The organism is Paracoccus sp. MBLB3053, from assembly GCF_031822435.1.
Classification (GTDB): domain Bacteria; phylum Pseudomonadota; class Alphaproteobacteria; order Rhodobacterales; family Rhodobacteraceae; genus Paracoccus; species Paracoccus aurantius.
The window spans coordinates 54,469-111,664 of sequence record NZ_JAVQLW010000004.1; the positions used below are offsets into that span (position 1 = coordinate 54,469).

The 57,196-nt window shown below is 60.2% G+C and carries 51 protein-coding genes and 1 pseudogene (2 of these 52 running past the window's edge); 20 read left to right on the top strand and 32 right to left on the bottom strand.

What is annotated here, in order from left to right; translation table 11 throughout:
- The 4 genes from RGQ15_RS18840 to RGQ15_RS18855 all read right to left on the bottom strand — a co-directional run.
- Positions 1-641 carry the beginning of a DUF1254 domain-containing protein gene (locus RGQ15_RS18840; protein WP_311162315.1) on the bottom strand. 967 nt of this gene lie to the left of the window's left edge, so 641 of the gene's 1,608 nt are visible here — the first part of the coding sequence; it begins with the start codon at positions 639-641; the stop codon falls past the left edge of the window.
- Positions 642-839: 198 nt separating this feature from the next.
- Positions 840-1,619 carry an outer membrane protein gene (locus RGQ15_RS18845; protein ID WP_311162316.1) on the bottom strand — a complete coding sequence of 260 codons (780 nt, stop codon included), beginning with the start codon at positions 1,617-1,619 and terminating at the stop codon, positions 840-842.
- Positions 1,620-1,804: 185 nt separating this feature from the next.
- The gene (locus RGQ15_RS18850; RefSeq protein ID WP_311162317.1) at positions 1,805-4,177 is read right to left on the bottom strand and encodes an arylsulfatase; all 2,373 of its coding nucleotides are present in this window, start codon (positions 4,175-4,177) and stop codon (positions 1,805-1,807) included.
- Positions 4,178-4,298: 121 nt separating this feature from the next.
- Positions 4,299-4,670, bottom strand: a complete 372-nt coding sequence (locus RGQ15_RS18855; RefSeq protein ID WP_311162319.1) for a helix-turn-helix domain-containing protein — start codon at positions 4,668-4,670, stop codon at positions 4,299-4,301.
- A 90-nt stretch (positions 4,671-4,760) separates the two neighbouring features.
- Between RGQ15_RS18855 and RGQ15_RS18860 the strand changes: the two genes are divergently transcribed.
- Positions 4,761-5,759 (top strand): helix-turn-helix transcriptional regulator, encoded by a 999-nt coding sequence (locus RGQ15_RS18860; protein ID WP_311162321.1) that lies wholly within the window; start codon positions 4,761-4,763, stop codon positions 5,757-5,759.
- Between the two features lie 472 nt (positions 5,760-6,231).
- Here the strand turns inward: RGQ15_RS18860 and RGQ15_RS18865 are convergent, their stop codons facing one another.
- Positions 6,232-6,621 (bottom strand): NUDIX hydrolase, encoded by a 390-nt coding sequence (locus RGQ15_RS18865; RefSeq protein ID WP_311162323.1) that lies wholly within the window; start codon positions 6,619-6,621, stop codon positions 6,232-6,234.
- A 198-nt stretch (positions 6,622-6,819) separates the two neighbouring features.
- Between RGQ15_RS18865 and RGQ15_RS18870 the strand changes: the two genes are divergently transcribed.
- Positions 6,820-7,101 (top strand): PPC domain-containing DNA-binding protein, encoded by a 282-nt coding sequence (locus tag RGQ15_RS18870; RefSeq protein WP_311162325.1) that lies wholly within the window; start codon positions 6,820-6,822, stop codon positions 7,099-7,101.
- The gene (locus RGQ15_RS22405; RefSeq protein WP_409201361.1) at positions 7,086-7,211 is read left to right on the top strand and encodes a PPC domain-containing DNA-binding protein; all 126 of its coding nucleotides are present in this window, start codon (positions 7,086-7,088) and stop codon (positions 7,209-7,211) included. The genes RGQ15_RS18870 and RGQ15_RS22405 overlap by 16 nt, the downstream gene beginning before the upstream one ends.
- Positions 7,212-7,525: 314 nt before the next feature.
- Here the strand turns inward: RGQ15_RS22405 and RGQ15_RS18875 are convergent, their stop codons facing one another.
- The 5 genes from RGQ15_RS18875 to RGQ15_RS18895 form a co-directional block, all read right to left on the bottom strand.
- Complete coding sequence (locus RGQ15_RS18875; protein ID WP_311162326.1) at positions 7,526-8,893, bottom strand: DUF1254 domain-containing protein; 1,368 nt, start codon at positions 8,891-8,893, stop codon at positions 7,526-7,528.
- Positions 8,890-9,105 (bottom strand): DUF1214 domain-containing protein, encoded by a 216-nt coding sequence (locus tag RGQ15_RS18880; RefSeq protein WP_311162328.1) that lies wholly within the window; start codon positions 9,103-9,105, stop codon positions 8,890-8,892. The genes RGQ15_RS18875 and RGQ15_RS18880 overlap by 4 nt, the downstream gene beginning before the upstream one ends.
- 414 nt (positions 9,106-9,519) lie before the next feature.
- Positions 9,520-10,962, bottom strand: coding sequence for a DUF1254 domain-containing protein (locus RGQ15_RS18885; RefSeq protein ID WP_155097655.1), 1,443 nt, complete (start codon positions 10,960-10,962; stop codon positions 9,520-9,522).
- A 71-nt stretch (positions 10,963-11,033) separates the two neighbouring features.
- Positions 11,034-13,439, bottom strand: coding sequence for an arylsulfatase (locus RGQ15_RS18890; RefSeq protein WP_311162329.1), 2,406 nt, complete (start codon positions 13,437-13,439; stop codon positions 11,034-11,036).
- A gap of 263 nt (positions 13,440-13,702) precedes the next feature.
- Entirely contained in the window at positions 13,703-14,635 is a 933-nt protein-coding gene (locus RGQ15_RS18895) for a SphA family protein (protein WP_311162330.1), read from the bottom strand.
- 621 nt (positions 14,636-15,256) lie between these two features.
- Here RGQ15_RS18895 and RGQ15_RS18900 point away from each other — a divergent pair.
- Positions 15,257-15,892, top strand: coding sequence for an NAD(P)H-binding protein (locus tag RGQ15_RS18900; protein WP_170295359.1), 636 nt, complete (start codon positions 15,257-15,259; stop codon positions 15,890-15,892).
- A 121-nt stretch (positions 15,893-16,013) separates the two neighbouring features.
- A complete protein-coding gene (locus RGQ15_RS18905) occupies positions 16,014-16,604 on the top strand; it encodes a TetR/AcrR family transcriptional regulator (protein WP_155097651.1) in 591 nt (196 codons plus the stop codon).
- A gap of 260 nt (positions 16,605-16,864) precedes the next feature.
- Here the strand turns inward: RGQ15_RS18905 and RGQ15_RS18910 are convergent, their stop codons facing one another.
- Positions 16,865-18,985, bottom strand: coding sequence for a hypothetical protein (locus tag RGQ15_RS18910; RefSeq protein ID WP_155096829.1), 2,121 nt, complete (start codon positions 18,983-18,985; stop codon positions 16,865-16,867).
- A gap of 784 nt (positions 18,986-19,769) precedes the next feature.
- Between RGQ15_RS18910 and RGQ15_RS18915 the strand changes: the two genes are divergently transcribed.
- Positions 19,770-20,147 carry a nuclear transport factor 2 family protein gene (locus RGQ15_RS18915; protein WP_311162331.1) on the top strand — a complete coding sequence of 126 codons (378 nt, stop codon included), beginning with the start codon at positions 19,770-19,772 and terminating at the stop codon, positions 20,145-20,147.
- 167 nt (positions 20,148-20,314) lie between these two features.
- Complete coding sequence (locus tag RGQ15_RS18920) at positions 20,315-21,778, top strand: amidase (protein ID WP_311162332.1); 1,464 nt, start codon at positions 20,315-20,317, stop codon at positions 21,776-21,778.
- A gap of 419 nt (positions 21,779-22,197) precedes the next feature.
- Here RGQ15_RS18920 and RGQ15_RS18925 read toward each other — a convergent pair whose 3' ends face one another.
- The 4 genes from RGQ15_RS18925 to RGQ15_RS18940 form a co-directional block, all read right to left on the bottom strand.
- Positions 22,198-22,851, bottom strand: a complete 654-nt coding sequence (locus RGQ15_RS18925; protein WP_311162333.1) for an ANTAR domain-containing response regulator — start codon at positions 22,849-22,851, stop codon at positions 22,198-22,200.
- Between the two features lie 75 nt (positions 22,852-22,926).
- A complete protein-coding gene (locus RGQ15_RS18930; protein WP_311162334.1) occupies positions 22,927-24,087 on the bottom strand; it encodes a transporter substrate-binding domain-containing protein in 1,161 nt (386 codons plus the stop codon).
- 223 nt (positions 24,088-24,310) lie between these two features.
- Positions 24,311-26,398 (bottom strand): hydantoinase B/oxoprolinase family protein, encoded by a 2,088-nt coding sequence (locus RGQ15_RS18935; RefSeq protein ID WP_311162336.1) that lies wholly within the window; start codon positions 26,396-26,398, stop codon positions 24,311-24,313.
- Between the two features lie 33 nt (positions 26,399-26,431).
- The gene (locus RGQ15_RS18940) at positions 26,432-28,504 is read right to left on the bottom strand and encodes a hydantoinase/oxoprolinase family protein (RefSeq protein ID WP_311162338.1); all 2,073 of its coding nucleotides are present in this window, start codon (positions 28,502-28,504) and stop codon (positions 26,432-26,434) included.
- Between the two features lie 486 nt (positions 28,505-28,990).
- On the opposite strand from RGQ15_RS18940, the gene RGQ15_RS18945 reads away from it, so the two are divergent.
- The 6 genes from RGQ15_RS18945 to RGQ15_RS18970 all read left to right on the top strand — a co-directional run bounded on the left by RGQ15_RS18945 (position 28,991) and on the right by RGQ15_RS18970 (position 33,955).
- Positions 28,991-29,128 carry a hypothetical protein gene (locus RGQ15_RS18945; RefSeq protein WP_311162339.1) on the top strand — a complete coding sequence of 46 codons (138 nt, stop codon included), beginning with the start codon at positions 28,991-28,993 and terminating at the stop codon, positions 29,126-29,128.
- A 231-nt stretch (positions 29,129-29,359) separates the two neighbouring features.
- Entirely contained in the window at positions 29,360-30,610 is a 1,251-nt protein-coding gene (locus RGQ15_RS18950) for an urea ABC transporter substrate-binding protein (protein ID WP_311162341.1), read from the top strand.
- A 75-nt stretch (positions 30,611-30,685) separates the two neighbouring features.
- The gene (locus RGQ15_RS18955; protein ID WP_311162343.1) at positions 30,686-31,552 is read left to right on the top strand and encodes an ABC transporter permease subunit; all 867 of its coding nucleotides are present in this window, start codon (positions 30,686-30,688) and stop codon (positions 31,550-31,552) included.
- Entirely contained in the window at positions 31,549-32,595 is a 1,047-nt protein-coding gene (locus RGQ15_RS18960) for a branched-chain amino acid ABC transporter permease (protein WP_311162344.1), read from the top strand. Before RGQ15_RS18955 ends, RGQ15_RS18960 begins: the two co-directional genes overlap by 4 nt.
- The gene (locus RGQ15_RS18965; RefSeq protein ID WP_311162345.1) at positions 32,595-33,317 is read left to right on the top strand and encodes an ABC transporter ATP-binding protein; all 723 of its coding nucleotides are present in this window, start codon (positions 32,595-32,597) and stop codon (positions 33,315-33,317) included. The genes RGQ15_RS18960 and RGQ15_RS18965 overlap by 1 nt, the downstream gene beginning before the upstream one ends.
- Complete coding sequence (locus tag RGQ15_RS18970; RefSeq protein WP_311162346.1) at positions 33,317-33,955, top strand: ABC transporter ATP-binding protein; 639 nt, start codon at positions 33,317-33,319, stop codon at positions 33,953-33,955. The genes RGQ15_RS18965 and RGQ15_RS18970 overlap by 1 nt, the downstream gene beginning before the upstream one ends.
- 335 nt (positions 33,956-34,290) lie before the next feature.
- On the opposite strand, the gene RGQ15_RS18975 is transcribed toward RGQ15_RS18970, so the two are convergent.
- Positions 34,291-34,923 (bottom strand): EMC3/TMCO1 family protein, encoded by a 633-nt coding sequence (locus RGQ15_RS18975; protein ID WP_311162347.1) that lies wholly within the window; start codon positions 34,921-34,923, stop codon positions 34,291-34,293.
- Positions 34,924-35,421: 498 nt separating this feature from the next.
- On the opposite strand from RGQ15_RS18975, the gene RGQ15_RS18980 reads away from it, so the two are divergent.
- Positions 35,422-36,096 (top strand): hypothetical protein, encoded by a 675-nt coding sequence (locus RGQ15_RS18980; RefSeq protein ID WP_311162348.1) that lies wholly within the window; start codon positions 35,422-35,424, stop codon positions 36,094-36,096.
- A gap of 114 nt (positions 36,097-36,210) precedes the next feature.
- On the opposite strand, the gene RGQ15_RS18985 is transcribed toward RGQ15_RS18980, so the two are convergent.
- Positions 36,211-36,882: a MobA/MobL family protein gene (locus RGQ15_RS18985; RefSeq protein WP_311162349.1), complete on the bottom strand. Its 672-nt coding sequence runs from the start codon at positions 36,880-36,882 to the stop codon at positions 36,211-36,213.
- Positions 36,882-37,550, bottom strand: a complete 669-nt coding sequence (locus RGQ15_RS18990) for a FadR/GntR family transcriptional regulator (RefSeq protein WP_311162350.1) — start codon at positions 37,548-37,550, stop codon at positions 36,882-36,884. Before RGQ15_RS18990 ends, RGQ15_RS18985 begins: the two co-directional genes overlap by 1 nt.
- 272 nt (positions 37,551-37,822) lie before the next feature.
- On the opposite strand from RGQ15_RS18990, the gene RGQ15_RS18995 reads away from it, so the two are divergent.
- From RGQ15_RS18995 to RGQ15_RS19010, 4 genes are all read left to right on the top strand, one after another.
- The gene (locus RGQ15_RS18995) at positions 37,823-39,028 is read left to right on the top strand and encodes a mandelate racemase/muconate lactonizing enzyme family protein (protein WP_311162351.1); all 1,206 of its coding nucleotides are present in this window, start codon (positions 37,823-37,825) and stop codon (positions 39,026-39,028) included.
- Positions 39,025-39,792 carry an SDR family oxidoreductase gene (locus RGQ15_RS19000; protein WP_311162353.1) on the top strand — a complete coding sequence of 256 codons (768 nt, stop codon included), beginning with the start codon at positions 39,025-39,027 and terminating at the stop codon, positions 39,790-39,792. The genes RGQ15_RS18995 and RGQ15_RS19000 overlap by 4 nt, the downstream gene beginning before the upstream one ends.
- A 58-nt stretch (positions 39,793-39,850) precedes the next feature.
- A complete protein-coding gene (locus tag RGQ15_RS19005; protein WP_311162354.1) occupies positions 39,851-40,828 on the top strand; it encodes a TRAP transporter substrate-binding protein in 978 nt (325 codons plus the stop codon).
- A 79-nt stretch (positions 40,829-40,907) separates the two neighbouring features.
- Positions 40,908-42,788, top strand: coding sequence for a TRAP transporter large permease (locus RGQ15_RS19010; RefSeq protein WP_311162355.1), 1,881 nt, complete (start codon positions 40,908-40,910; stop codon positions 42,786-42,788).
- A gap of 187 nt (positions 42,789-42,975) precedes the next feature.
- Here the strand turns inward: RGQ15_RS19010 and istB are convergent.
- A pseudogene (gene istB, locus RGQ15_RS19015) lies at positions 42,976-43,668 on the bottom strand (IS21-like element helper ATPase IstB); the annotation flags it as partial.
- A 48-nt stretch (positions 43,669-43,716) separates the two neighbouring features.
- Here istB and RGQ15_RS22445 point away from each other — a divergent pair.
- Both RGQ15_RS22445 and RGQ15_RS19025 read left to right on the top strand, forming a co-directional pair.
- A complete protein-coding gene (locus RGQ15_RS22445; RefSeq protein ID WP_457621030.1) occupies positions 43,717-43,827 on the top strand; it encodes a sunset domain-containing protein in 111 nt (36 codons plus the stop codon).
- Between the two features lie 136 nt (positions 43,828-43,963).
- Positions 43,964-45,013 (top strand): GSU2403 family nucleotidyltransferase fold protein, encoded by a 1,050-nt coding sequence (locus tag RGQ15_RS19025; protein WP_311162356.1) that lies wholly within the window; start codon positions 43,964-43,966, stop codon positions 45,011-45,013.
- Between the two features lie 127 nt (positions 45,014-45,140).
- Here RGQ15_RS19025 and RGQ15_RS19030 read toward each other — a convergent pair whose 3' ends face one another.
- The 13 genes in view from RGQ15_RS19030 to RGQ15_RS19090 are tightly spaced (at most 41 nt apart) and all read right to left on the bottom strand, a layout consistent with a single transcriptional unit that may run on beyond the window.
- Complete coding sequence (locus RGQ15_RS19030) at positions 45,141-47,165, bottom strand: type IV secretory system conjugative DNA transfer family protein (protein ID WP_311162357.1); 2,025 nt, start codon at positions 47,163-47,165, stop codon at positions 45,141-45,143.
- Between the two features lie 10 nt (positions 47,166-47,175).
- Entirely contained in the window at positions 47,176-47,334 is a 159-nt protein-coding gene (locus RGQ15_RS19035) for a hypothetical protein (RefSeq protein ID WP_311162359.1), read from the bottom strand.
- Complete coding sequence (locus RGQ15_RS19040; RefSeq protein WP_311162360.1) at positions 47,331-48,338, bottom strand: ATPase, T2SS/T4P/T4SS family; 1,008 nt, start codon at positions 48,336-48,338, stop codon at positions 47,331-47,333. Before RGQ15_RS19040 ends, RGQ15_RS19035 begins: the two co-directional genes overlap by 4 nt.
- Positions 48,338-49,669 carry a TrbI/VirB10 family protein gene (locus RGQ15_RS19045; RefSeq protein WP_311162361.1) on the bottom strand — a complete coding sequence of 444 codons (1,332 nt, stop codon included), beginning with the start codon at positions 49,667-49,669 and terminating at the stop codon, positions 48,338-48,340. The genes RGQ15_RS19040 and RGQ15_RS19045 overlap by 1 nt, the downstream gene beginning before the upstream one ends.
- A 3-nt stretch (positions 49,670-49,672) precedes the next feature.
- Complete coding sequence (locus RGQ15_RS19050) at positions 49,673-50,389, bottom strand: TrbG/VirB9 family P-type conjugative transfer protein (RefSeq protein WP_311162363.1); 717 nt, start codon at positions 50,387-50,389, stop codon at positions 49,673-49,675.
- Entirely contained in the window at positions 50,382-51,059 is a 678-nt protein-coding gene (locus tag RGQ15_RS19055) for a virB8 family protein (protein WP_311162364.1), read from the bottom strand. Before RGQ15_RS19055 ends, RGQ15_RS19050 begins: the two co-directional genes overlap by 8 nt.
- 38 nt (positions 51,060-51,097) lie before the next feature.
- Positions 51,098-52,129, bottom strand: coding sequence for a type IV secretion system protein (locus RGQ15_RS19060; RefSeq protein WP_311162365.1), 1,032 nt, complete (start codon positions 52,127-52,129; stop codon positions 51,098-51,100).
- Positions 52,129-52,659: a hypothetical protein gene (locus RGQ15_RS19065; RefSeq protein WP_311162366.1), complete on the bottom strand. Its 531-nt coding sequence runs from the start codon at positions 52,657-52,659 to the stop codon at positions 52,129-52,131. The genes RGQ15_RS19060 and RGQ15_RS19065 overlap by 1 nt, the downstream gene beginning before the upstream one ends.
- A gap of 41 nt (positions 52,660-52,700) precedes the next feature.
- Entirely contained in the window at positions 52,701-53,495 is a 795-nt protein-coding gene (locus tag RGQ15_RS19070) for a type IV secretion system protein (protein ID WP_311162368.1), read from the bottom strand.
- On the bottom strand, positions 53,492-54,616 hold the full coding sequence (locus tag RGQ15_RS19075) for a lytic transglycosylase domain-containing protein (protein WP_311162370.1): 1,125 nt from the start codon (positions 54,614-54,616) through the stop codon (positions 53,492-53,494). Before RGQ15_RS19075 ends, RGQ15_RS19070 begins: the two co-directional genes overlap by 4 nt.
- A gap of 4 nt (positions 54,617-54,620) precedes the next feature.
- Positions 54,621-54,773 carry a hypothetical protein gene (locus RGQ15_RS19080; protein WP_311162372.1) on the bottom strand — a complete coding sequence of 51 codons (153 nt, stop codon included), beginning with the start codon at positions 54,771-54,773 and terminating at the stop codon, positions 54,621-54,623.
- Complete coding sequence (locus RGQ15_RS19085; protein WP_311162374.1) at positions 54,766-57,120, bottom strand: VirB4 family type IV secretion system protein; 2,355 nt, start codon at positions 57,118-57,120, stop codon at positions 54,766-54,768. Before RGQ15_RS19085 ends, RGQ15_RS19080 begins: the two co-directional genes overlap by 8 nt.
- On the bottom strand, positions 57,113-57,196 hold the end of the coding sequence (locus tag RGQ15_RS19090) for a VirB3 family type IV secretion system protein (RefSeq protein WP_311162376.1). Its footprint extends 204 nt past the window's final position; only the last 84 of its 288 coding nucleotides appear in the window; the start codon falls outside the window, past its right edge — the gene reads right to left on this strand; the stop codon is at positions 57,113-57,115. Before RGQ15_RS19090 ends, RGQ15_RS19085 begins: the two co-directional genes overlap by 8 nt.

Here is a 57,196-nt window from a genome sequence, read left to right on the forward strand (position 1 = left end):
ACCTCGACGGACGGCTTGGGATCGCTACCTTCCTTCAGGAACGAGCGACCGAACCAGAGGATACTATTTGTACTGGCGTGTGCGACGAAATATCCGCCCTGGGGCAGAGGGCCATCATATCCCGGCGGGACGAGCAGATACTTGCCGCCCATTCCACGGTCTGGTCCCGGGCTGCCCATATCGGTCACCCAGTTGAACCAGGCGTCTTGCACGATGCCAAGGAAATCGGGCGGGGACTCGATCACCACCGGGCCGTCGCTGAGGTCAATCCAGCCCATGACGTAGATCGTGTCGGCATTCGGCGTCAGGAACAGCGATTTCGCGTCCATCAATTCCGAAAAAACCAGCACCTCGTTCTTCTTGATGCCCATGTCCTCCATACCACGGCGGAGCGAGTGGATGCTGACCCCCTGCATGGCATCCATGTAGGCACGATAGGCATAGGTGAAGTCGAGCTGATCGTAGAGCGCCTTCGCCGTTTCTTCGCTCGGCACGCCGTCGGTGAAGTTGAACGTTCCGCGCGACGTTTCGACGACATCGGGCGTGACCAGCGAAGGGGGGATCGCCGCCGTATCCTGCGCCCGTAGCGGCGACGCCAATATGCAAGCCGCAGCGATGGTTAAAGGCCATAGTCGGAACATGGGAAAAGACTCCATTGCCAGTTGCTAATAAGAATTTGATCTATTCTGGACACATTGCTCTGCGTCACTGGCGTGCCTGCTCCAGAAGTGGGTAGCTCGTAACGAATGAGATTGCCGACATTTTTAGGGCCGAGAGAGCATTGACCAGTTCGTTGGGAGAATGGCCTCGCACTTCCCTGCACGAGATTACCTCTTTACCTAGAATTTATAGGCAATGCCGATGACGGGCCCATGGACGTCGATATCCAGCTTGGCGTTGCGATCGCCTTCTTTGACAATCGACAGATAGCGATAGCCGAAGGCCGCATCCCAGTTCTCGCTGATAGCGTAATTGCCACCACCATAGACCTGCCAACTCAGGTCAGAGGAACTGTCGAAGCCCCCGACATCCAGAAAGCTCCGGAAAGACCACCGTTCATTCAGTTTGGTTTCCCCGCGCAGGCCGATGATTCCATCTGTCCATGATATCTGGGCGTCCGACTCTCGTTCACGCAAATCGGTTGCGCTGCCAAAATCCATGTCGACGTCGAAATACCGTGCGCCTGCATAGATATCTGCGCTGCTGCGTGCGTCCTCATGCCAGCGATAGGCCGCGGCCAATGTGACCATCTTTACCTTTGTCTCTGTTGAGATCGTCAAGCGGTTACCCAACCAGTCCGCATCATGGCTGAGGTCGATATAGACCAGATCTGCTAACAGGCCCCATTTATCCCGTCTCAACTCAGCCGTTCCCATGAACGCCATATCGAGCCGGGACAGGATATCATCCTGCTTGAGGTCGAGCACCGGCTCACCATCCAAGCCCTGTTGGGCTCCCGAAATGACGGGTAGCCAGCCATAGAGTGTCGCCTGAGCGCTCCAACCCTCGCTTGTGTCGAAGGGCTGTGCAGTTCCTTGCGTGGTTGACGCGATGAGCGAACAGGTCGCGATGACGAGTCCCGTGGTGCGACGAAGCATCTTGATCTCCAATTTGATCATCTTCGTGGAAAGCAGGCCTTTGCCCTTATTGTCGTGAAGTTTTCGGATGGTCTGCGCCCTGCGACCTGGTCGATAGTTGTTCGAAACCGGTGCCGTCATGGCTGAAGAGCGATATTCAATTCAGACGCGTCGCAACCTTTGGCTTGGGGCAAGGTGGGGTTTCCACCCCGCCCCAGCGGGGCTGCTCACTCCTTGTAGGCGACCTTCACCTGATCAATGATTCCGTTGAAGGCAAAGGGTTTGCGATCAAAATAGGCCTCAGAGACCGGTGAGTAGCTGTCTTGCCCGACATCGAAGGCATCATTTGCGGTGAAGGTCAGCGGGGCGGAGCGCGGCACGGTCCCATTGGCCATCTCTGTCCCGTTCACGCGGATCACAATATCAAGCGGCCCGGTATGATCTTTGCTCGTCTTGGTGGTCTCAATCTCAATCGTGACCTTACCCGTGGGCAGCGTATCCGTCGTTGCTATCTGGGTGCGATCGATTTCAAAGAGGTTATATTCGTAGGTCAGCTTGCCCTGATCGACCCACAGCGCCAGCCCGCCGGAGAAGGCGCCCAAGGCGTATAGGACACCGGCCGAATCCGGCTTCAGTTCGGCCTCGATGGTGACCAGATTGCTGCGCGCACCGACCTTCGGCGCAGTGAATTCCGGCACCTGGATCACTTCCTGCGTATAGGTGAATTCCGTCGCCGGATTGTGTGGTGCATCCTCGGGGTGGAAGATGATCGACCACAATCCGCCACCGACCGGGAAGACCTTGTTGTCTTTGGCATCAATGAGGAAGGCGTCCTTCAGCTCCTTGACCTTGTCGGGATTGTCGGTCGCCAGATCATGCGCTTGCGAATGATCCTTGCTGAGGTCATGCAGTTCCCAGCTGTCCTTGTCGGGTGACCACTGGAGGATTGCGGGATCAATTCCGGGCACCCAAGGCGTGCGGGGCCCGAAGACCGAAGCAATCCAGTCGTCCTTGTAGTATGAGCGGCTGCCCATCACCTCGAAATATTGGCCATGCTTCTGACCTTCCGCTTCGGGTGCATCAAATGTATAGGCCATGCTGATCCCGTCTAGCGGGTCTTGGGTGATGCCATCCACAGTCTTCGGCGGCTTGATTCCCAGCACGTCATAGATCGTCGGAACAATGTCATTCACATGGTGAAACTGGCCACGTGGCCTTCTGTCCGGCGTGATATGGCCCGGCCACGAGATCACCAGCGGCGTGCGCGTGCCGCCGAAATGGGCCGCCACCAGCTTGGTCGAGCGGTAAGGCGTGGACCCCGCCCAAGCCCATCCGGCATGATACATGTTGTCGGCCTTGGGCGAGCCCAGCACGTCCAGCCCGCCAAGATCGTCCATCGCCTTGATGTGGTCCTTTATTTCGGTCTTGATGCCGTTCTGGGCCAACAGCTCGCTGATCGTGCCGTTCTGACCCTCGGCGCTGGAGCCGTTATCGCCCCAAACATAGAAGATCAGCGTATTTTCCCTCTCGCCGATCGCGTCCAGCGCATTGAGCAATCGACCGGCCTGCGTATCGGCATGTTCGGTATAGCCTGCAAAGACCTCCATCAAGCGCAACTGGAACGCGCGTTCGTCCTCAGGAATGTCGGACCAGCCTGCAAGGCTGTCGGGACGGGCCGTCAGGTCGGTGTCGGATGGAACCCAGCCAAGTTCCTTCTGCTTCGCGAAAATGTCGTCGCGCATCTGGTCCCAGCCAGTATCGAACTTGCCCTTATACTTGTCGGCCCAGTCCTTGAAAATGTGATGAGGGCCATGCGAAGCGCCGGGCGCCCAGTAAACCAGAAAGGGCCGGTCCGGGGTCAGCGCATGAACTTGCTTCATCCAAGATACAGCCTTGTCGGCCATGTCCTCGGTGAAATGGTAGCCTTCCTTGCCGTGCGAAGGATCGAGGCGGATGGTGTTTTCAACCACTGCCGGTTCCCATTGCGAGGATTCCCCCGCAAGGAAGCCGTAGAAATAATCGAAACCGACGCCTTCGCCCACCGGCCAGTTGGTATAGGGTCCGACGGTCGTGGTTTCATTCGCGGGTGTGTTGTGCCACTTGCCAAAGGCGGCGGTCGCGTAGCCATAGCCGCTCAGCACTTTCGCAACCGTTGCCGAGGTCCGAGGAATATGGCCGGTATAGCCGTCCCAGTCATTCGCAAGCTCGGCAATCTGCCCATAGCCGACACGGTGATGGTTGCGCCCGGTCAGCAGCGAAGCGCGTGTGGGCGAGCACATCGCCGCGTTGTGGAAGCGGCTGAAGGCGATACCTTCCTCAGCCAACGCATCCAACGTCGGGGTGGTGATCGGCCCGCCGAACGTATGCGGCAGTGCAGGGCCGACATCGTCGAGCATGATGATGACGATATTCGGCGCATTCTCTGGCAGGTGAGATTGCGGCGGAAGCGGGTTGTAGGTTGATTCCGCGATCGTCGGACCCGCTTTGCTGCCGGATGGCGCCGGGGGGAATGGCAATGCGTCCTGCGCGTGGACGCCCGTCGCACTGACCAGCGCTACAGCGCCAAAATAGCACAATCCCCGGAATTTCGTCACTTCCATCAACGCACCCTCTCGATGAACTGATCTGTATTGTGCAAGGTTAGCAAAGTACGAGTGAAGCTGTAGCCGACCATTGCTTACGATCCGCCGTCCGACCTTGCTGCTCATATCGCGCCACCAACTAGCTTTTTATGGCCTGACGGAACTGACGTGGCGTTTGGCCGGTCCAGCGAACGAAGGCGCGAGAAAAATTGCTTGGCGTCGAATATCCAAGCCTTCCTGCGATTTCCTGGGCCGGAAGATCAGTCTGGCGAAGAAGCGTGCTCGCGGCCTGAAGCCGCACCGTATCTACCAGCGACCGGAATGCTAGGGATCGCGACGCGAGATGCCGTTGCAAGCTACGGGGCGAGGTTCCAACATGGCGCGCAACTCGTTCGAGGGACAGTGGCCCAGACATCACGAGTTCGGCCATCAATTGCTGCAATTCCGAGGAATCGCCTATCGCGTGTGTTTCAGGAATGAACATCCGATTCTGTAGATTTTGAAGTTTCATGCATTAATCATTTCACGCAACAACAACCGGGGCCGCTCGTTCCGCGCCACTATGTGCGTATGCTGGACTTGCGCAGCAGGAGTGAAATGCATGACGCAGCCGGCGATCGTGCGAGCCGCCTATCTGCAGGTTTTCATAGACCTGTTGCGGGAGATTGGGGTGCCCATTGAACGCGCGCTCGAGCGCTCAGCGCTACCAACTTGGATCGAAGATATGCCCGATGCCTATGTCAGTTTGCCGCTGGCAATCGACTGGGCCCTGCGCACTGGCCGTGACGTCGACCCCATGGAGTTCGGATACCGCGCCGCAATGCGGCAATCCCTTGCCACAATGAGTCCGGAATTCCGTGGGGCATTGTTGGATGCACCGACCGGGCTGGTCAGGATGCGCACATGTCTGAGCGCGGCGATGCGGGAAGACAGCTCGCTCTCAACCCGATCGTGGCGCGAGGGGAATAGCGTTCGCCTTGTCTGCAACACCTTACGCTTCGACGGCGGACCAAGCACCTGCCTGGCAGAATGGGGGATTATTCAGGCTTTGGTGGACACCATGCGCAGCGTGGCCGGTCCGAAGTGGTATCCAGAGGAGTTGACGTTCGTTTCCTCCTGCGCACCAGGTACCACAGTGTTCGAAGCCTACGGTAATACTCGCATAGCCGTCGGATGTCCGCATACGTCGATATTGGTCAAGTCAGCCGACCTGTTTCGTCCATGCGCTGAGCAGGTTACATCCGCCTCCAATCTGACCGTTGAAAATTGGGAGATGGACTTCGTCGCCCGTCTCCGTGCGGTCATCAGACCGTATCTAGGCGACGGGCATCCATCCATCTACCAAACAGCGGAGATCATCGGGATGAGCAGCCGCACATTGCAACGGAAACTGACTTCATTGGGTCACACCTACTCCGGCATATTGGCCGGGACCCGAGTCGAACAGGCAAGTGAACTTCTCTCTGATCCGGGTATCAAGATTGTGGATATTGCGCTTTCGCTCGGCTATGAGGACCCACAGAATTTCTCCCGCATCTTCCGTCGCATGACCGGCATGACGCCGACTGCCTATCGGCAGTCAGTATCGGGAGAGTTGTAAGCCTGATGTCGTGGACCTGCAGATCAGGTCGGCGGTGTCATCCTTGCCCGCGTCTTCGTAAATCTGACCGCTTGGCGTCTGTCTGACAGCATTGCGAATGCTGCAGGGGGAATTTGGCGCAGTCGACTATTCAACATGCTGTTCCAGCTATGAGGCGCGTGTTGCCGCTGTGCGCCAAATGACCGACGGTTCAGAAAATTTGCTGCAGTTGCTATGCCGCAAAGCAGCTGGCAGCTTCTGTGCGCGGCGGACCATCTATGTTGTAAGTGCCAGCACTCACATGCTGCGGGCGCGAAAGGCCGGTTTGTCCGCATCACAGACCGTCATAGGCTCGAAATGCTGCGCCACGTGTCGAATGGCCGCTTCGGCGAATACCGCCGTGCGGCATCGGCGGTGCTCGACCGTCGGCAAAGGGCCCGCCTTTGTGATGACATAACATGGCGGGTGGCATAGCACAAAGGTGATGTCGGGATCAGCCGCAGATCAGGGGGAGAACCATATCGCGCGTTAGCGGAGCGAGGTCGAGTTGGCCTTGCGAGTCGGGGTGCACCCATCGAGCCTCTTCTATCTCCGCTCGAGGTTCGACGTCATGGTTAATCTGCACGCGAAAGACCTCAGCCGTAACCAGGAAGCCGGGCTCGTTAGCAGCGGGAGCAGAAAAACGTCCGAGGTATTTCGCGTCGTTCGGTTGAATTTCCACCGCGAGTTCCTCGAAAAGTTCACGACAAAGAGCTGACAAGGGCGTTTCGTCGCCGTCGATCTTCCCGCCTGGCTGCATGAAGGCGGACGTCCCGCGCTTTCGGACAAGCAGGGTTGCACCATCGTCCCGAAGGATTGCAGTAGCGGCTATGCGGATCTCCATCAGTGCATTCCTCACAGGGTCGTTTCGGTCCTCCATAACGGAAGGCACATTGCTGCCCAATGGCGGGATTGCAGCTTCGATGCGGTACTGAACCAAGGTTCCGGGAACGACCAGTCCGCTACGTTGTTGGTTCCGAGGAGGAAACAACATGAGAAGCAAAATTCTTCATGATGCCGCTGGCCAAAAAAGACCTATGCCTTGATCTTGGAAAGCGGCGACGAAGTCATGTCCTGCCTTCAGGATTTCGCGGAAAAAAACGGGCTTAACGCAGCGAGTTTCAAGGCGATTGGTGCATTCGAAACCGCAACATTGGCGTTTTTCGATTGGTCCTCGAAGGCATATTTGCCGATACGGGTGGACGAGCAAACTGAGGTCGCATCATTTACCGGGGACATCGCCAGGGCCCCGAGGGCAAACCCGCAGTACATGTTCACGCGGTCCTGGGGCGGCGAGACGGAAGCGCCCTGGCAGGTCATCTAAAGGCTGCGAAAGTCAGACCGACGCTCGAGGTCATTCTCATCGAATCTCCCCAGCATCTCTGCAAGCAGCATGATGTCGAGACTGATCTTGCCTTGATCCGCCTTGATTGACGCGCGTGCCCATCCGTTTCGGCAAGAGAAATCCTAGAGTGTCTTCCTACGCAGCGTTTGGTTGAACCGGCGGGGCCTCGATAGGGTTAAACTCTCAGGAGGCTTTCATACACAGCCGGATTTGGCATACTCCAGAACTGCCTTTCACCTCTGACCCATGCTGCCTCACCGCATCCCCGGAAATGGGCGCTCGGGCGCCGCGCAGCTAGATCGTCGTTTTGACCATAGTTCAGCTAACCATCTTGCGTTCCATCACCTAACAACTTTTGAACTGCTTAGGCGCAACGCCCATCGACGACGCTATGTGAGGGCGTTTAGCTGACTATCTCGATGACGGGTGGTTTCCAGCGACCATCAAGGGCCACGTCTTTGGGCAGATAAAGGCGCATGACGGCGTAAAAGCCCTCGGATGGTGTGGGCAACCAGTTCGCCCCCTGTTCTTCGCCGGGGCTTTCGGACTGAAGGTGGATGACGATTGCACCGGCCTCGTCGCGATTCAGACCGGAGAGCATCGGGGAGTTGATCAGGTAGCGATTGATCGGGTTGTCGACCAACAACTGCCGGGCCTTGTCATACATCGTGATCGACCAGAAGGCGGAGACAGGTGGTAGGGCATCGGCCGCAAACCGCAACGCGTAATGATGCGCCTTGCCGTCCAACAGCGCGCCTTTCGCGTCCACGTTGTAGATGACGTAGAGCGCCTCTTGCGCCGTGTTACCATAGATGCCGCCCTGCGCGGCAGCGGCGCGGTCCATATAGCGCCCCTTCATGAACTCGGGCGTTCCGAACAGCTTTGCGGAATCCGTGAGATGCGCGACGGTGTTGCGGATCTCCTGATCGCTGGGCCGTACAAGATCGCGCATCTGGGTCACGGTGCCCTCGGGCAGGCTGGCGGGCGGCCAGGCGGTCCCGGCTTGCAGTCCGAGCGAGGCGGCGAAACTGTCGCGCAGGTTGCCCTCCCATGCCAGCGGCGGGGCGAATTGCAGCAGGAAAGCCGTCAGCGGCCAGAACTCGCTTAGCATCCGGTCGTCGTCGATCGCGGGCCAGTCGATGGCAGGCGCTGGAGCCGGGGCAGGCTTGCCCTCATAGGCCGACAATGTCCGTGCGCTGTAACCAGCCTGAATCGCCTCGACCTTGCCGATGTCATCCGGCGCAAAAAGCTGAGTGCGGATGACGACAAGACCCAGATCGGTCGGTATCCGAACCACGCGCTTGATCCCGGCAGGAGCCTCACCTTGCCAGCCCGGCCCTGCGATCAGAAAATCCCCGCCGCCATTGCCATCCATCCGCGTCCCCAGATAGTCGACATTGTGGGTATAGAGATCGATGATCTGGGCTGAGTAGTAGCGATCCGCCTCGATGGCGGGCAAGGTCACGACCAGCGGCTCGGCGCGCAGGTCCATGACCATGAAAGAATAGGGTGTGTCGGAGTTGGGGGTGATGATCGCCGTATCTTCGGGTGTATAGACCCGGGCGATGCTGGTCAGCGTGTTGAGCGGACCCTTGTACTGCTTGCCTCCCGGCTCCAGCGCATATTGGTAGAGGGTGAGGTAATTTTTCACCATCGGATAGGCATAAAGAAACGCCTCATGCGCCAGGGCGCCTGTATCCTGCGCGTGCAGCGGCAGGCTTGGCAACACTGCGGCCGCGACGCTTATCTGAAGCAGAGTCCGACGGTTCATCGCACTTCCTCCGATTTTGGGAAAACCAATTTGCCATCAAGAATGCTGGTCTCGGGGCGGTAGAGGCGCACCATCCAGTTCCAGCCCTCCGGCGTTGGTAGGCAGTTCACGACCGCGCCGTCGCATCCTGCGAATTGGACCGTTACGCTGCCATCGGCATTGGGCCTCGCGGTCAGTTTGTTCAGCGTATAAGCGTCCTTGGCGTTCGGCAAATATTATCCTTCGGCATTATAGACTGAGATCGACCAGAAGCCCTGCACTGGCACCTTGCCGTCAGTGCTTTGCTCTGTGATCGACGGCTTAGTTGCCGTTACTTTTGGCGGGCAAGGACGGCGAGGAGGTTCCTGCTGCGAGATGCCTGACCGGCCGCTATGACGAAACTGCCGCGCCACCTTGGCTGTAGTCGAACGGCCGCAATGGGCCGGCCCGCCCTGGCGGAGAGCAGGAAGCCCAACTCAGTCAGATCAGCCAATTGCTGTCCCGCAGCATGTTGCTCGGAGCCCCAAAGCCGCCGGTCGCGGACTGACCTACAGTCCAGTGCTCGCCGGTCGCGAATAGCCCCAAAGCGGTCGTTCGCGCACATTCTACGAGTGGCGGACGAAGCGGTCGTAGCGGTGGCCCTGGCGTCACTCGATAACCGTGAAGTCGCCCGGCTTCCAACTGCCATCGAAGGCAGGAGGCTCGGGGCCGTAGATGCGGAAATAGACGAACCATCCCTTGCCCGGAAGGGTGCGGATCCACCGATCCTGCTGGCCTTTTGGTGCCTCTGGCCCGAAGAGAAGATCGACATGGTCCCCGCTCAGGTCCGTCAGTTCGAAGAGCGAACGCAACGCGGCCTTCGCCTGCTCGGTCTGGATCTGGCTGCGTGTCTCGGCATCATAGACCGTCACCGACCAGAAGAGCCGGTTCGGAACCGGCAGCGGAACCCGTAGCCGGTAGGTCTTGCCGCCGTCAAGATACTCTCCCGCCTCGTCGCGCAGACCCAGCCAGTAGAGCGAACCGGTCGCGGGGTCGCGGCGGAACATCGCGGGTGAAGTCGCGATCGCCTGATAGAACCATTTCTCTGACGCGTAGCTGTCGCGGTAGTCAGGGGTGTCGAACGAGCCGTTCTCGAAACGCAGCGCCGCCCATTGCCATTGGCGGTCGGGCCAGACCAGCCGGTCCGGTCGGCGATCGGCCAGCGACTCGACCCGCATCTGTGCTGAACCGGTCTTCGCCGCCTCGACAAGGATAGCTGCCATGCGCTCGTCCGGAGCGAACGGCATTCCCTTGGCAATACCCAGCGCCGCCAGGTCGCCGTAGAAGGCGCGCGAATCCTCCAGCACGGGTTCGCTGTTCACGACCTCCTGGAGCACTTGCCAATATTCCAGATCGCGTTCGAAGCGCGTCGGCGTCTGGTCCTGCGGCATCTGGGTCACGTCGATCCATGCCGGGTCCACCCAGTCCGAAGATGGGGTCAAGGGATGAACCTTGATTGTCTGCAGGCGCGCGATGGCGCCCTGCACGTCACCGGCTTCGGGCAGCGCCCTCATCCCGGCCACCACGGTGAAGGACGTCGCGCGAGAGGGGTGGTAACCATCAGGGATCTCACCTTGGTAATCCGGCGGCAGCAGCAGGTGCTTTCCGCCCTTGCCGGCATCGGGGCCGGGCAGGCCCATGTCCGCGATCCAGCGCTGGTGGATGTCCAGCGCCGCCCCCAGCAGGGGTCCCGGCGGAACCTCGATGACAAGCGGCCCGGCCCGGAGGTCGAGAAGCATCCCGCCATAGGGCGTGTCGGAGTTCAGGGTGAATCCGACATGGCGCGGCTGCGTGTCCATGTAGGTGAAAACCCGGTTCGGCTCTGCGCCCAGCCGCAACATCTCCCTGACGATCGCGGCGCTCGACACGGTCGGGTAAAAGAACCGATAGGCCCTGACCGCCCGGTTCAGGTCTGCCTCACCGAACGCCATCTGCACCGTCTCGGGGGTAGGGTAGCCGCCATTGAACTGATAGTCCTGCGCGACAGAGGGCCCGATGCCTGCCACGACCGCGATCGCCCAAACTGCTATCAGTCTCCGTCTCACATGCATGATGGTCCTGTCCTCGTGATTAGCCCGCGGTTGCGACGATCGTGGGCGCAGATTGCGCCGCACCCTGTTGGTCATTTCAGGTCGATCTTGACCTGCTCGATGGCGCCGGTGAAGGCAAAGGGCGGCGTGTAGGTGAAATCGACAGCGGAGCCCACGTCTTCGCCCACGTCGAAGCCTTCACCGAGCGAGATCTGGATCGGGATCGTCTTCGGCAGCTCGCCCTTGGCCACATCGCTGCCGTTTACCTTCAGCGTCACCGTCGCGGACTTGCCGAACTCGCCCGCCGCGCCGTGATAGGCGAAATCGACTTGCAGTTCGGCCTTGCCGGCCGGCAGCTGATCGGGAGCGGTGATGGTGTGACGCTCAAGCGCGAGATAGTTGTAGACAAAGGTCGGTCGGCCATCGCGCAGGTAAAGCCCGTAGCCACCGACCAGGCCGCCATGCGTCGCTATCATGCCCTGCGCCCCGCTTTCGGGCACGTCGATATCGGCTGTCAGCGTCCAGGACCGGTTCAAAATGCGAGGTGCCGCGTCATTCGGCAGCGCCACCTGACCGGGGTAGTAGGTGAACGAGGTCGCGTCGCCCGCAAGGCTCGGGCGTCCCATTTCTTCCGAGTTCAGCCGCTCAACCGCGCGCCAGTCCAGCGGCAGCACGTTATGCCGCGCCGCCTCGGCCCACCACAGGTCCTGCATCTGACGCAGCTTTTCCGGATTTTCCGCGGCCAGATCGTGGGCTTGGGTAAAGTCCTCGTCGATGTTGTAAAGCTCCCATTCCTGCTTGTCGACGTCGTAGCCGGTATGGATCGGATTCCACGGAGCGAAGGCCATGGCCGAGGCCACCCAGCCGTCCTCGTAGATGCCCCTTGCGCCCGCCATCTCGAAATATTGCACCTTGTGCCGTTCCTCGGCGCCGGCATCGTCAAGGACAGGCGCGAAGCTGATACCCTCGATCGGCTTCTGGGGCACGCCGTTCAGCTCGGCGGGCGGGGTGATGCCAATCAGGTCGTAAAGCGTGGGCACGATGTCGATCGTGTGCAGAAATTGCGACCTGACCCCGCCACCTTCGGTGATCCGCGCAGGCCAGGAGACAATCATGGGGTTGCGCGTGCCGCCGAAATGGCTCGCCACCTGCTTCGTCCACTGGAACGGCGTGTTCATCGCATGAGCCCAAGCAGATGGGAAATGATTATAGTGCTTCGGCCCGCCCAGCTCATCGATGACCTTCAGGTTTTCCTGCCAGCTTTCGGGGAAGCCGTTGAAGAACAGGTTTTCGTTCACCGAACCTTCAATACCTCCCTCGGCGCTCGACCCGTTGTCGCCGGCGATGTAGATGAAGATGGTGTTATCGGCACCCGGCAGCGCCTTCACCGCCTCGACCACGCGGCCCATCTCGTGATCGACATTGGCGCCGTAGCCCGCAAATACCTCCATCATCCGGGCGTAAAGCCGCTTCTGGTCGGCGTTCAGCGTATCCCAGGCGGGCAGACCGTCCGAGCGTGCGGTCAGTTCGGCCTCAGCCGGGACCACGCCCAGTTCCTTCTGCCGTGCGAAGGCCTGTTCGCGGTAGGCGTCCCAACCGGCATCGAACTTGCCCCTGTAGGGTTCGATCCATTGCTCGGGCACCTGATGCGGCGAATGCGTGGCGCCGGGCGCGACATAAAGGAAGAAAGGCCGGTCGGGAGCGATGGTCTTCACCTTGCGCACCCAGTCGACCGCATGATCGGCAAGATCGGTGGTCAGATAGTAGTCCGGATCATCCGATGTCGGCACGAGGTTCCGATTCTCGTAAAGGATCGGGTTGAAATGGCTCATGTCCCCGGCGTTGAAGCCGTAAAAATAGTCGAAACCAAGGCCGTTGGCCCATCGGTCGAAGGGACCGGCCGCGCTTGCTTCCCAGGTGGGCGTGTTGTGGTTCTTGCCGATCCAAGCGGTCATGTAGCCGTTCTGGCGCAGCACCTCGGCGACCGTCCCTGCATTGCGCGGCAGAATTGCGGTATAGCCTTCATATCCTGTCGCCGTCTCCGCAATGACGCCCGCGGCAACCGAATGATGATTGCGCCCGGTCATCAGCGCGGCGCGCGTAGGCGAGCATAGCGCAGTGGTGTGGAAGCGAGTAAAGCGCAGCCCCTCCGCCGCGAGTGCGTCCATGGTGGGCGAGGCGATGCCGCCGCCGAAGGTCGCAAACTGTCCGTAGCCTGCGTCGTCCAGCAGGATCAACACGACGTTCGGCGCACCCTGCGGCGCTTGCACCGGCTGCGGGAATTGCGGCGGGTCGGAATCGAGGATCGTGCGCCCGACCGTGCCGGAGAATTGGAAATCGGACCGCGGCAGAACGCTCGGCGTTCCGGTCGAGGCAGACTGGGCGAGGACCGACCCGGTAAAGGCGAACGTCAGTGCGACAGTAGCGAGACCAGCGCTCGCGACTGAACCGGTCACACCTCGCATCAGGTTCATGGCGGGGATCATCGCTTTCAACATGGATAGCCTCCTCGTTCTGTTCAGATGAGATCGAAAAAACTCAGGTCAGGTGTAAATCTGCAGGTATCGAAATGGGGTCGTCGCGGGTCGGGCTTCACTGTTTTTGGTGCAGTCGAAGTCTGGCGTAGCTTGGTAGCCGGTCGCGACATCCTTGCCGTAAGCCGGGCAAGATTGGTCTCGCTTGCCGCAACCTTCCGCTTCAGCGAGGATTCGGACAAGGACCAATTCGCGGCTTGGGCCAGCCGACGTCGGCCTCCGCAACTTCAGAACTTCCCGGCGATGGTCAGGAAGACTGCGTCACCCTTCATGCGGTTATCCACGTCGATCTCGTGCGCCCATTTGAAGGTCAGGTCGATCTCGTTGCCGTTCGCCAGCTTGCTCTTGTAGGTCAGCAGGGGGCCGATGGCGATGGAACTGCCGCGGAAGCCATCATGGTTATCAGCGAAACCGCCATCATCGTCATCATCCTGTATCTGGTAAAGAAAACCTGCCAGTGCCCCGACGGCCAGTTGCTCATTGACGCTTTTCGTCATCGATACATCCAGATGGGCCACGGCACCGCTGTAGTAATCGGTGTCAGGGTTCCTCGTGTTGATATCGACGCCGAACTTGGCGGAAAGGTCCAAGCCCTGTTCCGGTATCAGGCGGGTCACGCCGATTGCCGGGGTGAAGGTCCAGTAGTTCAGGCCGATGAAGGCAATGTCGCCGCTCTCCCATTCACCGGTCGGAGCGGTGACGGTTAGAGAGGACGAGAAGAACATGTTCATGGCGTCGTTGTGCCAGCCAAGCGCGACCGGGGCAAAGGCGATATCCCCCAGGCCCGCCACGTCCTGATCTGTGTCGATCGGACCGAGCTCCGCCGTGGCGCCGGTCCAGCCGAACGGCAGCGCGAACTGAAAGGAGTAGGTCCAGTTTCCGGGGAGGCTTTGTTCAGGAACATAGACTCCGGCCAACGCGGTGACCCACATGTCGGCCTCAAGCCCGATGGCGATCCGTCCCTCGCCGAAGGGGACGGTGTCGCCCGCCTCGCCGTGGTAATAGGCATTCTGGATCCCCCAGTATAAGCCTGGTGCGGGCGGCACAACACCGGCCCCAGGGCCCGCGAAGATGCCAGGGATATAGCGGCCTGCCACCGCTTCGGTCGCCCGCGCCTGTGGCGCCGCCGAGGTCAAGAGCGCGGCTGTGACTCCGATCAACAGAAGCGAGGAGCGTGCTCTCGCACTGCGGACCGTTCGCCTTTCAATGCTGAGATTTTCTAACGTGTCATGCATTGACAACTGCCTCCAATGCGAAACCGAAAAGCGTCGACATCAGCGCCGTAGCCCGGTGCACGCAACCAAGCTATCGCAAGCGCCGCGGTGAGTCTTTCGTCACTTCCACAATTGAACGAGCATGTTGCAAACTGGTATCGACGAGATCGATTAGCCCGTTGCTGGATGACTTGACTACGCTGGCAAGAGCGTCCGCTTTTGCCCGACCTTCACTATCCGAGGGCAGGTCACTCGCCTGAGCCAAACCAGCCAATTGATGTCCCACAGCATGTTGGTCGGAGCCCTTTGCTGTCGTTCGAGCCCGGTTTGAGGCACGGATCCCTTCGCCCGTGCAGTGGCCAATCCGGATCTGGTGGAGCGCTTCCGCCGTGGCGCAGCGCTCAATCAACCGGACAGTGCCACCTTCTACCAGGGCGAGGAACGCGGATATACCGACTATCCGACGCTCGATGATGCTGCCTGAGCAGCCAAACACGCGGGCCGGGGATGTGCCCCGGTTCGCAGCTTGATGGTCCTCTGGACCGTTTCGGAAAGGCGGCGGGAGCCATGACGGACGAGATATTGGTGGTCGGAGTCGGAGGACTGGGCAAATGCATGGTCCTCGAAGCACTTGGCCGAGGCCTACGCGTGTCGGTCCTCGTTCGGAATCGGACGAAGCTTGAAGCAGATCTTGGCAAGGAGATCGACCTTCAACTGAGCCAAATCACGGTCGGGGACGCCTTGCGGCCTACGGTCCTCGACGCGGCCATGGCCGGGGTGGATGTCGTGCTGTCCGGGAAGGGCGCCGATCCGGAACTGGCTGCGGCATTGGCAGATGCGGTCAAACGCAATCGGGTGAGCAAACTCTGCTGGCCGGCTGGCACCACGAATGTCATGGCCGAGGACGGGATCACGCCGAACTACAATAAACTTGCTCATCTCGGAACCTGGGTCGAGCGGGCCTTTCACGCCCATGCCGCCTGCATCGCGGCCATCCGCGCGGCGGACATCAACCATGTCATTTTCTGCCCCGGCCGCATGGCGGGTCTGGGCCGGCGAAGCCCGGATGTCGAAGCATCGCTGCGTATCAACCGCGATTCGGGCCCCTTCGTGTCTTACGAGGATGCCGCATGGGTGATGCTGGAAGCCGCCACCACTCATGAATATGACCGTCAACTGGTGAGCGCCGCAACGACGGTCTGACCCTTCGGTCTCGCCGGCGAAGCCTGCGGCCAACTTACATCGGCAAATTCGGAGACGGGTCGCCAGAAAGCGTGGACAGGCACCGGTTTGCAACCTAATGCCGACAGAAAGAGGATCGAAAATGGCGCGTCCAAGAGAGTTCAACGAAGACGAAGCCCTGCTGCAGGCAACCCGGCTGTTCTGGAGCAAGGGATATGAAGGCACGTCGATGTCGGACCTGCTGCGCGTGACGGGCCTGAGCAAAAGCAGCCTTTACGACACTTTCGGCAGCAAGCGCGCTCTCTTCCTCGCAGCTTTCGAGGCCTATCGACTTGAGAGAATGCGGGTCATGCGCGGGTATCTGCAAAGCGGGACGACCGCCTATGACGCGATTGCCGCCTTCTTCGCGATGGTGCTGGAGCATGCGCGTGCCGCCGATCGCCCCTTCGGCTGCATGAGCTGCAACGAAGCCGCCGAGATGGCACCCCATGACGAGGAAGTTCAAAATCTGATCGAACGGGACTTTGACGGTATGGAAACGGCCTTCGCCGAGGCTATCGAGCGCGGTCACGGAGACGGCTCCATCCCCCTCGAAAACGATGCAAGACAGTTTGCCCGCTTCCTGAATGCGACCCATCACGGAATTCAGATACTGGCCCGCACCAAGGGTAATGTGGAGCGAATGGACGATGCCGTGACGGTAACGCTTCGCGCACTGAGGTCAGTAGGGTGACGGACTGACTGCGACAACAAGGTCAGGATCTGAGGCCTCATTCTGAAGATATCGTCAGCTCACAAATATAGTTGTGAGGGGTTGCAGCGACTATGGCGAGCGGCAGGTTTGTCCGCATTTTTAACCGCGGCCGAGAGCATCTCGCTGCGCGGTGTCTGAGGGGCGGCTTTGGTGAATGCTGCTGCGCAGCATAGTGACAGGCCGACCGGCAGGTTAGGGCCGTGCATTCCTTAGCAGGTTTGACAGCGTCAAATCTTGCATCACTCAGCAGCTACGTGAGACTTATCCTCCGCATCGCTTGGCTCCGCCTGAAACACCGTTTGACCATGTCGTTTCATGCCGGCAGCATCCAAGAGGGCACGATTATTTTCACGTGCTGTCCTCAACACATAGTCCCACGGCAAAGCATCAATTGTTACGCCCTCGAAGTCGCCTTTCAACGTAAGTTGCCTAGCAGCTCTATTGTGGATATAATCCCAAGAAGCAATTTGCGTCTCAAAGCCACCCACAAAGTCAGCAACTATCGTGCAATGGAAACGGCAGTCACTTGAAACCTTAATAGGTCTACGGCCAACCCCTTCAATCTGTCCGCCCCGAATAGCTTTTACATATTTCTGGACCTGCAACTGAACGTTTTCTTCTGGCCCATAGCTCTTCCTACCAGGGTGCTTAAGTTCCACGATGAAAACCTTAGACTGCAGTTCGACATCATCGACCAGTTCATCACCATTCTGACTGCTCACCGAACCAAGGCCAAAAAGGGTATCCCACAGAACCAAGTCCGGACGATCATCTTGCGTATTGTCCTTTACAAAGGTTCGCAACGACACATCTGATGTAAAGCCTGCCGTAAATGCTAGTCGCTCATCAAGAATCCACAAGTCATGTGACGACGGCTCACTCTCAGTATGGCCGGCCCCTGAATACTGCATTGGAGCGAGGAGGGAGTGTAATGTTTTCTCCAGATGGTAAACATCTTCCTTACCATCACGCTCTCTGACGCGACGGATCAGAACATCCAAAAGATCAAGGACTACTCTTCTCCGAGCGGCATGGTGCGCCAAAGCGTTACGCTCGTTCTCATGAATGCCTGCCGCTGCCGAACGGATCGCATCAGAAAAGTCCACCGGTAACTTGTCGCCAGTAACAACAGCGTTAACCAAATGCTGTAAGCGCTCCTCTCTTTTTCTTTCAGCACGCATGCGTGGTATCGCGAGAGCACTTGCGAAGCTTTCCGCACTGGTAGCACTAGTGGGAAGCGACGCGAAAATCTCACTGGCTTGCCCGTAGCCAAAGATTGGCTGTTCTTCCAGAAACTTATCGAACGAAGCTCGGCGCTTAGCATCAAAAGCTTTGACCTGTTCTGCAATAAAGTCCTTACGCGCCATTTCAACGACGAGTTTTACCAGTGCAGCAATGTCTGTCTCAGGCATAGTAAATGCCGTGCGGCTCTCTGATGTGCGTTGGTCTAGATAGTCACTCGACACAACCAAATGCATCGACAGATTATCGTTACCATTATCTGATAGAGATGAGATTCCAAGTAAATCATCAATTTTTCTGGTTTCTACAGTGCGCCCATTTCCTAATAAATGCACATGGTGCTTACCCGGCAGTCCCCGACTTGTCTGCTTATCACAAAGATATCCAATAACGTTCACGCTTGCTTTGCTATCCCAATCCAAGATAGGAAGCGTTACAGGACCCTTCATTACCAGCTTTTGAACTTCCGAAGGATATTCGACGTCAAGCTCGACTCCGTGCTTGCCCTTACAGGTTAGATTAATATGCGTGCCCGCCCCGCTCAAAAAGTTTGCAATAAACTCTGAAGCGAAATGTCCCTGCAATACAGGAGCCTTTAGGGGATAATTATCCCTATACGGCCCAAAGCTAACCCCGTGTAACCTGACGACGGTTCCCGTCTGATTCTGGGGCCAGCTTTCTACAGGATCAATATCTGTAATTTGATCCTGGTCCTTCAGTTCGAACTTAAATGCCCGAGTGGAAATTACGTCACCCTCAATAAAACGACTTTCCACTTCCACGTGTGAAAACGCATCAAGCCAGAAAAGGCGACCCACACCCTTTCCGCCCTTTTTCTCTTTATAATCAGTATCTACAGTGCAAAATGCTTTAAATCTTTGTTGATCAAGTCCAATCCCATTGTCGCGCACGATCATTGAAACCTGCTCGGTTCCCAGCCCCTGCACAACGATACTGACCCGACCCTCATAAGAGGTGCCAAGCGCTTCTGCTTGATCATCAATCGCCATGAGTGCATTACTGACAGCCTCAAAAAATGGCTTCAGCGCTTGCGCTGCATTTCCTGGCTTGGGTAGCTTACGAATACGATTTCTTAAATTCTCTTGCAGCGTAGCCATAACAACCTCTTAGTATCCTGTATATATGGCGGACCTCAGAGAGGTTGTCACCGATTTTGTAATGGCAGCACGATCATCTTCAATGACATAAGGAGCAATGCACCGACTCCCAATTCGCCGTCCGCGCCTCGGAAAATATACTTTAATTATCAGTCACTTACCAGATGTGGATGTGACGGTCCAGCTTTCGCTGCAAAACTCACGAGCGGCCGCTATCTCAGATTGCTGCGGATGCTGTGCCGCATGGCCGAAGGTCGGGTCACTGCCCGGCGGGTAGTTCATGTCGAAAGTTTGTGAACACTCCCGTGGGGCGGACGCGACCGGGCGGTTTGTCCCGCATCGCTCCCATGTCATCACGGGTTTCGCTGCGCGTAGCCTGAGGGGCGGCTTCGCGGAATGCTGCAACGCAGCATGGTGACGGGCCGATCGTCAGCAAAGGGCCGAGCCTTCCCACTAGAGAGTCAGGCCGCCACCTCCGCCAAATCTGCTCATTGCCGCACTGCAGCATGTCGTTCGGAGCCCGAGGACGAAGCCGCTCGCGAGGCAGCATGTCCCCCGCGAGCCCTTCAGCGACATTCGGGCCTATCGCAGCGAATTCATAAGCAGCGCGACTGTAGCATCAGGGCCCCAGCTGACCGCAGCCCCTCGACTATGACGAATGCTGCCTCACGGCACACTTCATCGCGGACATTCATAGTCCTTTGGATAAAGTCTTCGCAGGTCGTGGTACTTTCGCGCCGGAAGCAGCAACTACAATAATGCCGATTCAGATGGAGTATGATTTATGGCAAGCCTACCTGATGTGATCCAAGCCTATATTATCGCCTACAATGACAAGGACGTTGAGGGGATGCTGGCCTGCCTCTCCGACAACGTGTCTTTCCGCAACATTTCGGGCGGTCAGGTGACGGCGGAGGCATCGGACAAGCAGTGCCTGGCAGAGATGGCGAGATTCGGGGTATCGGCCTTTGAAACACGGCTGCAAACCATCACCAACGCGATCACCGTCGCCGACACAACGCTGGTCGAGATCGCCTATTCCGCCGTGGTCGCGAAAGACCTTCCGAACGGATGGAAAGCCGGGCAAGAACTGGCCTTCTCCGGGGCATCCTCGTTCCGCATCGTGGATGGCGAGATCGTTAGCATCGTGGATGAGAGCTGAAGCTCCGCAAAGGTTGCTGTCGCGCAATTCATAAGACCGGCAGAATATCGGCAGTCCTCTGCAAATCAGGGGGTTTTCGCGTCACGAGCCCGTTGCGGACATTCACGTTCAGGGCTGCGGTTCTTTCACTTCTCCCATAGACCGGCCGAAAGGAAATGGGGAAACGCATGGCACTGCCCCCGAACAAGGGATTTGATCGTTTGGCAAAGAACACGCCATTAAGCCTGACCCTGCTTGAGTTGACCCACGCAATCACTCAGCGTCAGTGGACTGCTCGCGAGCTTGCGGAAGCATCGCTGTCTCGGATCGAGGAGCTTGACCACGGCCTGCATGCCTTTTGCACATTGGACGAGACGGCCTTGGAGCAGGCTGATGAAACCGACCGTCGCCTTTCCGCCGGTTTGCCCGTGGGACCACTGGCCGGCGTTCCGGTTACTGTGAAAGACCTGATTTGCACCCGAGGGATGCGAACAACTTTTGGATCACGCCTCTATGCGGATTTTGTGCCTGAGCAAGATGACATAGTTGTCGAACGCCTGAGAAAAGCTGGTGCGACAATAATCGGTAAGACAAACACGTCTGAATTCGGTTATGGTGGCGTTGGCCACAATCACGTTTTCCCCACAACCCGCAATCCCTGGAATGTGGCACTGACGCCGGGTGGGTCGAGCGCCGGTTCGGCAGTAGCCGTTTCCACCGGCATGGTTCCATTGGCCTTGGGCAGCGATGGCGGCGGTTCGATACGCATCCCAGCGTCACTTTGCGGCGTCTTCGGCATGAAGCCGTCTTGGGGACGGGTGCCTCTATACCCAAGCTGTCGCGATCCACGTTACCCCGGACAGTCCGGTTGGGAGAGCCTTGAACACATCGGCCCCATAACCCGAAACGCAGCCGATGCAGCTCTCGCTCTCTCCACGATATCCGGTCCGTCGGGCTACGATCGTCATTCAGTTCCGTCACAGAGTGGTGACTGGGTTCTGGCCGGCTTGGACACGATGGCAGACGTCCGTATCGCCTATTCGGGCGACCTCGGGTTTGCGATCGTGGATTCGGAAGTGTGCTCTGTGTTTGAGCAGGCTGTCGAGCGTCTGAGGACGGCAATCGGCCATGTCGAGTGTGCTTATCCTGCCGTTGGCAATACCGAAGGATTGCTCGACACGCTTGTTGCGCTTGAGACGGATAGGGCTGGTCTGAAAGCCATGGCTGCGGAAAAGGGCATCGAGTTGGATGGCTGGATCGGAAGCATCCTTGAGCGAACCTGGACCGGCGACCAGTTCACAGCCGCCATCATGGAACGCAAGCGCATCGCAAATATCACTGCGGACTTCATGCGCGATTTCGATTTTCTACTGACCCCCACAACCGCAAGCGCGGCCTTTCCAATTGATACCTACGGTCCCGACAAGATTGCTGGGCATATGCTGCCACCGTCGGCCTGGGTTCCGTTTTCCGCGCTCGCCAATTTCACCGGGTTGCCTGCCGCCTCGGTGCCCATTGGTTTCACCCAGGATGGCAGACCGATCGGACTGCAGATCATGGGGCGCCATCTGGACGACAAGGGCGTCCTTAGTCTTAGCGCCATTGTGGAGAAGCTCTTTGCGCAAGACCGTAGCTCAACGCCATCGGTCTGACCCGAAAGGGCTGCCGCGATTGATTAGGGCACAAAACAGATATCTGTCGCGAAGTCTAAAAATCTGAAGGGCAGCTTCGTCCGCTTCTCTGCGATCTCATCACGGGCTTCGCTGCGCGGTGCCTTAGGGGCGGCTTCGGCGAATGCTGCCGCGCAGCATGGTGACAGACCGAACGGCGGCTCTGGGCCGCTCGCGCGACTAACCGGGTTCCAGTTGTGCTGACACCCAAAATGCACGACGACAGATCGCCGGAATCGCGAGAGCGAACATTGGTTCGCTTTGCAATAAATGTTCCGCCCGGAAGTCCTGAGCGGGCTAAAGCACCACCTGTCGGCGGCACAATGCTGGAGCGGTTAGACTACCTGCTCTCTCAACTGCTTAAATTACTGTCGGCACGAGAACCCGGGCGATCCTCTCCCTCACTCTTCCCGGTTCAGAATAACTCCCTCTTCGCGCCAGTTCAGGCCAGAGAGCACTTCGCCGGAAACCATATCCACCGTGGTGCGCCGCTTCATCGCCATTTGCCGAAGCACGCCATAGGCTTCCTTCTCTGACTGGCTGTCGGTCAGCATGATTGCAAGCTTGGCACGCTCGACAAGGCGGCAGGATTCGAGCTTGGCCTGCATACGGGCCAGATTTTGCCGGAGGCGCTGCTCTCGCCGGTGATTATTGACCGCCGCCAACAGGTTGGTGAGGATACCAAAGGGCCGGATCGGCAGCCCGATCACCGCATTCACCCGCAAGTGCAGCAAGCGGTCGATCGATAGCGGGTTTTCGTAATCGATGACCGCGATCAGCACGGGCGAATGATCATCCGCCTGCCAGTTGAAGGTGAGCCGGCTTTCGATCAGCCGGTCGAGCATGACAAAGACGATGTCGACGTCTTCCGCATAGGCAGCAGGCGGCGGCCAGATCTCATTGACATGGCAACCGATCCTTTCCAGATGCGAACGAAGTGCCTGATCGCCGCCATTTTCGGGTTGGACAAGAACGATCTTGAGGAGCCGCAGATCCTTGATCAGAACCGGGTTTTCCTTGTCGCTGGCCAAGGGCTCACTTCGTCCGACGTGCATTTCAGACCCTTTTGCCCTCGGCGCGCGTGCGCCCTGTAATCGCTCTCAATCTATTTTCACCCGATGTTCAGATGGTCATGTCCATTCTGGCGTGGCGATTGCCGCGTCTTGGTCTTCGCTGGCCAAGGAATAGGTCGTCCGGTATGGGTCCGGACGAATGGCGGCATCCGTCTGGTCGACGATGTCGAACTGCCCATCGCTGCGGGCGATGCCGATCTTGGGCCAGACATGGCAATGCAGATTGGACGGATCGATGGAAATCCGGCCCTGCAAAGCGTCGAATGAGGCGTCCAGAATTCCCGCGCGGATCGAGTCCATATTGTCGGTGCTGCCAGTTCTCATGGCCTGCGCGACCATGTGGGTCTGGGTATAGGCGGCATCCCAGCACATATTGGCCGCTGGCGGTTCACCCATCGCTGCCTCGTAGCGCGCCAGCATCGCGATATTTGCCGGATTGGTTTGCGAGGCGAAATATGTCGCAGCGGTTATATGGCCCTCGGTTGCAGCAGTGCCGATCTCCTGAATGTCGGCCTCGCTTGTCGTCAGGCTGCATACCATCGCCCGGCTGGCATCTAGCCCATGCCCCTTATAGGCGCGGTAAAAATCGAGATTGGATTGGCCAACGAAGTTGTTGAAGATGATTTCCGGCGCGCAGCGCAGGATATCCTTGATCAGACTGTCGAATTCCGCCGGGGATGCCGTATCGCTCAGATAGCGTTCCCCCAGCACCTCGCCGCCGCCCGAGCGGATCAGATCGCCCATGATGCGGCCGGATTCGCGCGGCCAGACATAGTCGGAGCCGACAATATATATACGCGGCGCATGATGCTTCAGAAGATATTGCGCCAGAAAGACGCTGTTCTGATTGGGCACGGCGCCGAAATAAATGATGTTTTCGGAATATTCGAAGCCTTCATATTGCGCCGGATAGCATAAAAGGCCCGCCGCCCTTTCAAGCACGTTCAGAACGGCCTTGCGCTGGCTTGAGGTATAGCACCCCAGGATCACCTTGATCTTGCCGTCCGACAAAAGATCAGCAGCCATGGCCTGATAGGCTGCGGGCACTCCCGCCGGATCACGGTAGACCGGCACCAGCTCGCGACCGTTGATGCCACCGGTTTGATTTATCTCGTCGATGGCAAATGTGGTTGCCGCCAGCATGCTGCGCTCAGTCACGGCGGTCCAGCCAGTTTGCGAGAACATGACCCCGATATGGACCGAATCTTCTCGTTTCATTCTGCGCAACCCCTTCCTTCAATTATGCGGTGATCTGGAATTCAAATTTCCCCAGTGCCACGGATCTTCAGGCTGCAAGTTCGACGCTAGGCGCGGGTTGCAAAACGGGTCAAGGATCTGCGAACCCGCTGCCCTGGCAAACCTTGGAATTTTGTGGATTGCCTTGTGCTTGTGCAGTTTGCCCGGGGCACAGGCGGCGGGTTACCCAGCCGCCCAGGAAGTGTCAGGCGGCTAGTTTCACCCGCTCCTTGGCCTCAAGGCTGAGCACCGCCAGTGACTTGCCCCAATAGGGTGCCACCCGGCGCTTCATCATCTCGCGGAACTGCCGCGTGGTATTGGCCAGCAATTCGCCATTACCCCAGTCAAGAATGACACCATATTGCCGGACGCAATCCATGACATTCAGCTCTTTCGCGCGATAGCCGGCGGCAATGGCTTCCGGGTCCGCGTCAAGCCAGCCCAGTCGGGCACCGGCGATCCTGGCGCGCTCGACAGCAGTTGCCGTTTCGTCGACTTCGTATTCGGCAAGGTCGGGATCAATGACGCGGATGACGACGCCATAGTCGATGCGTGCGCGCTCGACGCTGACATATTCGTCGGCCACATCCTCGCAGACCAGTTTCGGATCGCGCATCAGCGGATCGCCAACCCCGCCGCCACCCGCCGAGGGACGGGTGAAGACGTCATCCAACTCGATCGGCAGGTTCGAGAAGATCGAGCCAAGATAGCGCTCTTTCTCGGTGCCCTTGTTGAGCCAAACCCCGTGCGGGATCGAGGGAAGGCCGCCCCACATCCCCCAGGTGACCGAGCGCTCGCGATCGCAGCAATAGGAGACGACGATGCGCTCGCCCTCGAAGACTGAGCCGCCTTTTTCCGCGCCGAGTCCGCCCCGCGCTTCGCCGGGACCGGCAGAGTCCTGCACGAAATCGTGGCACTTGGTCAGGACTGGGGCCAGCCGCTCCTGTCCCTCCAACGGCTGGACGCCGTATTGCGCACCAAAGACAGGGGCGGTGGCGTTGAAGCCGTCGCGACCGTTGCGCCCGCCCCAACCACCGGCCATCCAGTCATACCACATGAAATAGGGACGGCCCTGAATGCGGGTATCGCGGCCACCGACCAGCAGATATTCGAGGTTGAAGGCGCAGCCCATAGTCCGCTCGGGCATGATATCCGCCCAGAGCCCAAAGACCGAGTTCATCAGCTTTTCGAATGGGCCCGAGCAGAAACCGGCGCAGGGGCTGGGCCATTCCGCGTTGACCACGGTTCCGGGCTCGCCGACATTGACCGTCACCGCCCGATACAGGCCGGAATTCAGCGGCAGGTCTGGGAACTGGTATTTCGTGCCCGCGACAATCCCAGCGAAAGAGCCACCATAGGCCGCATTGAGGAAAGTCGAGATCTGCGGATGCGATCCGGACAAGTCGTAATGTGCGTGATTGCCCTCGATGGTGAACTTGATCTTGATCGGGATCAGTCCCTCTTCGAGCTTGGGGTCTTGATCAATGTAATCCTCGGCATACCAAGTGCCGTCGGGCAGTTCGGCCAAACGGTTGCGCATCAGCACCTCGACCCAGTCCTGCACTTCGCGGAAGGCAATCTTGATGGTCTCGACGCCGTATTTTTCGCAAAGCCGCAGGATTTCGCGCTCGGCCACGGCGGTTGCCTCGGCCTGAGCCTGCATGTCACCGATCACATCGCCCGGATTGCGGGTATTGGCCGCGATCATCTTGGCCACATCCTCAAGCCAGACGCCCTTGCTCCAGATGCGGACCGGGGTGATGCGCAGCCCTTCGCCCATATGATCCAGCGCAGTGATGTTGAACGAGCCGGGCGTGGCGCCGCCCATATCGGCCCAATGGCCATTGGCCTGCGACCAGCCGATCAACTCGCCCTTGTAGAACATCGGGCGCAGGATGCGCGTATCGTTGAAATGGCTGCCACCCCGGAAAGGGTCATTGATGATGAAGACATCGCCGGGATTGATGTCATCGCCGAATTCTTCGATCACTGCCTTGCAGGTATAATGCAGGGTGCCCACATGCGCGGCGATATCGCCGGTGCCCTGCATCACCAGATTGCCCTCGGGATCGCTGAGGCCAGACGAAAAGTCGCGGCAATAGATCACGAAGGAATAGCAGGTGCGCAGAAGTTGCTCGGCCATCTGGTCGACGATATTGACGAAGGCGTTGCGCAGCACCTCGAAGGTGATAGGGTCGAGTTCGGACTTGAACTCGGTCAGCCGCTTTTCGGCGGGCGGCGGGAATTGGATGCCCTTGTCGGACAGGGTCATGAGTTGCTTTTTGCCGGTCATGCCGGTCGTCCTCCTTGTTGATGACGGGGGCGCTTATGCCGCACCGAGCTTGATCTGGATGTTCAGCCATTCGTCGATATAGGCCACATCGCCGGGCGGGATGACGGTGGTTGAATCGAGCTGGTCGATGATCGCGGGACCCTTGATGGTGACGCCTGCGGGCAGCGTCTCGCGGTCATAAAGCTGGGTGATCATGGCGGCGGGATGGTCGTGGAACCAGGCCTCGCGGCTGCCTTTGGGCACCGCCTTCGCGTTCGGGTCGATTGCGACCTTGGGGAAGGAGGGCTTTGGCGTCACGCCAATGGCACGCACGGTCAGGCGGTAGATCTCGACCGGGAAATCCTCGCGGCGGAAGTTATGGGCCTTTTCATATTCGTTATGGAAGATGGCCAAAGCCTCATCCATCGTGGTGATCTGGCCCGGAACCGGAACCGCCAGCGAGCGCCATTGACCCCGATAGCGCATGTCGACGAAACGCTGGAAAGTCATGTCTCCCTCGGCGACGCCATCGCGTTGCAACCGGTCGCGTCCCTCAAGTTCGAGTTTCCCGAAGGCCGCCTCGACATCGGTGGGCTCGGCCGAGGCTGCATCCTCGAAATACATCTGGGTGACGTCATGCTGGACATCGACCAGCATGCAGCCCACTGCCGAGGTCACGCCGGGATTGGGCGGAACGATCACCACCGGGATATTGAGTTCGCGGGCAATATCAACACCATGCAGCGGTCCGGCCCCTCCGAAGGCGACCAGCGCGAAATCGCGCGGATCATGGCCTCGGGCGATCGAGATCAGGCGCACGGCATCGGCCATATTCGCATTGGCAACACGAAGCGTGGCCAGCGATGCCTCGACCAGATCGAGATCCAGCGGCTTGGCGATCTTCTGCATTGCCCCAAGCGCCGCCTCGCGGTTCAGGGATTTCTTGCCACCGGCCAGGGTCGTGCCGACGCGCCCCAGAATGATATTCGCGTCGGTATTGGTCGGCTCGCTCCCGCCCGCCGCATAGCAGGCCGGTCCCGGCACCGAACCGGCCGATTGCGGGCCGTTACGCAGCGATCCGGCCTTGTCGAGCCAGGAAATCGAGCCGCCGCCCGCGCCGATGGTCAGCACCTCGATCGAGGGGAAACAGATCGGATGGCCCCAATCCACCTCCCATTTGTCGGTCATGCGCAGATGACCGTTCTCGGCCAGCGAGATATCCGCCGAGGTGCCCCCCATATCGAGGCCGATGGAGTTCCGATAGCCGCAGAGTTCGGCGAAATATTTGCTGGCAATCGCCCCGGCGGCGATGCCCGAAGCCGCAAGGCGCGCGGCATATTTCTCGGCGGTCGCCGGCGTCATCACCCCGCCGCCCGAATGCAGCAGCAACACATCGGCCTGATAGCCGGCCTCGGTCGTCCGGCGGTCGATGTCGCGCGCATAGGGACGGATGATCGGGGCGAGAATCGTATTCGCCACGGTGGTCGAGAAACGGTCATCCTCGAAGATTTCAGGATGGGTTTCATGCGAGGTCGAGATGGCGATATCCGGCCCCAGAACCTCGGCCAGAATCTCGGCCATGCGCTGTTCATGCACGCCATTCACATAGGCATTGATGAAGCATACCGCGACGGCATGGACCTGACGCTTTTTCAGGATGCGCGCGATCTCGCGGGCGCGCTCCTCGTCCAGCGGCTCGATGATCTCGCCCCGGTAGTTGATCCGTTCCCGAACGGCGAAACGGTCGCGGCGGCGCACATAGGGCGGGGTTCCTTCCTTATAGGCGTCCCACGGGTCCTCGCGGGTGCCCCGGCCGATTTCCAGAACATCCCGGAACCCTTCGGTCGTCACCATGGCGACCGGCTTGAAATTGCGCGTGATCAGCGCATTGGTCGCGACGGTCGTGCCATGGGTGAAAAGATCGACATCATGCCAGTCGATATTTGCCGCTTCGGCACCGTTCATGATGGCGTCGATTGGGTTGGCGGTGCTGGGGACTTTCGCCACCGTCTGGTTGCCTTCGGTATCCAGTACGAAAACATCGGTGAATGTTCCGCCGACATCGATTGCCAGTCGGGCACGCGCATGTTTCAACGTCGGACCAGCGTCCGCTCCGTCCATACTCATGATGAGTTTCCTTTCGATCCGCGTCGCGCAAACCGATGGCAAGGGACGGAAAACGTCCGATGCGGGCATGCGCGACCACGCTGCTGTGAAGTCGTTGGGGGGAGTTGGAGCCGCCGGGTGCTTCGGGCGCTTGGCGGCGTGATGCATTCGATTCTGAATGCGTAATTTGACAGTAGGGGAAGATTATTCAGATAGGCAAGTGTTTTTTAAAAGGCGGATGCGATTGTTGAATTTCCCGTATTATTTGAATTAAATCAGCAGCTTGGCGGCGCTAATTCTTTTAGGTGATCGCAAATGGCGGTCTCGGGAACGCCGGAAAGTATGGGCGGCCGCCGGTTTCGGAAACTGCCCTATTCGGTATAATTCTGCCGGATCGAGGGCAGAAAACCCTGACTGGTCCGATCAAAACCTGCGCGAATTTTACGCGCAACGGAAACGTCCTGCCTAAACGCTGATCCTTGCCCGGCGCGGCGAGAAGGACGAGGGGTGAAAACTTCGCGCATCGGAAAAATCCTGTTGACCGGTCGGGTGCCGATGGCGGATGCGACAGGAGAAGGAACGGGCGCAAATCAGCTCTCGTCTGCCAAGCCCGAAACTTCGCTGGCCAATGCGCTGCCGCTTTGATTGCGGATACCGCCCGGCCAGCAGGCACAACAAGGTGCCATTTCAGCCCAAAATCACTAGGCACAATATCGTGCCGCCAGCAGTGTCGCGCCCACTCTGATCGGGAAGAGCCGGTGCCGTGACAGGGTTCGTGTCTATTGGGAAAAATATGGCCTTTTCGGGGTTCGGGCCCCGGAAATCAGGCCGACCGGAATGCCGTCTCCAGAAAAATTTGAAAACAGGGAGTCCACCATGAAAGACATGCAACGCAGACATTTCCTGGGCCTGGGTGCTGCAGGCCTTCTTGCAACCCCCTTCCTTGCGCGCCCGGCTCTGGCCGCGGCCGACAAGATCCAGATTGCGGGAATTCACGACGCATCGGGCGGGATCGACATCTATGGACGTCCGATGATCAACTGCCTCAACCTCGCGGTGGACAAGCTGAATGCCGCCGGCGGCGTCCTTGGGCGCGAGATCGAACTGGTCAATTATGATCCGCAATCGAATATGCAGCTTTACGCGCAGTATGCGACCGAGGCGGCGACGCGACAAAGGGCGGCGGTGGTTTTCGGCGGCATCCTCTCGGCCTCGCGCGAGGCGATGCGCCCGGTGCTGGACCGTTACCGGACGCTGTATTTCTACAGCCTGCTTTACGAAGGCGGTGTCTGCGACCGGAATACCTTCTGCATGGGATCGACCCCGGGACAGACACTTGAAAAATTCACCCCCTATGTGATGCAGAAGTTCGGCGGCAAGAAGGTTTACGTACTGGCGGCCGACTACAATTACGGCCAGATCACCACGCGCTGGATCGAGAAATTCGTCCGGGAGAATGGCGGCGACGTCGTCCGGGCCGATTTCTTCCCGCTCGATGTCAATGATTTCGGCTCGACCATACGCCAGATTCAGGCACAAGCGCCCGATATCGTCATGTCGGTTCTGGTGGGCGGCGCCCATAACGCCTTTTACCGCCAATGGCTCGCTTCGGGGATGAAGGACAAGATCCCGATGGCCTCGACGACCTTCGGCATCGGCAATGAGCAGGTGCTGACCACCTCCGAAGAGCATGACGGGATCATCGTGTCTTATGCCTATTTCGACGGGATCAAGTCGCCGGAAAACGAAGCGTTCAAGACCGAATATTACGCGAAATTCGGCGACAAGGCCGACGCGATCACCGAAGGCGGCGCAATGACCTATCACGCCGTCAACCTGTGGGCGAAAGCGGTCGAGATGGCGGGCACGATCGAACGTGACCCGGTGATCGAGGCGCTGGAGACGGGCCTTTCCTTCTCGGGTCCGGCGGGCGTGACCACGATCAACGCCCAGACCCATCACAACACGCTCGACAGCTATATCGCCGAAGTGCGCGCCAACAACTACGTCGTTCTCGAAAGCTTTTCACAGCAGCCCCCCAGCGACACGCTGGCGGTCTGCGACCTCGGGGCGAACCCGAATGACGCGACGCAATATGTCGTCGAAGTGCCGGAGATCGCCGGCTAGCGCCTCTGGGCCGGAGCGCCGGTAGGCGCTCCTATAGCCGCGCTGAGCCACGCATCCGCAATCGGAGAGCCTTTCATGGACTATGTCGCGATTATCCTTCTTCAGACCACGATCAGCATTGCCAATCTGGTGCTGATCAGCGCCGGTCTTGCCGTCATCTTCGGCATGATGCGCGTGATCAACTTCGCCCATGGCGAGTTCCTGATGCTGGGCGGTTATACCGCCGTCATCGCCGCTCAGCATGGCGTGCCGCTGCTGCTGTCCTGCTTCGTGCTGGCACCAATTCTGGTCGGGCTGGTTGGGCTGGTCGTGGAATATCTGGTGATCCGCCATCTTTACGGGCGGCTGCTGGACACGATGCTGGCCACCTGGGGCGTCAGCCTGATCCTGATCGGTCTTGTCACCGTCAGTTTCGGCAATTCCGTCTCGGGGATTTCGACGCCCTTTGGCAGCGTCGCCATCGGGCGCTTCACAATCGGCCTTTACGAATTGTTCCTTGTCGCCGTCACCATCGCCTTGGTCGTCGCCGGATATCTGGTCATGCGCTTCAGCCGGATCGGGCTGATCGCGCGGGCAACGATGCAGGACCGCGAGATGGCTGAAGCGTTGGGGATCAACCAGCGCGCGGTCTATCGCGCCACCTTCGTCACCGGCGCGGCGCTGAGCGGGTTTGCCGGGGCGTTGATCGCACCAATCGCCGGCGTGGTTCCGACCATCGGCGCTTCATATCTGGCTAAATGCTTCATCACGGTGATCTCGGGCGGCCCGGCCATTATCGCCGGAACGCTGTCTGCCTCGGGGCTCTTGGGCGGCGTCAATGTGATCATGACCTTCCTGTCGACCCCGGTTCTGGCCGAGGTGGCGCTGCTGGCGACGGCGGTCATCCTGCTACGGGTCTTGCCGCAGGGGATCACCAGCAAATTCTTCCGGAGATCGCAATGAAGTACCCAACCGTGACTTCGGGCCGCCTTGGTATGGCGGCAATGATCCTTGCCGCCGCATGGGCGCTGATCGTTGTGCCATCGGGCGGGGACATGACGCTGATCCTGTCTGGCTCGATCTATTGCGCCTTCGCCATCCTCGCGCTTTCACTGGCGCTGATCTGGGGATTTTCCGGCATTCTCAGCTTTGGCCAGACCGCGTTTTTCGGGATCGGCGGCTATGCCTATGCGGTGCTGGCGCTGAATATCGGCGATACAACCGCCGCGGCGCTGCTCGCGATCCTTGTCGCGGCGGCCGTGGCGGCGGCGATCGGCTATTTCATGTTCTGGGGCAGGCTGGGCGATGTCTATCTGGGCGTCATCACCCTTGTCCTGTCGCTGATCCTCTATCGCTTCATCAACCAGACCTCGGGCAGCGAATGGAAGATCGGCAAAGCGCCACTTGGCGGGTTCAACGGCATTCCCTCGACCCCGATCCTGACCGATCTGCAAGGCGCACCGCTCTGGCCCGAGCAGATCTATGTGCTTTGCGTGCTGGCTTTGATCCTGTCCTATGTCATCTGCCGGTTACTGCTGGCGACCGGTTTCGGCCGGGTGGTGGTGGCCCTGCGCGAAAACGAGCTGCGTGCCGAATTGCTCGGCTATGACACCCGGCTTTACAAGCTGGGCGCATTCTGTATCTCCGGGGGGCTTGCCGGGCTGGCGGGCGTGCTTTTCGCCAATTGCGTCTTTGTCAGTCCGAATATGTTCAGCCTTGCGACGAGTTCGCAATTGCTGGTCTGGGTGATCGTCGGTGGGCTGGGCACGCTGGCCGGGCCGGTTATCGCATGCTTTCTGCTGCTGGCCTTTTCCAATTGGCTTGGCACGCTGAATGCGGGGGCATGGCTGGACCCGAATTTGGTGATGGGGCTGGTACTGACGCTGTTCGTGCTCGTGCTGCCCAAGGGCATCCTGCCCTTGATGCAGGCCGGTTGTGACCGGCTTCTGGCAGTGGTGCGGCACCGCAGCACCGCCGCCAAGGTCATGGCGCAGGAGGAAATGTGATGGGCGGCAATTACCTGCTGGAGGCCCGCAATCTGACCATGCGCTTTGGTGGTGTCGTCGCCGTGCGCGATGTCAGCCTGTCGCTGCGCGAGGGCGAGCTTCATTGCCTGATCGGACCGAATGGTGCCGGAAAATCCACGTTCTTCCGCATGCTGTCGGGCCAGCATCGCCCAAGCTCGGGCGAGGTGCTGTTCAATGGCCGGTCGATCATCGGCCAGGGCAGTGCGCGGATCGCCCGCGCCGGCATGGGCATCAAGACTCAGGTGCCTTCGGTCTTCAATTCGATGACCGTGCGTGAAAACGTGATGTTGGCGGCATCGCGGGAGCTGAGTTCGGTGCTGGCGAAGAAGCGTTGCGACGAGGTGATGGAGCGCATCGGGATCGGCCATCTTGCCGCGGCAAAGGTCGGTATTCTGGCACATGGGCAACGGCAGCTGGTCGAGCTAGCCACGGTCATTGCGCCTTCGCCATCGCTGATCCTGCTTGATGAGCCGGCCGCGGGCATGACCGGCGACGAAGTCGATCGGCTGGGCGATCTGCTGATCGAGCTGGCCCGAAGCTGCTCGGTGATCGTGGTCGAACATGACATGGCGTTCATCCGGCGGATTGCCCGCAGCATCACCGTCTTCAATCAAGGCTCGGTGCTGATCGAGGGGCCTGCCGATCAAGTCCTGTCGGATCAGCGCGTCCGTGATGTCTATCTGGGTAAGGAGGTGGCGTGATGCTGGATCTTGTCGGAGTGCATTCGGGCTATGGCCAGATCCCGATCCTTCGCGACATTACCCTCAATGTCTCCGAGGGCGAATTCGTTGGCATCCTCGGCCATAACGGCATGGGGAAAACCACGCTGTTGATGACAGTCAGCGGGGCGCTGCCAGCTACCGACGGCCATATTGCGCTGAATGGTAAGGAGATAACCAGCCTGCCAGTACATCAGCGGGCCAGGATGGGACTGGGCTATGTCAAACAGGGCAGGCGGATTTTCCCACGCCTGACGGTGCGCGAGAACCTGCAGGCGGCCTGTCTGGCAGGCGGCCAGCCCTTGACGCGGGCCAATGAGATGCTGGCGCTGTTCCCGCGTCTTGTTCCCATTGTCGATCGCCCTGGGGGCGTTCTTTCCGGAGGAGAGCAGCAGATCTTGGCGCTGGCCCGCTGTTTGTGCGCCGCGCCGCGTCTAGTGATGCTGGATGAGCCAACCGAAGGGATCCAGCCCTCGATCCGCGAAGAGATCGTTGAGGCGCTTTTGATGCTGCGTAACCGACTGCGCTTGACGATGCTGCTGGTTGAGCAGAACGAGGCGTTTCTTGGAGCGCTATGCAGCCGCAATTACTGCCTTGAAAAAGGCCGGCTGGTGGCCTGACCGATGGTGCCGAACCATGCTGTCATCAAGGTCTTCTGCTTCGTGCCTGACCGACAGCTTTACAGCACGCGGCACCGCAGCATTGATGAAGGGTTAGCGGCCGGTATGGGCCGGCCCGTCCTAGCGGCAGGGCAGGAAGCTCACCTCAGCCAATTGCTGTGACCGCGGCATGTTGCTCGGAGCCCATCGCCGACATCTGATCTGGCCGCAGCATGGCCGACTTGTGTGTCGGCCCAGCAGAAGTCCCGACCCTTCACCGCGCCGAGAAGGACCGCCCTGATTACTGCAAGGCGGCACTGGTGAAGCTGTCTGGATTTGCCTTGTGAACCGGCGATCTACCACAGCTTAACAGGGGCTGCTCGGACTGGCTCTTCCATGAGGTCGTTGAGTGTCTTCATACTGAAGAACTGGTGGCAGATTTCGGGAAGTTTAGCCCTTTCCTGAATCTGCATTTGCATTTGCCGCGCAAGGAAGTTGCCCTCCTTTTGCAGTTCCGAAAGTTGATCCTCCTCTTTGAACCGTTCGACTGAATGGAAATCATATGATTTTTGTAGCTCATCCATCTCCTTTTGATACTCCGTATCCGTAACCTCAGCGCATTCGGGAGTTTCTTGCTCGCCAATCTGCTGGGCGGCATTAGCTGAAATGCAGCTCCTCCTGCGCTCCGTCAATTCGGTCATCTTGGCCGCCCTTGAAGCCAGAATACCATTTCTGGTTTCGATTTCTCTTTGGGTGTCGTCCTCTTGCAGCCTGTTTTTCTTAAGGCCCTCGATCGCTTTTTCGTAGCTTCCGATCATGAAATCGTCGGACCGGTCGAGAACATAGCAGGCCGGATAAGCAAAGAAGTCAACAAGGGGCGCCATTGTCGCCGTTACGACGAGGGTGATGATGGCACCAACGGTTAGCCCTGAGGCGAAGCCCCGCCCCTCGCCATCACCAGCCGAACCGCCATTCCCATTATCGGACAAAACACACCCTCCTGAGGCCGTGCCAAAAGGCTGCTTGTCTATGGACCGTCCGTCAAAGAATATTTCGGGCTTGAGGACGCCTTTGCCCGCCTTCGAGGGCGCAGCTCGTGACGAACTTCAAATCCGTGGCCAAGGTGGAGAACCGGATTTTCTTACTGATCGACGAAGGCGGCTTCGTCCGCACCGATGAGGAACGGTTCCACGCCCAGCAGTGAAACAGGGGAGCGGGTCCGCCAGATAGACCAGACCAACCCGCTCCATCGTCACCAGATCGTCCGGCCGAAACGTTTCGATGCGCGCAGGGTCTCATTGCGCGCGACCGCGCCGGGGTGGCAGTGATGCCACCGGAGATGTTGCAGGCGTGCACGAGGCTGAAATCCGCCCCCGGCTTATCTAATCGAATTACACTAACGCGCTGTCATGTAACGGATAAAGACTAGTTCTATCGGAAGCGCTCCGTGCTATGGTTTTATTCTCATATAGCCGTTGCGAGGACAGATGCCGACTTTCTCCGAAATGGAATTCGACCAAAAGATGGCAGAGATAAGAGAGTATCTTGTCGAAGCATGCCAGTTTAAGGGGATACCCTTACAACAGCTGGCAGAAGCTGCATCTAGGGTTAATGAAATGGACCCGATGCGCTACGTCTTCGATGATGGTGGTAATGGTGCTCGTGCTGAGTTCCACAGGCTGCTAACCGAATCCGGCATGAGTGATGAAAATATCGAAGAGCTCGGTCATATCTTTTACACGATGCAATATGACCGGTTCGGCGATTTTTTCAGCAAGCTCGTCTATAACGTCTACACTCCAGGTCCAGTTATCAGCACTCCGCCTCCGGGCGGCGAAGCTTGGGATGGGGGTCAGAGGATGCTCTTGGGTGATTTCGACTTCGAGAATGTCCTAGGTGACCCTGATGACGATACAAATGTCACCCGCCATCGAATCGAAAACCCCTGCATGTTGACAGTGGTGGGGCCGGAAGGCGCTCCTGTCGACTATGCCATTCCGGGTTGGTCATGTGTTCTTGCCGGGATTATCGTGGCAGCGGCGGCGATCGGTGATTCAGCTCTTGGCTTCCTCGATCGTGTAGTTGATGGTTTCCGAAAGACGGGCCGCGAATTGAAACGCTTCGCGAAGAAGGCTGTCAAGTTGATAAAGAAACTGTTCTGAAGCAGCCATCCTGAGAGGTTTCCGGGATGAACATCCGTACCGCCCAATAGACCAGCCCCGCCCCTACAGCCCTATACGGAAAGAGCGGGGCGGGGCTGGTCGGATCACCGCGGGCTACATGCTGTGATCCATACCCCTGTCCTGGTGTCTCAGTTCGCGCGCCTGTTCGCCCTTCCGCTCCTGGCCGGCCAGAACCTCCGCCACCCGCGTCACCACGGCCGGCAGTGCCACCCGGATCTCGCGGACGACCTGCGAATTTTTCCGGGTTTCCGCCGCCTCGACCGCATTCCACAGCGCCGCCCGATCCTGCATCCAGGCCGGCTCATCGGCCGGGGTGAGTGTTTCGACGGGAGCCGTGCCAGCGCCTCTGGATCCACATTGGCCGACTCGACCATCTGGCGTCCATTTCTCAGGGAAATCTCTACCCGTGCTTCCGTGTGAATTGGTGCGTTTGCTATACAAGCCCGGAACCGCGCTGCAATGCAATGCAATATTGGGAATGCTGTGACGCGCGCGGCGGAGAGGACACCATGACCCAGTTTCGCAACTGCCGCGAATGGCCGTAAAGTCCGCTTCACCGACCGTCATCGGCTCGAAATGCTGCGCCACGTGTCGAACGGCCGCATCGGCGAATGCCGCCGTGCGGCATCGGCGATGCTCGACCGGCGACTCTGGGCCGATGCGACCTTTCGCAAAACGACGCTTTAAGACACATACGGCCTGAGAGGCGTGGTGCTCAAACAAACAGACATCAAGGCCGCAGGGTCTAACGGCAAGTCGCGCCATCAGGTCACGCCGGCCCTCAACAGCACCGTGACGGCGCTGTCGAAATGCTCGCCGATGGCGGCTTCGGCGCGGCCGGGATCCTGGGCGAGGATCGCGGTCGCAATGCGCTCGTGACAGCGGATATTCTCCTGTCGGTTCTCGTAGGTCGCGCGCGAGCGCCAGCCGATCGCCCAGGTTTGCCGGGTGATGACGCGGAAACTGTCCACGAGGATGGAATAAAGCGCATTGCCCGAGGCACGGGCGATGATCTCGTGAAAGCGGATATCCAGTTCCATGATGGTCTCGGGGGCATTCTCTTCCAATGCCTCGAACATCTGCCCCACCACATCCAGTAACTCGCGCGCTTCGGCATCACTGCGCCGCAAGGCAGCGAGACTGGCCGTGCGCAACTCCAATGTGCGGCGGACGTCGAGTATCTGCTGGATGCTCAATTGCCCGGTATAGACCGTGTGATCTAGAATCATGCTCAGAGCATCGGCATCGGCGGCGGCCACCCGCGCACGGCGGCCATTGCCGACTTCGAGAATGCGCAGGGCAGCGAGCCCGCGCAACGCCTCGCGCGCGATGGTGCGCGACACATCCAACTCTGTGGCCAATGCGGCTTCGGAGGGCAGAACATCTCCTGAAACCAGCTTCTTGTCGCGGATCAGGGTGCGAATGTCCCGCATCACCCGCTCGACCAGGCCGGAGGATTTCAGTTGATCACCTTTGCTGGATTGTATGATAGGTTTATTCATTTAGTCGCACAGCCACGCTGATTTCTGTTGCCAAAAGATAGCATTCCGTCTTAACGGGATGAAGTCATATCTGTGTCGCACCGGATTCGAGGAGGAACCGGTGCCCGCGCCGGGCAGTCGTCCGGGAGTCGCGGGCGCTGGGGTGGTCTTTGCATGCCGATCAGTGGCGGCACAGCGCAGGTGCGAGGGGAGGCCGACCAGAAATGAAGATCACCGCCATACGGACCTATCGGGTCGAGGAATTCGCCAACGTCCTTTGGGTCCATATCGAAACCGATGCCGGGATCACCGGCCTGGGCGAGACCTTTTACGGTGCCGAGGCCTGCGAGGCGCATATCCACAACACGCTGGCGGTGCGGCTGCTGGGCCAGGACCCGCTGAAGATTGAGCTTCTGCACAAGGAAATGATCTCGCTGCCGAATGCGCAAGCCTCGACCGGGGTCGAATACCGTGCGGCTTCGGCGGTGGATATCGCGCTGTGGGACATTTTCGGAAAGGTCGCCGGCCAGCCGGTCCACACCATGCTGGGCGGGCAGAGCTGGGATCGGGTCCGCGTCTACAATACCTGTGCCGGTACCCGCTATGTGCGCACCAACAAGATCAAGCCGGTCGATACGTGGAACCTGAACACCGAACCGTCGCCCTATGAGGACCTCGACGGCTTCATGACCCGGGCCGGCGAATTGGCCGAAGATCTGCTGGATCAGGGCATCACCGCGATGAAAATCTGGCCCTTCGATCCGGCCGCGATCGAGAACAAGGGCATGTTCATCACCGCTGAGCAGATGAAAACGGCGCTGAAGCCGTTCGAGTTGATCCGCAAGGCGGTCGGCGACCGGATGGAAATTATGGTCGAGCTGCACTCGCTGTGGAACCTCCCCGTCGCAAAGGACATCGCCCGCGCCATCGAGCCCTATGCGCCGCGCTGGTATGAGGACCCTATCCGGATGAATTCGCCGCAGGCTTTGGCAGAATTCGCGCGCTCCACGTCGGTGTGGACCTGCGCCTCGGAAACGCTGGGGTCGCGCTTCGCTTACAAGGACTACATGGATCGCGACGCCGCGCATGTCGTGATGGCCGACCTGTGCTGGACCGGCGGGCTGACGGAAGGCCGCAAGATCGCCGCCATGGCCGATACCTATCACCGCCCCTTCGCGCCGCATGATTGTATCGGCCCAGTCGGATTTGCAGCTGCCATCCACATGAGCTTCAGCCAGCCGAATACACTGATCCAGGAAAGCGTCCGTGCCTTCTACAAGGGCTGGTATCGGGAACTGGTGACCGAAGTGCCGCGCATCGAGGGCGGTTTTGTCTATCCGATGGAGGGGCCGGGCCTGGGCACCGAGCTTGTGCCTGCCTTCTTTGAGCGCAGCGACCTTACCACACGCCTGTCGGAGTTGGACCAATGAGCCTGAAACTGTTCGCTCTGACCGGGCGCACGGCGTTGATCACCGGCTCGTCCCGTGGGCTGGGCCGAGCCTTCGCCGAGGGGCTGGCGGGCGCAGGCGCCCGGGTGATCCTGAATGGCGTCGATGTTGCGCGGCTGGAAATCGCGGCGAACGATATGCGGGCGGCCGGCCATGACGTGCTGACCGCTGCGTTCGACGTCACCGACGAGACGGCCATTATCAACGCTTTCGAAGGTTTCGACGCCGAGGGCGTGGCGGTGGATATTCTGGTCAACAATGCCGGCATCCAGTTCCGCAAGCCGATGCTGGAGCTGGCCACCGCCGACTGGCGCCGGGTGATCGAGGCGAACCTGACCTCGGCTTTCGTGATCGGGCGCGAGGCAGCCCGGCGGATGGCGCCACGTGGACGCGGCAAAATCATCAATATCGGCTCACTGACCTCGGAACTCGCCCGTGCCACGGTAGCGCCCTACACGGTCGCCAAGGGTGGCATTAAGATGCTGACCAAGGCCATGGCCGCTGAATGGGGCGAGGCTGGCATCCAGGCCAATGCCATCGGCCCCGGCTACATGGTCACCGACATGAACGAGGCACTGCTGTCGAATCCGGATTTCGACGGCTGGGTCAAGGCGCGCACGCCAATGCGGCGATGGGGTCTGCCCGAGGAGCTGGCGGGAACCGCGATCTACCTCGCCTCGGACGCGTCCAATTATGTCTCGGGCCAGATCATCTATGCCGATGGCGGGATGATCTCGGTCCTTTGAACAGCCGCCGGCGGGAGGCCGGCAATCCATAAACATGGTCAACGGGAGGATGTGACCCATGGCAGTAATCAAGACCCTGACGGTGGCGCTGGCCGCCAGCCTGACCTTTGGCACCGCGGCTTTTGCACAGGAATTCACCGCGCGACTGTCGCTGGACGTGCAGGAAGGCAACCCTAAATATGTCGCGGCGGAGAACTTCGCCAACGCGGTGTCCGAGGCCACCGATGGTGCGGTGAAATTCCAGCTCTTCGCCAACGGCCTTTTGGGTGGCGAGGTGGAATCCGCCGAGGGGATGCGTCTGGGCTCGGTCCAGGCCGGCATCATCACCAGCTCGGTCTTCGCCACGTGGATTCCCGAGGTGCAGGTGTTGGACCTGCCGTTCCTGTTCCGGGACGACGCCCATGCCGCAGCGGCGAACGCGGTCCTGACAGAACGGCTTGCCTCGAAATTCGAGGAGCAGGGCTTCCATCTGCTGGGCTTTTCGATTAACGGCGCGCGTCAGCCGATGAGCACCTTCCCCGTCGATGCGCCAAGCGATGTCGCCGGCAAGAAGATCCGTGTGATCCAGAGCCCGATCCATATCGCCCTATGGGAGGCTGTCGGCGCCCGACCGGTGCCGATCCCGGCCTCCGAGGTCTATAACGCCATGCAGACCGGCGTCGTCGACATGTTTGACAACACGGCCACCAACTACCTGACCTTCCGATTCTATGAAGTGGCGCCGCATTACACTGATCTGCGCCATGTCTATGCGATGGGCAGCTGGGTCGTGGCGAAGAGCTGGTGGGATTCGCTGCCGGGCGAATATCAGCAATCCATCACCAAGGCCGCGACGGAAGTGCAGGCGGAGGCCGGGCCGTTGCTGGCCGAGGTCGATGCCGCATCGCTGGCCGAGACCGAGAAGCTGGGCGCCACCCTGCATGTCGTCAGCGACAAGCAGCCCTGGATCGAACTGATGGAACCGGTCTTGGCCAAGTTCGCGCCGCAAATCCCCGGTGCCGAAGAGACGATCGGAGCCATCAAGGCGATCGAGTGACGACCGATGATCGGGCGCAGCCCCTGCCGCGCCCGAACCGGCCCATCGTGACACCGGCAGCCAAGGAAAGGCATCCGTGATGCAGGACAATCCGATAATCAACCTGGAAACGGCTGGCGATCCCGTTCCCGCGACGGGCCTGCAGCGCCCGGCCCGCTTGGTGGAAGAGATCGCCGGAGGGATCGCAGTCTTCCTTCTGGTCGCGATGACCGCGGTGATCTTCGTCAGCGTGATCGCCCGCTACGCATTCAGCCAAGGCGTCCCTTGGAGCGAGGAATTCGCGATCTGGGGCTTTACTTGGTTGATTTTCATCGGCGTTGCAATGGGAATGCGGGGGCAGCGGCATGTCTCGGTCGAACTAGTGCTTGATCGGATGTCGCCAGGTCTGCGCCGCGTTGCCGAGTTCCTGCGTGATGTGCTGATCGCCTTGGCCCTGATTGCGCTGACCATCGCGGGCTATCAGTTGTCGAACATGGTCGGAGGCGTCAGCACCGCCCTGCGCTGGCCGAACGCGTTGCGCTATGCGGTGATCCCGGCCGCGGGCGCGTTGGCTCTATTCTTTTATCTGTCCGAACCCGTCCAGCCGCGCGCGATCCTGCGACGGGCCGCTGCGATTCTTTTAGGCGGTCTGCTCTGCATTGGGATGCAGTATCCGGCGCTGTCCCCCTTCGCGGGCATGTCGGCCAGCCTACTGATGCTCGTGACCTTCTTCATTGCCCTGGCGCTCGGCGTTCCCGTCGCCTTTTCGATGCTGCTCGGGGTGGTGATGACCACCTGGAGCGGCGGCCTGCTGCCCGCACCGGCCGTGATCCAGAACATGGTCGCGGGGTCGAGCAAGTTCATCCTGCTGGCGATCCCTTTCTTTCTGACCACAGGCTATCTCTTGAACATCGGTGGGCTGTCCGCGCGGCTCATCGATCTGGCGGTGGCACTGTTTGGACACTTCCGGGGTGGGCTGGCGCAGGTGAACGTGTTCAACAGCGTGTTGGTCGGCGGCATTTCCGGCTCCTCGGGCGCCGATGCCGCCAGCACCACCAAGGTGCTGGTGCCGCAGATGGTCAAGCGGGGCTATTCTCCCGCATTCTCCTGCGCGATCACGGCGGTGTCCTCTATCCTGCCGAACATTCTGCCGCCGGCCATCGCCATGCTGGTCTACGCCTCGGTGGCGAATGTCTCGATCGCGCAGCTGTTCGTTGCCGGGATCGTTCCGGGCTTGCTGATCGCCGCCGCCCTGATGTTCGTCAACAATGTCACTGCCCGTCGCCGGGGCTATGAGGCTTCGGGCATTCGTGCGCCGATGCATGTGGTCTGGCGCGCCTTCGTCCGCGCCTTGCCTGCTCTGGTCATCGCGGTCGCGGTGCTGGGCTGCATCCGCTTCGGCATCACCACCGCGACCGAGGCCGGGGTGATCGCGCTTGTCTGGGCGCTGGTGCTGGGCCAGTTCATCTTCCGCGAATGCACGTGGCGTGAGTTATACCGCTCGCTTGCCGATTGCTGCGTGGACAGCGCTCTGATCGGTTTCCTGATCGCGGCATCGGTGCCCTTCGCCTGGGTGCTGGTTGCCGAAGGACTTCCGCAAGATCTGATCGCCCATGCGAAGGATCTGGCGCTTGGCCCGTACGGCCTTCTGTTGATAATGGTGCTTACGCTGTTCGTGGCAGGGATGTTCCTCGACCTCACCCCCGCGATGCTGATCGCCGCCCCCTTGTTCCTGCCGCTGATGACTGCCGCCGGCTTCGACCCGATTCAGGTCGGCATCATCATGATCATCAACCTGCAACTGGGCGGGGTGACGCCCCCGGTAGGCATCCTTGTCTTTATTGCCTCGCAGATTAGCCAAACGCCAGCATCGGCAGTGTTCCGCGAGGTCGTGCCTTTCGTCATCGCCGTCGTTGCCGTGCTGGCTGCAGTCTGCATTTTTCCGGTGCTGTCGCTTGGTCTCTGGTCGCTGGTCGGTTGAAACGGAAAAAAGGGGTCAATCCCAGTCAGGTGACAGACTGGCAGGGGAAGCGATCCGTCCATCATGACGTGCAAGGTCATGAATGGTCCGCATTTCGAGATCGGAGAGCTTGAATGTTGATTTCCACCCAGAACTGACTCGGGTTTTCCATCGAGAATTGACCCACCTTGAGATTATGTTGGGCGGGTCATGACCTGGTCAAGGCATCGGTATCCTCCCTCTTCTTGCGTGTCGCGGCAGCCGAGCTTGCCTTGAAGCGGAAGCTGTCATTTCCTGTTTCGTGAATGTGGCAGCGGTGGGTTAGGCGATCGAGCAGCGCGGTGGTCATCTAGGCATCACCGAAGAGTGAGCCATCGTGGCGCCATCGGTCCGAGCCCGATGGCGAACGCCCATTCGCTGAAGCTGAGATTGGTGGTGATAATGACGCTGGTGCGCTCGTAAAGCTTGCTCAGGAGGTGGAAGAGCAAGGCACCGCCTGAGGGGCTGAACGGCGATATCCCAGCTCATCCAAGATCACGAGATCCTGCCGCATCAGGGTTTCCGCCAGCTGGCCGGTCCTGCCTCTCGCCTTTTCCTGCTCGAGCGTGTTGACTAGTTCTATGGTCGAGAAGAACCGAACCTTTCAGCGATGATACTCGATGGCCTGGATGCCGAGGGCGGTCGCGACATGGGTCTTCCCGGTGCCCGGCCCCCCGATTAAGACGATGTTCTCGGCGCCGCCCATGAACTCGCAGCGGTGCAGCTGGCGCACTGTCGCCTCATTGACTTCGCTGGCCGAGAAGTCGAAGCCAGACAGGTCCTTGTAGGCGGGAAAGCGGGCGATCGGGCATTCCGTGCCAAGGATTGGGAACGTGCGGCGCCGGTTGCGCCGCGGAAGAATTGCCCGATCAAAGGGAATATTTCGGCCAAGGGCGAGAAGATCTATCACATGCCCTGGTCGCCGGCCTATGCCAAAACCCGGATCAATGTCTCGAAAGGCGAGCGCTGGTTCTGCAACGAGCAGGAAGCCGTCGCGGCGGGTTGGCGGGCTGCGCGCTGAACATGAGCGCTCTGGCAGGATGACCTGGGGTGGAAGGGGTCAAGATGCGCTGAGGCCACGATAACAGCACATCATATTGAAAAATATGAATTTGGTGACTATACTCTAGGGCACAGCGTGCCGGAGTCCCAAATTCATGTATTACAGTGCTTTAGACAGCCGCGTGATCCGTGATCGGGTTGATCTCGTAGCCACATTCGAAGAGTGGCAACGGGTCAGAAACCTATCACAGGACGAACTCAGCGGAAACATGTCTTACGAGCTGCGCGCAGGCCGTGAGTATCTCTACCGCAGAACGACCAAAAATGGGATCAGGTCGACCCGAAGCCTCGGCCCCCGATCTGACAAAACCGACGCCATTCTCGCGCATTATCTGCGGCAGAAACAGGAGGCCGAGGAGCGTCTCGCAACTTTGGCCGGCAAGATCAACCAACTGGCAGCGGTGATGCGGGCGCTCAACCACCAGCGTGTCCCCAGCATCGCGGCCAGGCTGATCCGCAAGCTGGATGAAAGCCCGGCGGCCGCTCGATTTCGGGTGGTGGGCACGCATGCGCTCTATGCCTATGAGGCCGCGGCAGCGGTGACATTCAACGGGGAGATGGTCGCCACCGGAGATCTGGATGTTCTGATCGACGACCGCGCGCCCCTGCGTATTGCAATTGACGGAGAGGCGCGAGGCTTGGAGGCCATCGCCAGATCCGTCGATCCGTCGTTTCAGCAGCGTCAGAAGGGAGATTTCCGGCTGACGAATAAGGACGGGTTCATGGTCGAGTTTATCCGCCCCGAGGCGCGCCCCGCGAAACGGGTCATGCCCGGCCAGGCCAGCGGTATCGAAGGGGATGCCGCGCCTGTCCCGATTGTCGGCTTGGAATGGCTTGTGTCGGCGCCCGCCTTCACGGCCATCGCGATCGACGACCGCGGCTTCCCGGTCCGAATGACCGCGCCTGCCCCGGCCATATGGGCGGCGCATAAGCTCTGGATTGCCCAAAGGGACGATCGTGATCCCGGCAAGGCCGCGCGCGACAAGGTTCAGGCCGAAGCAGTTCTCAGCCTGATCGAGGACCGACTGCCACAGGAAAGGTTGGACCCTGTTAAGCACAGCGCCTTGCCCAAATTCGTGGCGGATCTGGTGGCAGCTGAACCGGAAAAACCTGATCAGAAAAAGCTCACGCCAGATTGGGAATGACGCATCGGGATATTGACCTGCGTTGGTCTTGACGCGGCGAGGGCAGCTGTCGCGGCAGAGCGGCAGGACGCAGACTGGACGTGATCGCGCGCTGACGCGGGCAGCTGGTTCAGTCTCGGTGCTCGTCTCACGCGCCCAATTTGCGCAGCAGTTTCTGCTCGATGCCCTGCATGGTCTCGAGGGCGCGTTTTTCCTGCGGCTTTAGCGCCTCCAGCATCTCTTCGGCGCTCAATTCGGGTCTCTCCTGTTCTATTTCCTGCAGCATGGCTTGGGCAGTTGGACCCGAAACGTTGACCTCTGATTTCGGCGACGAAGGTTTCGCCTGCGTGGGTGGCGCGGCGCTGACCTTGGGTTTCTCCTCTTGGTTCGGGGTTTCACCCGCGACGAGAGGCCCGTGATCACTCCTTGCCGGGTAGGTGATGATCCCGCGAGCTTCGATGCGCCTTGTCAGGTCCTCGACGGTTTCGCGCAAACGCCGCAGGTTTTCGCCGTCGCGGGAGGGATAGGGCAGGGGTCCCTTCTGCGCGGACATCAGCTCCTTAAAATAGGGATCCTCGTAATAGACGATGCGCTCGGCAATGATCGGGTGCTGGCGCTCGGGGATCAGGATGACCTTGTCGCGATCGAGCTTTTTCAACTCGTCCGGTGTCATCAACGGGCGTTCTTCATTGCGCCGCGAGATCGAGCGGCGCAGCAGGCCCGAGCCATCACGCGAAAGGCTGTCGCTGATCGCGAGCTTGGTGGTCTTGCCGAGCCCTTCCGACACCTCCTCGGCGGTCTTTTTCTCGTTCGGGGCGAGGTAAAGCTTGATGCCGGCGGCGGATTCGATGCCGAGGCGCTCGTTTTCGGAATAGGGCGTTGATTCCAGGCCCGGGATGGATTGGGTGATGATCGAGACCCGACCGCCATGACCAGCCAGCTGTTTTAGCGATTGCACGATGATCGGCATCGGTCCGAGCTGGTCGAATTCATCGAGCATGATCTTCACCGGCCAGGGTTCCTGAGCAGGGTCGGGCATGCTGGCGCGAAGTGTGGCGATGAGCTCACCAAAAAACAGCCGGATCAGCGGAGCCAATGTCTTGATGGCATCGGCATTGACCACGAGATAGACGGCCATCGGCTGACGACGCAGATCGGCAAAGGAAAAATCATTGCCGCTGGTGGCGCGATCGACGGCAGGGTTGTTCCAGAGCGAGAGCCCGGCCCCGCTCAATACCGAGGCATGTGAACTGAGGGTGCGATCGGAATAGCCTGCGAATTTGCGGAAGGTCTGGGCGGCAGAGAGATGCTTCACCTCCTCGGCATGGGCGGCATAGGCGCTCGAAGTTGCGCCCTGACCGAAGAGGATGCGGCTGATCTCGCCGATGGTCGGGCGGCCGCGCTCAATGGCGAGAAGTCCCGCAGCGATGAAGAGATCGCGTCCTTCGGTCAGGAAGTCACCGGCGCTGCCCTTGTCGGAAACGGTGAGGAAGTAATCCGCGATCTTGGCAAGCTCGGTATAGCATTCATCGGCATGACGGATCCGGGCGACGCGCTCGAGCGGGTTATAGCGATGCGAAGGATGATCAAAATCGAAAGGCGAGAAATAGAAGATCGCATCGCCCTGCGCCTGACGATGGCGCGAGGTCGCCTCGAAAAGCTCGCCTTTGACGTCGAGCACCACCATTGAGCCGGGAAACAGCAAGAGGTTCGGGATGGCATAGCCGACACCCTTGCCGGCGCGGGTCGGGGCGACGACGAGGCAATGCGGGAATTTGTCGTAATCCGCGGCAATCATCGCCGCCTTGGTCTTGGGCTTGCCGAGCTTTCCGAAGACCAAGCCGCGCCCGATGGGCTGTAACAGTCCATTGCGGCGGATCTCGGCTTTGCTCTGAAAATGCGCCTGGCCATATTCGGTCAGCTTCTGGCCGAAGGAGAGGAGGAGAGCAAAACCCGTGAGCAGCGCGGCCCCGATCAATCCGAGGCGATAGCCCGAGGCCCAAGGCTCCTGTCCGATCTCGTCCCAGCCCGGGAATTGCCGGATCAGCAGGAACATATCGCCATTCAGCGCATTGCCGCCGGTTTTGAGCTGCACCCAGATCCCACCGGCCATCAACCCGAGAAGCGCACCGGCCAACGCCGCGATGGGAAGAACGATCAACAGCCGCGGCATGCAGACCCCCTCAATAGCCGAGCCAGGCAAAGAGTTCGGCGGTCACGGTGAAGCTATCGCCGAGGTCCTGTCGAGCCTCGTCGGGATCATGGCCATGGGCGTGGATCAGCCGTTCGGCCTCGGGATCGGTGAGTTCCGGGTGGTCGGCAGCAAACTCCCAGCTGGTCATGAGGGCGCTCCCAGATCCTGCTCGAGTCCGGGAAACCAGAGCTCGAGAATGCCGCGGCGATGGCCGATGCGCCCGGCCTGAATCACCAGATCGATCGAGCCGGAAAGGTAGCGCAGCACCTCGCCGAAACTCAGACGGGTACCCGTTTCCAGGACGAGGAGGGCCAGCTTTTCGAAGGCCTTGCGGGCGGTTTCGGCATGAAGCGTGGTGAAAGAGCCGCCATGGCCAGAATTGATCGCGCCGAGATAGGTGACGGCTTCACGCCCACGCAATTCGCCCAAGATGATCCGGTCCGGCCGCAGGCGCAGCGTTGCCTGCAAGAGCTTTTCGGCCGAGCGCGGCGAGGCCTCATCGCGACTGGCCACGAGGCTGACATGATTGGGTTGCCCGGGCATGAGTTCGGGCGCGTCCTCGATCAGAACCAGACGCTCCTCAGCCGGGATCATCCATTGCAGGCGACGTGCAAGCTCGGTTTTTCCGGTCGAAGTGCCGCCAGAGACCAGGATATTCAACCTCTCCGCGATGGCGGCCCGCAAAAAGCCATCGGGATCCCCGCCGGGCTGGATCAGCGCGCGAATGGAGCGGATCGTCTCGCATCTTGCCGCCTCGGAGGAGGTCTCCGGAGTGCGCAGGAAGGCAAATCGCTTTGGTTCGTCCTCTGCAGCTCGCGCCCGGAACAGGCGGAATGCGAGGATGGCGCCTTCCGCCGAAGCCGGCGGCAGCACGGCCTGGGCGCGCAAAGTGACGCCCCGAAACCCCACCGTCGCCGAGACCATGGGCGATTGCTCGGTCAGAGGCTGGCGCACTTCATTGGCGATCTGGCTGGCGAGATCACTGACCGCGCGCGGGGTTAGAATGAGATCCGTGAACGCGGCCATATGGGCGTCACCGCTGCGCTCGATCCAGACCCGGCCATCGGCATTGATCGAAATCTCGATGGCACCTGGATCTTCGATCAACGGCGCGAGCGGCTGCAGATAATGTTCAAGAAAGCCGACCGCCATCAAAAGAGCTCCAGATCATTGTTGACCCGCACGATCACGACTTGGCCCTGATCGAGGGTGATGGTCGGCGGGCGGTTGAGATAGCCCGCCATGGTGCCGCTGAGGGCATTGGATGCACCCTGGTCAATGCCGGAATAGAACTCGGCAAGAGCGTCGCTGTCGTCATCCTCCTCGCCATCATTGGCGGCGGCCTCGAGGATGCCGGGCAGGGCGCCGATCACCGAGACCACGGTGGCCGCACCAAATCGGCTGAGCGTGTGGTTCCTGACCTTGCCATTCAGGCCGGATCGCCCGACCCGGTCGCTGCCATAGCCCTCGAGGCGCACGGTCAGCCCATCGGCCCGGATCAACCGGTCCCAGGCGATCATCACCCGTCGCTGGCCCTGGCTGATTTCATTCGAATAGCGACCGTAGAGTTTGGCGCCGCGCGGGATCAGGACCTGGCTCATATCCATCGACCAGACATCCTGGCTGACATTGGCCACGACATTGCCGGGGAGGCTGGTGTCGACCGAGGTCTCGAGCGTGGCCTCGATCATCGTGCCCTGCACCACGGTCTGGCCGGGATGCGCAATGCGCTCGGCTTTGGTGATCTCGGCACGCGCCGCGCCCGCGCGCAAGAAATCGGGTGTTCCGGCTCGATCCGCTGCAGCACTTCCCGGCTCGATGGCGGCGGCCGGATCAGCACCACTTGCCGCGGCATTGCCACCCGCGCGAAACGCAACCATCGGCGAATTGATCTGGCGCTGACGTTGCTCTGCGGCTTCCTGACGGCGACGTTCGAGATCGGCGAGACGTTGCGCTTCCGCTTCGGCGGCGGCTTGATCGGGCAGGCCGAATTGCGCGGCATTCAGCAATTCTTCCTCGAGACGGCGGCGTTCGGCCTCCGCGTCGCTGAGGGCCTGTTCCTGCTCGGCCGCCTTGGCTTTCTCGGCCTCCACCTCGGCCTGCAGCTTTTCCACCGCCGCCTTGTTCTCGCGCTCGAGGCTGGCCAGACGCGAGCGCAATTCCTCTAGCGCCGGGTCCGGTGCGATTGTCGGCGCGGGTTTGGTCAGCTCGGCAGCTGGTTGCGAAACCTCGGACGGGGCTTTCGCCACAGTGAAGCCGGCGAGACCGGGATCCTGCTGGAACTCGGTGACGCTGGATGTGGGCAGGCTTTCGACTTCGTCCTTACCATCTGTACGCGGCATCATCGCCCAAGCGCCCATAGCCGTGCCAATGAGCAGGGTGGCTGCTGGCACAAAATAGGGCCTGAGATTGCGTTTCGTTCGGGGCGGCGATTTCAGCCGGGCAAGCCGGGCCGCAACTTTGTCATCCTGATCCTCGGCCATAGCTTACTCCTCCTGGCCGGTGATGCAGACATAGTCGTCGCCATAGCGCAGCACCCAGCGCTCCGAGCGCGCCGCAACGGTGATGATCTCGCCCTTGCTCTGGCTATTGACCGAATATTCCCGACCCTTGGCATCGACACGAAACAGCGAGGGCATCGGCGCGCCTGGCGCGATCTGGAAATAGGTCTTCTGGCCATCATCCGAGACGCCAATCGGGGCAAACTCCGCGCCAGAGGACCCCTGCGAGATCGCGTAACGCATTTTCTTCGGTGGTGCGGTGGGCAGAGGACGGACACTTGGCGCGGTGCGGCTGCTGCGGTGATCGCCGGGGGCGCTGAACTTCACCGACCAGTTCGGCGTCGCGCGGCTCTCCGAGACCTGCAGGAAATAAAACCGGCGATTGGTCTCGACGGTGACATTGGTCGAGGCGCCCTCGATCACCGGCTTGATGGTGAATACATTGGCGCCTTCGAGCTTGTCGATCTGGAAGCTCTCGAGATCACCCGCGGCGACCGAGCGGATCTCTTCGCCCTGTCCGAGTTCGATCAGGGTGATGTTCCGGATCCGGGTCGAGACATGATAGACCTGCCCGTCGACGAAGCTGGCATAGGTGACGCGGGCATCGCGCGATCCGGCTTTCGGTCGGACTTCCGCGATAGCACTGAAGGGCAGGATGGTAACCAGCACGAGCGCCGCCGCGCCATGGAAAAACCTATTCATCCTTCTGGGCCTCCAGAGAATCCGAGCTGACGCGATAGCCGGTCACGACAAAGCCGAACGGGTTCTGCCAGACCAGTTCGAGCGCGCTTTCCTGCGTCGGCTGAAACCGGTAGCTCACCGTGGCGGTGAAATTCCCCAGCCGGTCAGGTTGGCTCGGTCGAGACAGAGTCTTCACGAAACGCACCTGTGCGGTGGTGTCATTGACCTGGCTGATCGAGAGCACCTCGAGTTTCACCCGGCCCGTTTCGCCATAAACTGTCGGCGGGTAGTTCGGGTTCTTACCATCCCAAAGCGCCTGCAGTGAGGCCTGCGCCTCGCCGCTCGATTGCCGCCAGGTGCGCAACATCCGCGCCTCATTGTCATTCGGATCATAAGTCTCGCGGGCGAGCACATAGCCGTAGAGCAGGCTTTGGGTGACGGCATCGGCATGTTCCATGGTGGCGCGTTCGACCTCGACGGCGCGACTCGCGATGCCTGTGTCGCGATCGACGATGGTGAGATAGGCTTGGGACTGTTTCAACGGCAACAGGGCGAGGGTGGTGGCTAGGCCGAGCATGCCGCAAGCCATGCCGCCGGCAGCGACGAGCCAGGCCAGTTTTTCCCGGCGGGTCGGCTCGATGAAGAGCTGTCTTGCGAGCAGCTTTCTCTCTTCAGACAAGGCGTCTGTCATGGATCTCTCCCGAGATGGAGGGGCTGGACCTTGCGCGCCTAGCTCCGGCGCATGAGGTCGAGTGCCGTGAGTTTTTGGCGCAGCGCCATGCCGGCCTCGCGGGCCGAGCGCTGATGCGGGGTGGATTTGGCCTCGGAGAGGCCTGAGGGCAGGCTGGTAAGCCCGGCGAGATATTGCTTGGGATGGGCAAGGCCATGCGCGCCGAGCGCGTTGGCCCCGACCTGGCTTGGACGCTGCAGCGAGGATCCGGCGAGGCGCATGGCCTCGGGCGCGATGGAGGCGAGATTCATCTGGCCGGTAATGTGATTGGCCGCTTCGGGGATTTTCATCAGGGCGAAGATGCCGACAAAGACCACGACCATGAAGCCGACAAGGCTGCCGAGCGTGTCGATTTCGGCCTGCTCGCGATATTGCGCCGTGGCCATCGCCACAACGGCGGCAATCACAGCCGAAGCTGCAATCGGATACATCAGGTAGGAGACGAAGGAGGAAAGCCAGGCCTCGAAGAGCGGCTTGGTGCGATTGAAGATGGTGAAGATCATCGCCAGCGGAGCGACGCCAAGCAGGAAGGCAATCATGATCTTGGCGAAACCGACGACCAGGACATAGACCGCCATCAATATCGCGAGGATGAGGAAGAAAAGGGCACCGAGCACGCCGCGGGTGATCGACCCCATGCTTTTCATCACCCCGTCGGCTGTTTCGCCCATATTCACGGCGAACTCGTCCATGGCCGCGTTGATGCCAGCGTCATTGGCCCCTGCCAGATCGAAGAAGCCCAATGCCAGATTGCCACTGGCCGAAGTCAGCGCGTCATAGAACGTCCCGAAATTCGCCCAGGAGAAAGCGAACATGTAGACGAGGACGATCCGCGTCGCGATCTGCAAGCTATCCTTGGCTCTCATGCGATAGATGCCGAGCGCCATATTCATGCCGATGAGCAGCAAGAGCAGTGTGAGGAGCACGGTCCAGAGCGGGCCAACGGCGGAAGCCGTGCTCTCGAAAAACCGCTCCCCGGTCGACTTCACGCTGGAGTCGAGGGTTTCGATGATGGTGGTGACGAGACCCATCAGAAGGCTCCACCACACATGGCTTCGACCTGATCGCGCAACTGTCTCGCCTTTGCGGCATAGTCATTGCCAATGGCGATCCGGTTCCAGTCCTTGCCCTCGGTCGCCTCGACGTTTTGGACAGCCTCTTCCACAAGCCCAACCGGCGCGGCCTTTCCTGCGCAGGTGCAATCTCGCGTGTCGAGGACATGCTGCTGACGGACATAGGCATAGATCATCCGGCGTGCGGCCGCTTCGACAGTTGATGCCTGAAACGCCTCCGTCTCAAAGCCTTCCGCCTTTTCGCAAGTGCTGTACGGCACGTTCTCGGTCAGTGCCTTCGGGAGATCCTGAGAATCCGATTGCGGTGACAGGCGCAGAAAATCCTGTTCGCTCGCCTCCGCGTGCTCACTGGCCCCGAAATCCGGCATAGCTTCACCCGCCAAGCGATTCAGCGCGGCGAAGGGGTTCTCGGCGGGCGCCTCCCGCTGCGCCGGATCCTGTCCCTGTGCGCGCCACACGGGAAGGGCAATGACGGCGGTCAGGGTCAAGGCGAGGACAGCGCCCCCGATCACGATGCGACGGGCCATGCTCATTCCACCAGTTTGATGCTCAGGTATTTTTCTTCATCGGCGGCGGTGGCGGCATCCATGATGCCGGCCTCGCCCATGCCCACGGTCTGGACCGCCTGCATGGCCCAAACATTTGCGAGCGCGATGCCGAGCTCGGCGGTGACGCGGGTATTGAGATCGATGGCCTGTTTGAGATTTTCCGTGCCCTCGATCTTGCCGACCAATCCGTCGATCCGGGTTAGGCTCTCGCGCGCGCCTTGCGAGGAGGATTCCGCCGCCACCGACATGAAGGCATTCACATTGGCCGCAGTGCCGATGCGCGCCGCCGGCGCTTCCTCGCTCTTGGCGAGCTGGTCGACCCTCGCCCGTTCGAGCCCAGCCGAGGCAAAGGCCTTGTCGACATGGGTGGAAACCGTGCCACCGCTGAGCGTGCCGCCCTCCGCGAGAACAGAGGCCCAATCGCCGGATTTTGCGGCATCGAGCGATGCGGTCAGATCGCTGAAGCCGGGCATGATCTCCTTGAGGAAGCTCTCCTTGTCAAAGCCGAGATCGGCGAGCGTAAGACCATCCTTCAGCGCCGATATCTGGCCTTGCAGGAGCTGGATCTGTTCGATCAGCTTCAGGGTCTGGGCGTCGAGCTTCACATTCTGCGCGACCTGTTCCTTCAGCTGCAGCTTGGCCTCGGAAATCATCTCCTGGAGCCGGGCAATGCTGGTGACATCGATCGTCGGCACCCCTTGGGCGGTGATCGCCACTGGGACGAGGATAAGTGCTGACGCGGCCAGAACGCGTTGCATTGCTTTGCCAAAGCTCATCGTTTCAACCTCACGTGCAAGTAGGTCTCGTCCTCGGCGTAAGCCTGCAAAAGCAGGGCGTAGCGCGCCGCCTCCACCTTGCGCTGGGTAGCCTGCTGCCGGGTCAGGATCGCGGCCATACGGGTCACTTCGGCGCGGGCATAGGTGTTGAGATCCATCGCCTCCTTGACCGAGGCGGTCGCACCGATCCGGGCGGTAATGGCTCGGAGCCGGGTTGCGGCAGCCTGCATGCTCGTCATCGAATGGCTGGCGTAATGCAGCCCGGCATCGGCGACATTCGAGCTTTCGGCGATGACCATATCCTTGGGGTCGAGGGTGCCGAGATCATCGGCGCCGCTGATCCGACCGGCATAGATCTGGTAATGCGCCCGGATGCGGCGGACGTAATTCTGGGTCTCGGCATAAGGCGGGATGCCATCATATTTCTGGACCGCACCGGGACCGGCATTATAGGCGGCGAGCGCCAGTTCCATTGAGCCGAACTTGCTTAATTGCTGCAGCAGGTAACGTGCCCCGCCATCGAGTTGCAGACGCGGATCGTCATAATAGGCCGGGTAGATGCCCAAGCCTTGCGCGGTGCCCGGGATGATCTGGGTGAGACCAAAAGCGGCCTTCGGGCTTTTCGCGCCAATGCTGAAATTCGATTCCTGCTTCACCAGGCCTTGAAACCAGCAGCGGAACTCCACCGCATTGATCCCTGCCTGGGCCAGCGCCGGATGACCACTGTTGCGCATCGCGGTCTCGGCAATCATGCCCTCAATGGTGGCTGGCGCATCGCCGAAGAGCCTTTCGGCATAGGGATTGTCATCCTCGATGGCATAGACCGCGTCGGCGGCAAAACTCGTGCCGCCCATGTCGCCGCCCCCTTCAAGATCCGGGATGAAGGCGCTGGTTCCGGTCAGGAGGCGCAGGGTCTCATCAAGTGCCGCAAGCTGGGCGTCCTGCTCCTTCAGGATCGCTACGCGGTGCGAGTTTTCCTGGGTCTCGGCCGCGCGCTGCGCCAGATCCTGCTGTTTCTGCAAGAGCCATTCCGCGATTTGCTTGAGATCCACCGCAGGCACGCCGGCAGCATGGGCAAGGGGCGTAAAGGGCAGGGCAGAGAGGGAAAGGGCGAGTGCCATTGATCTAAACCTCCGGCACATCGCGGAACTCGCAATCGCTGCCCGCTTGTTCGAGCAGCGTCATCCCGGACCAGCAATTACTCTTGCGGATCGGTGTCTCGCCGGCACAGCCGGCAACGCCGAACAGAAATGCCCCAAGCAGAAATGCTCTAACCATGGTCCAGCCTCCAGAAAAACGGTCGAGTCTCGAACCCTTCACCAAAGGCGCGCAAGGCCGATTTGCCGCCGCTCAAGGCGGTCAAGAGCGGGCCCAGCGGCGAGAGATCGACATCGAGAAGCGTCGATCCCGTCGGGCCATTCCACAGCGCGCGGCGCGGTCCATATTGGCCCTCAAGCACGAAGCCGAGCTGGTTTTCCGTCAGATTGAGCCCGGCATATTGGCTCTCGATCGCCTGACCGTTCGGGAAAATCAGCCGATGCGGCAGGCCCTCGAGAATGGTCTTGGCCTTGCTCGCCTCGATCTGGCTCGGAAACTGCGTCATCAGCACCATGGTCACCGCAAGCTTGCGCATGGTGACGGCCCATTTAGGCATGCGCGCGGCGAAGAAGGCGTCATCAAGCGCGGCATGGGCCTCGTCGATGATCAGGAGCGTCGGCACCCGGTCTTCGAACATCAGCTCGAGCCGGCGGAAAATATAGCTCAGGATCGCCGTGCGCTCAGTGGCATGCTCCAGGATCTCGGACATATCGAGCCCGACAACATTGCTGCGGCGGAAATCGACGACCGGCTGATCTGCGGCACCGAAGACCCAGTTGTAGCGCCCCTCCGGTCCCCATTCCGCCACCCGCATGGCGAGCTCGCGCCCGTCCTGCACATCACCGACCAGGCTCTCGAAATGGGCGAAGCTGCGCAGAGCCTCGGGCGCAGCGGCAATCCGGCGAATGGCGGATTTGAGCGCCGCCGCTTGGATCGGAGACAGCGTGCCGCGGCGCTCGATCAGGGTCGAAAGCCAATCCATCAGCCAGGCCTCGCCGCGGGATCCGGTCTCGGTCAGCAGCGGATTGAGCCCGGTCGGCTGCCCGGCGCGGATCCGGGCGTAAGAACCGCCCAAAGCGGCGACGAGGCTTTTGAGCCCCTCGTCCTTGTCGAAGATGATGATCCGGGGCCGCACCCGCAGCGCCTGAGCCGCAAGGAAGGCAACCGTGGTGGTCTTGCCGGAATCCGAGGGCCCGAGAACCAGGGTATGGCCCAGCGGCGGCTCGGATTCCGGCCGTCCCGGCCCCTGGAAGCTGAAGCGATGCGGCGCCCCGGATGCGCTCTGAAACACGGTGATCGGCGAGCGCCAATGCAATGCCTCGGCTGGACTGCCAGCATCGCTCATATGCAGCGAGGCCATATCGGCAAAGGTTGTGGTCGCGACCGTCATGCCCCAGCATTGGTAATCCATATTGCCGGGATGGCTGGCAAAAAAGCTGGCCTCAAGACTATGCGCGCAGCGCGTGAATTTTACCCGGGCGCGTTCCGCCATGCCCTTGATCTTCGAGATGCGCTGATCGAGCGCCTCGCGGCTCTCTGCAAAGACGGTGATCGTGAATTGATGCAGGCCCACGCTCTTGCCTCCGCTTTCGACCTCATCGGCGGTCTCGATCAGCTGCTGCTGGATCGTGGTGGCCAGATCATCTGCCGCCCGCATCTGTTCGACGCGGAAGCGCACCCGACCGGCGATTTTTTCCGCCGCGATCGGGGTGAAGCTGTGGCAGATCACGGTATCGAGGGATGCGTCGAGCGCATCGAGCATGCCGGGCCAGGTCTCCTGACTATAGCGTTTCACCGCGAGAACTGCGGCATGGCGAGGCGGGCCAATGCCCTCGTCGAACAGGATTTCGTCCGGGTAGAAGGTTGCGGCCGAGGGCACGGCATCCTCGGCAATCAGGCTCATTTCGCCGCGCCAGGCCGGGGCGAGAAGCCCGGTGCTGATCGCGGTGTAAAAACCGATCAGGCTGCCATCGCTGATCTTCAGGCGCCGGGTGGTGACATGCGGCAAGCCGCTTTCCAGCACCGCGACCAACTCGCGCAGGTCATGCAGGCGAGCCTCGGTATCGGATTCCAGAAGTTTCGCTGCCGCCTTGCCGAAGAGCGGCACCCGCAGCGGCGCGGGCAGCGAGGAGACCACGGTGAGGACGACGACAAAATCATGCAGGTCTTGCGCGTCGAGATGACCGCGCCAGGCGCGGTCGAGATCGCCGGCGAAACTCTTGCCATGAATCGGCGTGAGCCCGAGATCGGCGCGGCGATGCATGCGATGGATGTAGAAGCTGAAGCGCTCATCGAGCCCGTCGATCATCCCGGCCAGGGCGCCGCGCAACTCGTGGATGTCCTGCGGTGCCGCGGTCATGCCGTCGAGACCGGAAATCTCGAGCGAGATCATCAACCCGTTCTGCCGCGTCCGGACAACCTCGTCATCCAATTCAATGAGATAGGGCAGATGGGTGAAGAAGCCGGGATCCTTCGGCAGAAGTGCCTGCGCTGCCGGATTGCGTCCGTTCGTGGCAAAGCTAGACATAACGCCGGCCCTTCCTGCGGCTGCGGTTCAGCGCCGGCGGGGTCTTTTGCAGGATGACGCGCAGCACCTGGGCACC

Bases quoted from the DNA above. Each gene is read 5' to 3' on its own strand.
- RGQ15_RS18845 (WP_311162316.1), bottom strand. From the start codon at position 1,619: ATGATCAAATTGGAGATCAAGATGCTTCGTCGCACCACGGGACTCGTC.
- RGQ15_RS18850 (WP_311162317.1), bottom strand. From the start codon at position 4,177: ATGGAAGTGACGAAATTCCGGGGATTGTGCTATTTTGGCGCTGTAGCG.
- RGQ15_RS18855 (WP_311162319.1), bottom strand. From the start codon at position 4,670: ATGAAACTTCAAAATCTACAGAATCGGATGTTCATTCCTGAAACACAC.
- RGQ15_RS18860 (WP_311162321.1), top strand. From the start codon at position 4,761: ATGACGCAGCCGGCGATCGTGCGAGCCGCCTATCTGCAGGTTTTCATA.
- RGQ15_RS18865 (WP_311162323.1), bottom strand. From the start codon at position 6,621: ATGGAGATCCGCATAGCCGCTACTGCAATCCTTCGGGACGATGGTGCA.
- RGQ15_RS18875 (WP_311162326.1), bottom strand. From the start codon at position 8,893: ATGAACCGTCGGACTCTGCTTCAGATAAGCGTCGCGGCCGCAGTGTTG.
- RGQ15_RS18885 (WP_155097655.1), bottom strand. From the start codon at position 10,962: ATGCATGTGAGACGGAGACTGATAGCAGTTTGGGCGATCGCGGTCGTG.
- RGQ15_RS18890 (WP_311162329.1), bottom strand. From the start codon at position 13,439: ATGTTGAAAGCGATGATCCCCGCCATGAACCTGATGCGAGGTGTGACC.
- RGQ15_RS18900 (WP_170295359.1), top strand. From the start codon at position 15,257: ATGACGGACGAGATATTGGTGGTCGGAGTCGGAGGACTGGGCAAATGC.
- RGQ15_RS18905 (WP_155097651.1), top strand. From the start codon at position 16,014: ATGGCGCGTCCAAGAGAGTTCAACGAAGACGAAGCCCTGCTGCAGGCA.
- RGQ15_RS18910 (WP_155096829.1), bottom strand. From the start codon at position 18,985: ATGGCTACGCTGCAAGAGAATTTAAGAAATCGTATTCGTAAGCTACCC.
- RGQ15_RS18915 (WP_311162331.1), top strand. From the start codon at position 19,770: ATGGCAAGCCTACCTGATGTGATCCAAGCCTATATTATCGCCTACAAT.
- RGQ15_RS18920 (WP_311162332.1), top strand. From the start codon at position 20,315: ATGGCACTGCCCCCGAACAAGGGATTTGATCGTTTGGCAAAGAACACG.
- RGQ15_RS18925 (WP_311162333.1), bottom strand. From the start codon at position 22,851: ATGCACGTCGGACGAAGTGAGCCCTTGGCCAGCGACAAGGAAAACCCG.
- RGQ15_RS18930 (WP_311162334.1), bottom strand. From the start codon at position 24,087: ATGAAACGAGAAGATTCGGTCCATATCGGGGTCATGTTCTCGCAAACT.
- RGQ15_RS18935 (WP_311162336.1), bottom strand. From the start codon at position 26,398: ATGACCGGCAAAAAGCAACTCATGACCCTGTCCGACAAGGGCATCCAA.
- RGQ15_RS18940 (WP_311162338.1), bottom strand. From the start codon at position 28,504: ATGAGTATGGACGGAGCGGACGCTGGTCCGACGTTGAAACATGCGCGT.
- RGQ15_RS18950 (WP_311162341.1), top strand. From the start codon at position 29,360: ATGAAAGACATGCAACGCAGACATTTCCTGGGCCTGGGTGCTGCAGGC.
- RGQ15_RS18955 (WP_311162343.1), top strand. From the start codon at position 30,686: ATGGACTATGTCGCGATTATCCTTCTTCAGACCACGATCAGCATTGCC.
- RGQ15_RS18960 (WP_311162344.1), top strand. From the start codon at position 31,549: ATGAAGTACCCAACCGTGACTTCGGGCCGCCTTGGTATGGCGGCAATG.
- RGQ15_RS18965 (WP_311162345.1), top strand. From the start codon at position 32,595: ATGGGCGGCAATTACCTGCTGGAGGCCCGCAATCTGACCATGCGCTTT.
- RGQ15_RS18970 (WP_311162346.1), top strand. From the start codon at position 33,317: ATGCTGGATCTTGTCGGAGTGCATTCGGGCTATGGCCAGATCCCGATC.
- RGQ15_RS18980 (WP_311162348.1), top strand. From the start codon at position 35,422: ATGCCGACTTTCTCCGAAATGGAATTCGACCAAAAGATGGCAGAGATA.
- RGQ15_RS18985 (WP_311162349.1), bottom strand. From the start codon at position 36,882: ATGGCGCGACTTGCCGTTAGACCCTGCGGCCTTGATGTCTGTTTGTTT.
- RGQ15_RS18990 (WP_311162350.1), bottom strand. From the start codon at position 37,550: ATGCGGGACATTCGCACCCTGATCCGCGACAAGAAGCTGGTTTCAGGA.
- RGQ15_RS18995 (WP_311162351.1), top strand. From the start codon at position 37,823: ATGAAGATCACCGCCATACGGACCTATCGGGTCGAGGAATTCGCCAAC.
- RGQ15_RS19000 (WP_311162353.1), top strand. From the start codon at position 39,025: ATGAGCCTGAAACTGTTCGCTCTGACCGGGCGCACGGCGTTGATCACC.
- RGQ15_RS19005 (WP_311162354.1), top strand. From the start codon at position 39,851: ATGGCAGTAATCAAGACCCTGACGGTGGCGCTGGCCGCCAGCCTGACC.
- RGQ15_RS19010 (WP_311162355.1), top strand. From the start codon at position 40,908: ATGCAGGACAATCCGATAATCAACCTGGAAACGGCTGGCGATCCCGTT.
- RGQ15_RS22445 (WP_457621030.1), top strand. From the start codon at position 43,717: ATGCCCTGGTCGCCGGCCTATGCCAAAACCCGGATCAATGTCTCGAAA.
- RGQ15_RS19025 (WP_311162356.1), top strand. From the start codon at position 43,964: ATGTATTACAGTGCTTTAGACAGCCGCGTGATCCGTGATCGGGTTGAT.
- RGQ15_RS19030 (WP_311162357.1), bottom strand. From the start codon at position 47,165: ATGCCGCGGCTGTTGATCGTTCTTCCCATCGCGGCGTTGGCCGGTGCG.
- RGQ15_RS19035 (WP_311162359.1), bottom strand. From the start codon at position 47,334: ATGACCAGCTGGGAGTTTGCTGCCGACCACCCGGAACTCACCGATCCC.
- RGQ15_RS19040 (WP_311162360.1), bottom strand. From the start codon at position 48,338: ATGGCGGTCGGCTTTCTTGAACATTATCTGCAGCCGCTCGCGCCGTTG.
- RGQ15_RS19045 (WP_311162361.1), bottom strand. From the start codon at position 49,669: ATGGCCGAGGATCAGGATGACAAAGTTGCGGCCCGGCTTGCCCGGCTG.
- RGQ15_RS19050 (WP_311162363.1), bottom strand. From the start codon at position 50,389: ATGAATAGGTTTTTCCATGGCGCGGCGGCGCTCGTGCTGGTTACCATC.
- RGQ15_RS19055 (WP_311162364.1), bottom strand. From the start codon at position 51,059: ATGACAGACGCCTTGTCTGAAGAGAGAAAGCTGCTCGCAAGACAGCTC.
- RGQ15_RS19060 (WP_311162365.1), bottom strand. From the start codon at position 52,129: ATGGGTCTCGTCACCACCATCATCGAAACCCTCGACTCCAGCGTGAAG.
- RGQ15_RS19070 (WP_311162368.1), bottom strand. From the start codon at position 53,495: ATGAGCTTTGGCAAAGCAATGCAACGCGTTCTGGCCGCGTCAGCACTT.
- RGQ15_RS19075 (WP_311162370.1), bottom strand. From the start codon at position 54,616: ATGGCACTCGCCCTTTCCCTCTCTGCCCTGCCCTTTACGCCCCTTGCC.
- RGQ15_RS19080 (WP_311162372.1), bottom strand. From the start codon at position 54,773: ATGGTTAGAGCATTTCTGCTTGGGGCATTTCTGTTCGGCGTTGCCGGC.
- RGQ15_RS19085 (WP_311162374.1), bottom strand. From the start codon at position 57,120: ATGTCTAGCTTTGCCACGAACGGACGCAATCCGGCAGCGCAGGCACTT.